Source organism: Kitasatospora albolonga (assembly GCF_039535905.1).
Lineage (GTDB): Bacteria > Actinomycetota > Actinomycetes > Streptomycetales > Streptomycetaceae > Kitasatospora > Kitasatospora albolonga.
Genome location: NZ_BAAAYB010000060.1, coordinates 1 through 44,937 on the forward strand (window position 1 = coordinate 1; position 44,937 = coordinate 44,937).

Below are 44,937 nucleotides of genomic sequence, written 5' to 3' on the forward strand. Positions count from 1 at the left end.
TGGGCCGCCGAGCCGGGGACGGCTGCTGCTCGCGGACGCCCCCGGGTTGGACTGCTGGGGCCTGCCGGAGGACGGCATGCTGGCGGCGGTGCCCCGGCTGGTCGCGGCCCAGGCCGCCCTCGCCGGCAAGGTCGACGATCTGCCGGACCGCACCCCGCGCGCCCTGGTGGCCGCCTTCGCCGCGCTACTGCCCCGGCTCACCGGCCTGACGCCCGAGGAGCGCGCCGCCGCCGAGCAGCTGCTGTCCGAACTCCCCTTCATTGTCGACGAGTTGTCCGCCTGCGGGCTGCCCGAGACGCTGGTGCACGGTGATTTCCACCCGGGCAACTGGCGGTTCGACGGAGAGCGCACCACCCTCATCGACTTCTCCGACAGCTACCTCGGCCACCCTGCCGTGGACGGGCTGCGCCCGCGCGACTTCCTCTCCGAGGAGCGCTGGAAGACCGTCCGCCGCCTCTGGACCGAGGCCTGGACCACCCACGCCCCGGGCTCCGACCCGGCCCGCGCCCTGGAGCTGGCCGAACCGTTGGTCCACCTCGGCTACGCCGTCCGCTACCAGGAGTTCCTGGACGGCATCGAGGCCACCGAGCGGGTCTACCACGCCGGCGACCCGGAGTCCGAGGTCCGCGCGGCGATCGCCCGCTGACTCAACTCCCCCGCACGGTACGGGCGTAGCGCAGCTCCAGGCCGTCCAGGAGGGCCTCCAGGCCGGTCTCGAAGGCGCCCTCGTCGATCCGGCGGCGGTGCTCGGCCAGCTTGTGCGCCTCGCCGAGGTGGGGGTACTCCTCGCCGTAGAGGGCGGCGTCCTCGGGGAAGCCGCCCGCGAAGGAGCCGAGCGCCGAGCCGGTGATGAAGTACCGCATCAGCGCGCCGATCCGGGTGGCCTGACCGCGCGGCCACCCGGCCTCGACCAGGCAGCCGAAGACGGCGTCGGCCAGCCGCAGCGCGTTCGGCCGCCGTCCGGGGCCCTGGGCCAGCACCGGCACCACGTTGGGGTGGGCGGCCAGTGCCGCCCGGTAGGAGCGGGCCCAGTCGCGCAGCGCCGTGCGCCAGTCGGCGGGGCCGCCGTCGCCGGACGGCCGGAACATCGACAGGTCGACTTCGCCCATCACGCCGTCCACCACCGCGTCCAGCAGTTCGTCCTTGGTGGCGAAGTGGTTGTAGAGCGACGGGCCGCTGACCGAGAGCTCGGTGGCCAGCCGCCGGGTGGAGAGCGCGGACAGCCCCTCGGCGTCGACCAGGGCGAGCGCGGCCGCGACGATCCGCTCGCGGCTGAGCAGGGGGGTGCGCGGGCGGGCCATGGCTGCTTCCTCCGGTCGGGTGGCGGTGGCTCCAGTCTTCCAGGCGGGGTCTTCCCACCCTTGCGGGGCCGGGCTACAGTCGATTAAAACTTGCACCGCTAGTTTTGACCACCGCCCCGACCTCCCGTAGCCGACCGACGCCGAGGACCGCCATGAACCTGGAGCTCTCCGAGGAGCAGGCCGCCGTCCGCGAGCTCGCCGCCGAGTTCACCGACCGCGAGATCGTCCCGCACGCCGCCGGCTGGGACCGCGCCGAGTCGGTCGACCGGGCGGTCATCGGCAAGCTGGGCAAGGTCGGATTCCTCGGCCTGACCATCCCCGAGGAGTACGGCGGCAGCGGCGGAGACCACCTGGCGTACTGCCTGGTGCTGGAGGAGCTCGGCCGGGGCGACTCCTCGGTGCGCGGGATCGTCTCGGTCTCGCTCGGCCTGGTCGCCAAGTCGGTCAGCGGCTTCGGCACCGAGGAGCAGAAGCGCCACTGGCTGCCCCGGCTCTGCTCCGGCGAGGCGCTGGCCTGCTTCGCCCTCACCGAGCCCGGCACCGGGTCCGACGCCGCCAACCTGAGCACCAAGGCGGTCCGGGACGGCGACCACTGGCTGATCAGCGGGGCCAAGACCTTCATCACCAACGGGACCTGGGCCGACGTCGCCCTGGTCTTCGCCCGCACCGGCGAGGCCGGCCACCGGGGCATCACCGCCTTCCTGGTGCCCACCGACACCCCGGGCTTCGAACGCCGGGAGATCCACGGCAAGTTGGGCCTGCGCGGCCAGGCCACCGCCGAGCTGACCTTCGACGCCGTCCGGGTGCCGGACTCGGCCCGGCTCGGCCCCGAGGGCAAGGGCTTCACCGTCGCGATGGCCGCCCTGGCCAAGGGGCCGGATGTCGGTGGCGGCCGGCTGCGTCGGATCGCCCGGGCCTGCATGGACGCCGCCGTCCGCTACGCCACCGAGCGCGAGCAGTTCGGAAAGCCCATCGCCTCCTACCAGTTGGTGCAGGAGATGCTGGCCGACATCTCGGTGGAACTGGAGGCGGCCCGGCTGCTCACCTGGCGGGTGGCCGACCTGATCGACCGGGGTCTGCCGTTCGCCACCGAGTCCTCCACCGCCAAGCTCTTCGCCAGTGAAGCCGCCGTCAAGGCCGCCAACAACGCCCTCCAGGTGTTCGGCGGCTACGGCTTCATCGACGAGTACCCGGTCGGCAAGTACCTGCGCGACGCCCGGGTGATGACCCTCTACGAGGGCACCAGCCAGATCCAGAAGTTGCTCATCGGGCGCGCCCTCACCGGGGTCAACGCCTTCTGAAATCCCCTGCCCCCCTGAGTAGTTGAGGAGCCCCACCGTGCGTCCCGTCTACTTCGCCGCCGCCCGCCGCACCCCGATCGGGCGGCTGCGCGGCGCGCTCTCCACCGTCCGGCCGGACGACCTCTCGGCCCTGGTGCTGCGCGGACTGCTCGACGAGGTACCGCAGTTGGACCCCGCCCGGATCGACGACGTCTACTGGGGCGCCGCCAACCAGGCCGGCGAGGACAACCGCAACAACGCCCGGATGGCCGTCCTGCTGGCCGGCCTGCCCGACACCGTCCCGGGCGCCACCGTCAACCGGCTCTGCGCCTCCGGCATGGAGGCCGTCACCTCCGCCGCCCGGGCCATCGGCTCCGGCGAGGCCGAGGTGGTGCTGGCCGGCGGCTGCGAGTCGATGAGCCGCGCCCCCTTCGTGCTGCCCCGCCCTGACGAGGCCCTCCCGCACAGGATGGAGACCTTCGACACCCGGCTCGGCTGGCGGCTCACCAACCCCCGGATGCGCGAGCTGCACGGCGTGCTGAGCATGGGCGAGACCGCCGAGGAGGTGGCGAGCCGGTTCGGCGTCACCCGCGAGGACCAGGACGCCTTCGCCCTGCGCAGCCACCAGCGGGCCGCCGCCGCCCGCAAGGACGGCCTCTTCGACGCCGAACTGCTGCCGGTGCTGCGCGCCGACGGCGTGACGGTCAGCCAGGACGAGTCGATCCGCGAGGACACCACCCTGGAGCGCCTCGCCGCCCTCAAGCCCGTCTTCCGGGCCGGCGGCACCGTCACCGCGGGCAACGCCTCGCCGATGAACGACGGCGCCTCCGGTCTGATCCTGGTCAGCGAGGAGGCCCTGAACGACCTCGGCCTGGAGCCGCTCGGCCGCTACGTGGCCGGCGCCTCCGCCGGGGTCCACCCCGACGTGATGGGCATCGGCCCCGTCCCCGCCACCCGCAAGGTGCTGGCCCGCACCGGCTGGCGGCTGGAGGACCTCCAGGAGGCCGAGTTCAACGAGGCGTTCGCCGCACAGGCGCTCGCCAGCGTCCGGGAGCTGGGCATCGACCCGGAGCTGGTCAACCCGACCGGCGGGGCCATCGCGCTCGGCCACCCGCTCGGCAGCTCGGGCGCGCGCATCCTCACCACGCTGCTGCACCGGATGCGGCGCACCGGCGGCCGGCGAGGGCTGGCCACCATGTGCGTCGGGGTCGGGCAGGGCAGTGCCGTTCTGGTCGAGAAGGTCTGAGGGAGAGTCAGGGATCATGAGTCGTTTCGCAGGGAAGATCGCCGTCGTCACCGGTGCGGCCCAGGGCATCGGCGCCGCCACCGCCCTCCGGCTGGCCGAGGAGGGCGCGACCGTCGCCGTCCTCGACCTCACCGCCGAGCGGGCCCAGGGCACCGTGGACGCCATCACCGCCAAGGGGGGCACCGCCCGCGCCTACGGCTGCGACGTGGCCGACTACGACGCGGTGGAGCGCGTCTTCGCCACCGTGGTCGAGGAGTTGGGGGCCCTCCACATCCTGGTCAACAACGCCGGGATCACCCGGGACAACCTCTTCTTCAAGATGCCGAAGAGCGACTGGGACGCCGTCCTCACCGTCAACCTGACCAGCGCCTACAACTGCAGCCACGTGGCGCAGGCCTACATGTGCAGGCAGAAGTACGGCAAGATCGTCTCGCTGAGCTCGCGCTCCGCCCTCGGCAACCGCGGCCAGGCCAACTACGCCGCCGCCAAGGCCGGCATCCAGGGCCTCACCGCCACCCTGGCCATCGAGCTCGGCCCCTTCAACGTCAACGTCAACGCCGTCGCCCCCGGCTACATCGCCACCTCCATGACCGCCGCCACCGCCGAACGCGTCGGCGCCACCGCCGAGGAGCACCAGGCCCTGGCCGCCGAGCGCACCCCCCTGCGGCGGGTCGGCCTCCCGGAGGAGGTCGCCTCGGTGGTCGCCTTCCTGGCCAGCGAGGACGCCGCGTACGTCAGCGGCCAGACCCTCTACGTCAACGGCGGCGCCCGGTAGTCGGCGCAGCGCCTCGGGGCCGGAGGCCCCAGGGGCGCGAGGAACTGCGCGCGGGGGAACGGCAGCACCGGCAACTGGCTGACGGCGGTTCAGTTGCAGGTGGGCCGCCTCCCGACCCGCGCAGTTCCTCGCGCCCCCGGGTTGACCACCTAAGTCCTCGCGCACCGGGTTGGCCACCGACATCCTGGCGCCCCGGAGTAGCCTCCCGGCCCCCGGCCGGCCGCAGGCCTATCGTGAGGCCATGGGCCTCATTGAGATCGAGATGTTCGCGACGCTCGACCTGGTCGGGCAGGCGCCCGGCGGGCCGGAGGAGGATCCGGTCGGGTTCCCGTTCGGCGGGTGGCAGGCGCCGCTGCTGGGACGAGGTGACCGGGGCTCAGATCATGGCCGCGTACCGGGACACCGACGCGCTGCTGCTCGGACGGCGGACGTACGACATCTTCGCCGCCTACTGGCCGCACCAGGAGAGCGGCGGCCAGGACGAAGCGATCGCCGCCCTCTTCAACCGCGTCCCGAAGTACGTCGCCTCCGCGGCACGCCGGACCTGCCCTGGGCCGGCTCCGTGCAGCTCGGCCCGGACCTGGCCGCCGCGATCCGCCAGGTCCGGGAACGGCACGAGCACATCAAGGTGGTCGGGAGCCTGGACCTCGTCCAGAGTCTGCTGCGGGAGAGGCTGTTCGACCGGCTCGACCTCTGGGTGCACCCGATCGTCCTCGGCGTCGGCAAGAAGGTCTTCGGCGACGGCACCGTCCCGAGCAACCTCACCCTCCTCGAACCCCCGGCCACCGGCCCGCAGGGCACGGTGCTGCTCCGTTACGGCCTGGCCGAGGGCGTCCCGCGGACCGGTGACATGAGCGCCCCGGACCGCGGGCTGTCCGACTGAGCCGGGGTCAGCCGCGGCCGCGAGCTGCTTCAGGTAGCGTTCGGCGGCTCGGAGCTTGCGGCCCTCCGGGCCCGGGAGGTGGGCGCGGAGCTCGATGATCTCGGGGGCCATCCGGATCGCCTCGGCGCGGTCGGTGACGGCACGCCAGCAGGCCTCGGCGTTGGTGGCGATCTGCTGGGTCTCGGGGTCCTCGGGGCCGCGCTCGCGCAGCAGGACCACGGCGACCTCGCGGTAGAGCTCGGCGGCCTCGGCGGGGCGGCCGGCCAGGCGGGCGATGTGGGCCCGGACCTGGCGGAGCTGGAGGCTCTCGGGGGCGTTCGGGCCGTGCAGGGCGAGGGTGGTGCGCTCCAGGTCGAGGGCCAGCTCGGCGGCGGTCTCGTGCTCGCCCGCCTCGGCGCTCCGGACGATCCGGCCGATCGCCTCCCGGTAGTCCGCGGTGGGGGCGGAGGCGGGAGCGGGGGTAGCGGGAGCGGCGGGGGCGGCCGGCTTGTGGAGGGAGACCACGGGGCGGTCGGCGGCCGGGGCGACCCCGCCCTGGGGGTCCGTCAGCGGGCCGCCCTTGCGCAGCGAGACCGGCGGTCCGACCCGGCGCGGGGTCGGCGGGACGCCCGGCTTGAGGAGGGAGACGCCCTCGCCAGTGAGTTCCTTGGCGAGCAGCACCCGCGGCGCGGCGGCCGGCCGGGCCTTCGGGCTGCGGGTGGGCGGCTTGGGGAGGACCGCCGCCGGGCGCGGCAGGTCCTGGAAGGTGGGGACGGCCTCGCCGATCTGGCGCGAGGTGTTGCGGAAGAAGGGCCGCTCGGTGGGGTGCGAGTGCAGGATGATCGAGTCGTGCCGGACCACCGAGTGGACCTGCTCGCGCAGGTGCTCGGGCGGCAGCAGGGCCGGGCCACCGGGGCGGCCGCGGTGCAGCACCTCGATCAGGGCCCGGGAGAAGGTGCCGATCTGCTCCGGGTCCGGGCTGACCACGGCCCACAGCGGGATGCCGTCGGCCAGCGGGGAGATGGCGCTCTGCACCAGCGGCCAGGCGGCCTGGTCGGCGCTGAGGTCGGCGATCACCAGGGTGGGCAGGTCGCCCCGGTGCTGGAGCTCGGCGGCCAGGGCCTGCCAGGGCAGGCCGTCCTGGCGGACGGTGGCGGGCTTGGAGTCACGGAGCGTCAGGTAGAGGTGCTCGCCCCGGCGGTCGGTGACCAGGTGGCCGCCGAGGTGGATGAGGAGCGGGCCGGGGTGCAGGGCGGCGGCGCGCAGGTGGGCCAGCACGCTCTGCGGGTCGGTGGCGCCGGGGAGGTGGATGGCGTCCACGGATTCGGCGGCGAGCAGGGTCTGCGGGGCGACGGCGGCCAGCATGGTGGAGAGCACCTGGGTCTGGGAGCCCGCGCCGCGGCCCCAGGAGCGACGGCCGGCGGTGCCGTAGCCGCCCTCGATCACCAGGATGCGGCCGCGGGCGCCGTCACCGACCGTCTGCACCACCGGCTTGGGGGCCGTCGCGACCGCGGGCCCACCGGGGCCGGAGTGCCCGGACGTACCGGCAGGGCCGGGCCCCGTGGCCTTCACGGCCGGCATGGTGCCGGTCCAGCCGGTCGAGAAGCCCTCGGCCTGCGCAGCCGCTCCGCCCGGCCAAAGCCCGCCCGCCGTCAGGTCCGCCACCGCAGGTCACCGCCCCCAACCGCCGCCCGCGCGCGACGCAACGCCGTGGTGCCCGCCACCACGTCCTCGCCACCTTACGGTGCCCGCGCCCGGCTCAGCCAGGAGGGACTCCCCGGCCGAACGGGCGCTCGACCGGCCCGGACGCGCCGAGCGCCCCTGACGGTGGGTCAGCGCTCCGTCAGGCTCGGTGGCCACCGGTCCAGCGGTGCTCGTCCAGGACGTACGGGTGGATCTCGAACCCGTCGGGGCTGTCCCGGAATCCGGGCAGCGGGCGGGCCCGCTCGATCCGCCGCTCGGCCGCCTCCCGGGTGCTGTAGAGGCCGAGGGTCTTGTGGTCCTCCTCGGAGTCGGACCAGAACAGCGGCTCGCCGTCCTCGAAGGGGTCGTGCTCCGGCGGGACGAAGTGGTGCCGGTGCACCAGCAGGTAGAGCGTGGGGGCGTCCGTCACGTGTCCTCCCCGGGGCGGTGGTGGTAGGTGAAGTACCCGTCGGTCCAGGTGTCGTGGTCGACGTCGGCGGGGATCACCTCGAAGCAGTCCGGCTCGTCCCGGAAGCCGGGCAGCAGCCTGGCCTGCGCGATCCGCGCCTCGGCGGCCGCCTCGGAGGAGTAGATGCCGAGCAGCCGCCACTCGTCCTCGTCCTGGTGGATCCATCCGTCCGGGTCGCGGTGGATCACCGTGCCGTCGGCCTCCACCGCGAGGTGGCGCAGGTGCCAGAGCTCGTACACCTCCCGGCTCATCGGACCCCGCTGAACGGGTCGGCGAAGTGGGCGGTGGCCAACAGGCCCTCGGCGGCGGCCAGTTCGGCCAGCAGGCGGGTACGGGTGGCGGTGGCGGCGGGCTGGTCCTCGTCGTAGAGGTAGCCGGCGGTGGGGTCGGCGAGCTGGACGGGGTGGAGCACCACATCGCCGGCGACCACCAGCTGCCGCTCCCCCACCGCGAGGCTCTGGTGGCCGGGGGTGTGCCCCGGGGTGGGCAGCACGGTCAGCTCGGGGGTCAGCCGCAGGCCGCCGTCGGCGGCGTCCAGGCAGCCGGCCGCGAGCAGCGGGTCGACCACGGCGGCCAGCATCGGGGAGCCGGTGGCGCGCAGCCAGTCCAACTCCCGCCGCTGGACCAGGTAGCGCGCGTTCGGGAAGGCCGGGGTGGCGCCGTCGGCGGCCAGGCTGCCGCTGGCGTGGTCGCTGTGCAGGTGGGTGAGGACCACCGTGTCCACCTCCTCGGGCCGGGTGCCGACGGCGGCGAGTTCGGCGGTCAGCCGCCCGGGGACGGGTGCCCAGCTCGCGGCCGGGGAGTCCTCGCCGCCCAGGCCGGTGTCGACCAGGACGGTGCGGCCGCCGGGGGTGCGCAGCAGGTAGCTGTGGAAGTGCAGGGTCCAGGGCTCGGCGCGGTCCGCCCGCCGCCAGACCGGGTGGTCGGGGCCGCCGAAGAGTTCGTCCAGCGGGCGGGCGATCTGATGGCCCATCGGGCCGACCGCGTCGCAGAGCGGGACGACCTCGACCCCGGCGCGGACCACCGCCGGGTGCGGCATCAGGGGCGCCACTCGTCGGCGAGCAGGCCGAGGACCAGCTCGTCGTGGAAGCCGCCGTCCACCCAGGCGTTGCGGCGCAGCAGGCCCTCGCGGACGAAGCCGTTGCGCTCGGCGGCGGCGATCATCCCGTGGTTGTCGGCCAGCGTCTCCACCTGGAGCCGCTGGAAGCCCCGGATCCGGAAGCCGTAGTGGCACATCACCCCGACCGCCTCGGCGCCGTAGCCCTTGCCCCGGTGGGCGGGCAGCACGGCGAGGCCGAGGTGGGCGAGCCGGTTGTGCGGGTCGATCCCCCAGACGATGGCCTCGCCGAGCACCTCACCGCTCGCCAGCTCGACCACGGTGAAGGGCGCGTGACCGTCCGAGGACTCCCCCACCGAGAACACCGAGTTGGCCACCGGAGTCGGCTGCCACGGCCGGGTGTCCGCCTTCGACCGGGTGATCACGTCGTTGTACAGCTCTTCGTGCAGCACCGGCACGTCGGACTCAATCCGGGCCCGCAGGCCGATCCGCTCTCCACGCAACATGCTCGGCGTTCTACCGCCCCGGCGGAGCCGGGGGCAAACGGATTAGCCCTCCCCGGCGAAACAGTAGCCATGGACATAGTAGCCATGTACGGTATCCGTCATGAGTTCAGCAGCGCACGAGAAGGCCACCGCCGGATTCCTGGTATGGCGCCTGTCGATGAAGTGGCGCACGGCCGTGGACCGGGCGGTCGCGCCGCTGGGGCTGACGCACGCCCAGTACTCGGTGATGGCCTCCCTGTACGGGATGGACCGGGAGGGCCGGCAGCCGAACCAGCGTCAACTCGCCGACCACACCGGGATGGAGGCGCTCTACGTCTCCAAGCTGGCCCGCGCCCTGGAGGGCGCCGGGCTGCTGGGCCGGACCAGGGATCCGGCCGACCCCCGGGCCTTCCGGCTGACCCTCACCGACCAGGGCCGGGAGGTGACCGGGCGGGCGATCACCGTGGTCCAGGAGCTGCTGGAGCAGCTGCTGGAGCCACTCGGGGGCCGGAGCGGCCCGCGCGCCCGGGAGTTCACCCGCGAGCTGGCCCTGCTGCTGGACGTCCCCCTCGAACCGCAGACCGAGCACGCCGAGAAGGAGCAGTCATGACCGAGACCCTCGCCCCCGCCGCCGACCCCCGCACGCTCGCCCTCGCGCACTACGCCGCCCGCGCCGTCCTGGAGGGCATGCTGGAACGGCACGGCACCACCTTCCAGCAGAACGTCACCCTACGGGTGGCCGTGGTGGCCGGCGGCAGCGTCACCCGGGAGCACCTCACCGCCGAGGTGACCGGCTCGCTGAAGGCCACCCCGTCCGAAGTCGCGTCCGTGATCGACGAGTTGGCCACCGCCGGACTGCTCGCGCCGGACCCGGCGGACGAGGACCTGCTCCACCTCACCCCCGCCGGGCGCACGCTCTACGACACCGCCGCCGCCGAGGGCGCCGCGTACTCCGCCCGGATCTGGGGCGACATCCCGGCCGAAGACCTCGCGGCGGCCGGCCGGGTGCTCACCCTGGTCGCCGCCCGGGCCAACGCCGAGCTGGCCCGGCAGGCGGACTGACGGAGCATCAGCGCCCCCAGGAATCCCAGGGGCCCCACCACTTGGGGGGTGGGGGGTCGGCGGCGGCGGAGGTGGGCTGGTCGGGGTGGAGGCCGAGGCGGCGCAGGGCGTCGGCGCGGATGGAGAACTGCGAGTGGCAGTACACCCGCCCTTCGGGGTCGCGGCACCGCATCAGGTCGATGCGGAAGTCCGCCTCGTCGAAGGGCATCCAGTCGATGCCGCGGTCACGCAGTCAATGCGTGATCCAGTGCCCCACCTTGGCGCCGGTGATCGGCGGTTCGACGGGCATGAGTACCCACTCGCTCGCATGCGTGTCCATGGCCCCATGATGCCGCGCCACGGCTGCCCGCAGGGAACGGTTTTCCGGAGCGCACCGGCCGGAACGGGCTCGGCACCGCCCCCGGGCGGGGGCGGTGCCGAGCGGACGGGGCGTCAGGCGGCGGAGAGCAGGTCGCGGAGCAGGGCCACGGTGTCGGGGTCGAGGTCGCGGCCGGTGCGGCGGCTGAGGGCGTCCAGGCGGTTGACCGCGCGGACCAGCTGGTCGCGGGCGCCGGCCGAGGCGTAGGCGTAGAAGAGGTCGCGGTGCAGGAGTTCGACCTCCGGGGCGACGGCCAGGCCGCGGAAGATGGCGGCCTCGGCGGTGCGGTGGTCGCCGTACTGGAGGCGGCGGGCGGCGAGTTCGTGGGCGGTGTCCACGATCGCGGCCAGCATGTCCTGCCGCTCGGGCTCGGCCCAGCCGTAGCTGTTGCCCGGGGCCTCCGCGAACGGGGCGCCCCGGACCAGGGCGAGGGCGTGGGCCAGGGCGGCGTCGGCGGTGGAGCTGGTGCTGCGCATGCCGCGCCGGTAGAGGCTGCGGAACTCGTCCCAGTCGCAGCTGACGGTCGGGGCGAGGGCGACACCGTCCCCGGTCTCCAGCGGCAGGAAGGCCCGGCCCTCCGCCGACTCGCCCAGCCAGGAGGCGAGTTCGGCCAGTCGGGCGGGGAGCGGGGTGGACTGCTCGGTGGTCGGGTGCGGGTCCAGGTGGGCCGCGCCCGGGTGCAGCGCGTGGTCCAGGGCGGAGAGGTCCGCGCCCGGGCGCAGCGCCAGCAGGGCGGCCAGCTCGGTCAGCCGGGGGCGGCCCTCGGGGTTCACCGGGCCGTTCGCGCCGAGCAGGTCCGGCGGACCGAGCAGGCGGATCCGGGGGGCGGTCCGGACGCTGTGCGCCTCGGGCGAGCGCAGGATGGCCAGCAGGTCGTCGCTGTCGCTGCGCGCTGACCCGGCCGGGGGCACGTAGGAGGCCGGGGGCGGAGTGGGCCGGGCCGGGGCGTGCTCGGCCACCGGCGGGGCGGCCTCATGGGTCGGCGGCGGCTCGTAGGCCGGCACCGGCGGGACGGTCGGCACCGGCGGGACGGGCGCGGCCAGGGGGTACTCGCCGGTGAGGGGCTGGTCGGTCACCCGGGGCAGCGGCTCGGTCTCGGCCCGCGCCTCGGCCTCGCCGAACGGCGCTGCGGAGGACGGGAGTTCGACGGCGGGAGGCGCGACGACCGCGAACGGGTCCGCAGCGGGCAGCGCGGCGGGGAGGGGGGCGGTGAGCGGGTCGACGGCGGCGGGCGGCTCGGGGGCCGCGTACCGGCCGGCGGCCGGGAGCTCGGGGGTGGGAGCGGCGGGCACCGGGGTGACCGGGGCCACCGGAAGGGCGGGGAGCGACGGGAGCGACGGGGGAACCGCCACCGGCGAGCCCGCCGCCGAGGTGCCGTTCTTGCGCAGCGTCAGGCCCGCCCCGTTGAGGGAGTGCCGCGGCGTGGCCGCCGGGCTGGTGCCCGCGAACGGGCTGCTGCCGGTGCCGATCAGACGGGCGATCAGGTCCGGGCCGGCGCCCTCCCCGGGTCCGCCCGGGGAGGGCGCGGAGGCCATGGCCGCGAAGGCGGGGCCGTCCAGCAGCGGGGAGGGCGGAGCCGGGGAGTCGAAGGGGTTGGAGCCGAGGAAGGTCTGCTCGGCGGCCAGCCCGCCCACGGCGGCCAGCACCGGCACCGGGAGTTCGGCCGGCTCCAGCTCCTCGCCGTCGAAGGTCCAGTCGGGGGCCGGGAGTTGGCTGGTGTCGGCGGCGCTGCGGAGCAGGTCGCCGACGTGGCCGTACTGCTCGGGGGCCAGCCGCTGGAGCTCCACGGTCAGGTGCAGGCCGGGGATGGTGGCCAGGCCGGTGCTGGGCAGGGTCCAGCGGGCGACCGGGCCGGTGCCGCGCTCGGGCGCGCGGGTGACGACGGCCAGGCAGGTGCGCGGGGTGCCGTCGAGCAGCCGGCCCAGCTCGGCGGGCAGGTTGCCGCTCGGCGGCTGGGCCGAGAGCACGATCTCGGGCACCCAGGACTCGTCCTCCTGGCCGCGGCTGCGGGCGTCGCGGGGGCTGCTCACCTCGGCGGCGACCAGGGTGGCGCGGGCCCGGGCGGTGCGCGGTCCGAGGGCGGCGAGCGCGGTCTCCAGGCTGTCGTGGCGGTGCACCCGCTCGGCGGCGGCGCCGGTCAGCGGGAGGTCCTCGGCCAGGCCGACCAGGTGGAGGTTGACCCGGTCGGCGAGCGGGCTGTGGGCCAGCTCGACGGCCAGGGTGCGCAGCACGTCGCGGGCGTCGTCCGGGTGGCCGGAGAGGTGCATCAGCCGGACGGTCTCGAGGTCGGCCAGTACCACCGCGCCGTCCGGCCCGGTGCCGAGGGTGACCAGGGCCGGGTACGGGGCGGCGTGCTTGCGGGCCTGGGAGACGGAGAGCAGTTCGTGGGAGTCCTCCGGGCACCACCAGACGTTCGGCGCATGCGCGGCCCGGAACGGGGCGATCGGCGCGGCCGGGGCGGCCAGGTGGAGCTCGACGGTGCGGCCGGAGGTGACCCGGGCCGCGACCAGCGCGGGCAGGCGCTTGCCGCCGCGCACGGTGTTGCGTCCCATGGTGCGCAGGGCACGGTCCAGCAGGGCCAGGCCCTCGTCGTCCTGACGGACCTTCAGCTCGGACTCGAAGGCGAGCGCGGCCGGGGCGGGCAGGGCGATCCGGTGCCGGGGGCGGCGGGTGCGCTGCTGGTCGCCGCGGCGGCGGGCCACCGTGCCGACCAGGACGGCGGCCAGCACCACGCCGACGGCGGAGGCGGCCAGCGCCACCGTGTAGTCGTCGCTGGGCGCGGTGGCCTCGGCGCCCGCCGGGTGCTGGGCGGCCGGGTGCTGGGCTGGCGCGGTCGGGCCCTGGACGGGCGCGCCCGGGGAGGCCGGGACCGTCGGGGCGGGCGTGGCCGGCGCCTGGGTGGCGGGGGCCTGCGGCGCGGGGGTCTGCGCGGCGGGCGGGGTCTCCGGTGCCGGGGCCGTCTCGGGGGCGGGGGCGGGCGCGGGGGCCGCCGGGGCGCCGGGGAGGGCGAGCACCATGCCCGGCACCACCACGTCCGGATCGGTCAGCCGGGTGCCGTCGGGGGCGGTGACGCCCTTGTTGGCCTCGAAGAGCCGGGGCCAGCCCTCGGCGTCGCCCAACTCCCGCTCGGCGATGGCCGAGAGGCTGTCCCCGGCCTTGACGGTGACCGTGGCGTGGCCGGTGGTCAGGGCCGCCGGGGTCTGCGCGGTCCGGTTCTGGGAAGCGGGATCCTGAGAAGCGGGGGCCTGGGCCGCCGGGGCCTGGGCCTGCGGCTTGGCGTCGGAGGGCAGCTTGAGCTTCCAGCCGGGGTGGATGGCCCGGTCGGCGTCGAAGCGCCGTCCGTCCTCGTCCATCACCTGACCGTCGTTCAGCTTGGCGATCTCGGTCCAGCGTTCGCCGGAGCCGAGCTGGCTCTCGGCGATCGACCAGAGGCTGTCCGCCGGGCTGGTGTCGCGCACCGTGTAGGTGGGGTGCTGGTCGGCGGCGGGGGTCAGCGCCGGGGCCGCCGGGGCGGCGGGCAGCGCGGCGTACTGGGCGGAGGCGGTGACCTGGGCGGGGGCCGCGGCGGGCCCGAGCTCCGGGACGGCCGCGAAGGCGGAGCCGGCCACCGGCAGCAGGGCGATCACCGAGCCGACCAGGCCGGCGGCCAGCCGCTGGCTCCAGCCGAAGGCGGGGAGACGGCGGGCCACCCGGCCGCGCAGTTGGGCCGGGATCTCCAGCAGCACCGAGAGCGCGAAGCAGAGCCAGCCGATCCAGCCGATCGCGACCAGGACCCAGAGGAAGATCCGGCCGTCGTCGGGGCTGGTCAGCAGGTCGGTCAGGCCGGAGGTGCTCTGACCGCCCATCGCGGCCACCGCGAGGGTGCCGTAGCCGAGCAGCATCGGCACCCCGGCCAGCAGCACGGCCAGCAGCACCAGGGCGCCGAGCGCGGTGAACACCGAGCCGACGGTCCTGCGCCGTCGCCGCGGCCGCAACGGCACCGGCCGCCGTGCGGCCGGCACGCCCGGGCCCGGCTCGACCCGCGAGCCCGTCCGGCCGCCGGTCCTGTCCCTTGGTCCCTCGCGCCGCCATCAGCCCGTCCCCGCTTCCCTCACACCCCGCGCCGCTGCGGCCCTGCCGCCGCGGCGCCCGCCTGACCGGGCGTCAGCCCGGACCGGAGCCCCGCCCCTCACGGGTTCTCCGCTTGCCTGACTCCGTGCACCAGCCCGGCCGAACCGACGCCGCGCACGTCCAACTCCTCCACCCGCATCGCGCCGAGCAGGGTGGTCCGGTACGTGGTCCGGATCTCCACCACCACGGTCCGGTCCCCCGGAAGGTGATGTCCGCGGGCTTCAGCCCGTACGGCTCCAGATAGGCGGTGGCCACGCTGCGGGCCTCGTCCAGGTCCTTCTTCAGCACGTAGCCGCGGCGCTCAACAGGGCGGCCTGGTCCAGCTGTTGGCCCACCGCCCGGGCGGCCTCCTGGGCGCGCGCGTCGGCGTTCTCGATCGCCCGCAGCCGGCCACCGCCCTCCAACACGATACCGACCATGATCACCAGGCCGGCCACGCAGATCGCCACGAAGAGGGCGATCGAGCCTTCGTCCGCCCGTCGACGGAACCGATTCGGACTCAAATCCCTCCCCTCTCAGCCGGTTGCCCGGTAGCGGTCCAGCACCGAGGTGAAGGTGCCGGTCATCTTCTTGGAGCCGGCGGGCAGCCCCGCCAGCAGGTCCGCCAGCCGGACCGTGCAGCTGACCTGCACCGTCACGGTGGTGAGCGGACCTCCGGCGTGGGCAGCGTGCCGTACGCGACCGCGGAGCGTTCCGCGCCCTCGCACAGCACCCCCTGCCCCGCCAGCGCCGCGGCCACCGCGTCGTGTGCGGCCTGCTCCGCCCCCTCCGGGCTGCGCGCCAGGGAGGCCGCGCGGGCGCCGGAACGGGCTGCTGCGTCCACTACCCCGCCGGTGGTCTGAATACGCCCGGCCGCGACGGCGATCAGCACGAAGAAGACCAACGCGGGGGCGAGGATCGCCAGTTCGATCGCGAAGCTGCCGCGGTCCGCGCCGGGGCGGCGCCGGCGGAGCACGAGCGGCCCGCGCAGGGCGGGCGGGCGCCTCACGGCCGCCCGCCCTGCGGGACGAACTTCTCCCGGGGAGCGCTGATCCGACGGGTGATCAGCAGCCGGGTCGAACCCCGGCACCACGGCCAGCGGCCGGACCGTGACGGAGATCCGGTAGGTGGTCGCGTCACTGGTGTCGGTCTTCACGTCGACCCGCTCGGCGAGATCACCGACCCGGGTCAGGAAGTCCCCGGCCCGCCGGGCGCCCGAATCGGAGGCGGCGCCCTGGGCCCGGCCGGCCTCGGCGCCCTCGCGGGCAGCCGTGAGCGCGGCCTGGCCCGCGTACCAGTAGAGGGCGGCCTGCACCACGAGGAAGACCAGGAACAGCGCGATCGGGAAGACCAGGGCGAGCTCGATGCTCAGCGCGCCCCGGTCGCCCCGACGGGCTCCGGTCCGGGCGGACGGCGAACGGCGGATCACGGAATGGGGGGGTCGGCGGCGGAGTGCCCCCGGTGTGCCATGTCGGACCCACCACGCGCGCTGGAGCGACCAGCAGCACGTGAGGCCTCGATGCTGATGTTCCTCGCCTCTCGGGCGCCGGCGTCGTCATCCGCGGGACGGGACAGAGGCTTGCTGGACTGACGATTCGTGAGGAAGAGCGCAGTAGGCCATGAGTCTAGGTGGGTGGCTGAGTGGTAAGTTGAATTTTACAGAGTATGTGTAACGCGATCGAACGTCAGAGCAGGGCAGCCGCTCTCCGGTACAGTCGTTCGTGTCGTTGTTGTTGGGCAGGCTACACAACAGGAAAGCATTGTACGTCGGGACGACGCATCGAAGGCCCACTAGTAGCAGTGCTCTCGCCGGGTACATGTCGGCCTTCTCGTGTGTCTGGAGATGCGGATCCCACGTGTAATAATCCGGGCGAAGATCCTTCGCGACTCCCGCTGGGCGTGACCCTGGGCCAACCGCGCGAGCGGAATGTGGCTCGGTAGCTTCGCTCACCTCGTCCTACCCTGAGCGGTATCTGTCCGCGCTTATGTCTACGAGCAAACAGAGAACGGGGCTAAGCGCAACCGAGACCTGGAGAGCAGATGGCTATGCGCTCGTCGGCAGGGAATACAGAACGGACGCGACCCCCGTTCATCCCACGCGCTTCTCAACTAATGTGTCGGCCAGGGCGATCTGTCACGGTCGATTGCGGCTCCCTCAGCACGAGGGCTGCTCGCCGGAGTCGGATGGCGCCGCGCCGTGCCATGGAAAACGATTAGTAAGGCTGCAGCACCGGAAGCGGCACATCAGCTGCCGCCTCGCACGACCCCATTCTGCCACACTTCTCCGTTTGCTCCGCCCTGACGGAGCCGCGGGGCGAACGGGGCAGACGAGGAGCGCGCCCCGGTCTTCCCGAGACTCGCAACCGGCGGCCGGGTGAAAGGCCAGGGCCGCACGGTACTGGAGCCGCGGCTCACCATCCACACGCGGCGCACGGCTTGCCCAGCTGTAGGGCGCCGGATTGCAGGACAATGACGCAAGTGGCTGGCAGTGCGCGCTAAACGACACGCCATGTCGGCCGCAGAACTCGGAGCGGCGGGAAACTTCCTGACCGGGTGTTGATCTCGCCGAGCGGGTCGACGTGAGACCGGACACCAGTGACGCGACCACCTACCGGATCTCCGTCACGGTCCGGCCGCTGGCCGTGGTGCTGCCGGGGTTGCACCGGCTGCTGATCACCCGTTCGGATCAGCGCTCCCCGGGGGAGAAGTTCGTTCCCGCAGGGCGGGCGGGCCGTGAGGCGCCCGCCCGCCTGCGCGGCCGCTCGTGCTCCGCCGGCGCCGCCCCGGCGCGGACCGCGGCAGCTTCGCGATCGAACTGGCGATCCTCGCCCCCGCTTGGTCTTCTTCGTGCTGATCGCCGTCGCGGCCGGGCGTATTCAGAACACCGGCGGGAGTGGACGCAGCAGCCCGTTCCGGCGCCCGCGCGGCCTCCCTTGGCGCGCAGCCCGGAGGGGGCGGAGCAGGCCGCACACGACGCGGTGGCGCGGCGCTGGCGGGGCAGGGGGGGTGCTGTGCGAGGGCGGGAACGCTCCGCGGTCGCGTACGGCACGCTGCCACGCCGGAGGGTCCGCTCACCACCGTGACGGTGCAGTCAGCTGCACGGTCCGGCTGGCGGACCTGCTGCGGGGCTGCCCGCGCTCCAAGAGATGACCGGCACCTTCACCTCGGTGCTGGACCGCTACCGGGCAACCGGCTGAGAGGGGAGGGGATTTGAGTCCGAATCGTCCGTCGACGGGCGGACGAAGGCTCGATCGCCCTCTCGTGCGATCTGCGTGCCGGCCTGGTGATCATGGTCGGTTATCGTGTTGGAGGGCGGTGGCGGCTGCGGGCGATCGAGAACGCCGACGCGCGCGCCCAGGAGGCCGCCCGGGCGTGGGCCAACAGCTGGGACCAGGCCGCCCTGTTGAGCGGCGCGGCTACGTGCTGAAGAAGGACCTGGACGAGCCCGGCAGCGGGCCACCGCCTATCTGGAGCCCGTACGGGCTGAAGCCCGCGGACATCACCTTCCGGGGACCGGACCGTGGTGGTGGAGATCCGGACCACGTACCGGACCGCCTGCTCGGCGCGATGCGGGTGGATGAGTTGGACGTGCCCCGGCGTCGGTTCGGCCGGGCTGTCGCGGAGTCAGCAACGGAGAACCCGTGAGGTGCGGGCTCCGTCGGGCTGACGCCGGTCAGTCGGGGCCGCGGCGGCAGGCCGCAGCGGCGCGGGTGTGTGAGTGGAAGCTGGGGATGGGCTGATGGCGTCCGCGGGGACCAAGGGCTAGACGGGGATGGACCGCGGGCCTGGACGGGCTCGCGGGCGAGCCGGGCCCGTGCGTGCCGGCCGCACGGCGGCCGGTGCCGTTGCGGCCGCGGCGACGGCGCTAGTACGTCGGCTCGGTGTTCATCACCGCTGCTCGGCGCCCTGCTGGTGCTGCTGGCCGTTGCTGCTGGCCGGGGTGCCGATGCTTGCTCGGCTACGGCACCCTCGCGGTGGCCGCGTATGGGCGGTACAGAGCACATTCCGGCCTGACCCGACCTGCTGACCAGCCCCGACGACGTCCGGGATCTTCTCTGGTCCCTGCCTGGTCGCGATCGGCTGGATCGGCTGGCCTCTTGCTTGCGCGCTCTCGGTGCTGCTGCGGAGATCCGGCCCCAAATGCGCGGGCGGGTGGCCCGCCGTCTCCCCGCTCGGCTGGAGCCAGAGGCTGACCGCCGGCCTGGTCGGCTCGTTATCGCCCTGGCGGTGGCGGCTCCGCCTGTCTCGGCCGTCCCGGAGCGGGCCCGCCGCGGGCCTCCCGCCCAGGTTCACCGCCCCGCCCAGTACGCCGCGCTGCCGCCGCCCACGGCGGCTCCGGCGCTGACCCCCGCCGCCGACCAGCACCCCACTAACACGGGTGCGCGACACCAGCCCGGCGGACAGCCTCTGGTCGATCGCCGAGAGCCAGCTCGGCTCCGGCGAACGCTGTGACCGAAATCGGCCAAGCTGAAGGACGGTCAGGTGATGGAACGAGGACGGACGGCCGCTCGACGCCCGACCGGCCATCCACCCTCGGCTGGAAGCTCAAGCTGCCGCTCGACGCAAAGCCGCAGGCCCAGCCCCGGCGGCCCAGGCCCCCCGCTTATCAGGATCCCGCTTTCCAGAACCGGACCGCGCACGACCCCGGCGGCCCTGACCACCGGCCACGCCACGGTCACCGTCAAGGCCGGGGGACAGCCTCTCGGCCATCGCGAGCGGGAGTTTGGCGAAGCCGAGGGGGGCCCCGGCTCTTCGATGCAACAAGGGCGGTCGCCGCCCCGACGGCGCACCGGCTGACCGATCCGGACGTGGTGGTGCCGGGCATTGGTGCTCGCCTCCCCGGCCCCGTCGGGCCCTGCCGCCCTCCCCCGGCCCCGAGACGGCCCCGGCACCGGAGACCCGCCGCCGCGCAGACCCCCGCGCCGGCAGGCTCCCCGCCACCCAGGCGCCGGGCACGCCCGCCCCGACGTACCTGCCTCTCCCTGGCTCTGCCGTCCAGGGCTGACCGCGCCACAGCCCAGCACCTCGGCCGCCCAGCACTCGCCGGTGGCCGGCGAGGCCACCGCGCCCAGCGACGACTACACGGTGGCGCGGCCCGCTCGCCGTCGGGCGTGTGCTGGCCGCCGTCCCTGGTCGGCTGGTGGCCCGCCGCCGCTGGCGACCAGCATCGCACCCGCTCGCCCCCGTCACCGGATCGCCCTGCCGCCCCGGCCGCGCCGCTGTTCGAGTCCGAGTGAAGTGTCGTCAGGACGACGAGTGCCTGGCCTGCTGGACGTGCCCTGCGCACCATTGGGAACGACCAACTACCGTGCTCGGCGGCAAGCGCCTGCCCGCGCTGGTCGCGGCCCGGTGTCACCTCGGCCGCACCGGTCGAGCTCCACCTGGCCGCCCCCGGCCGCGCCGATCGGGCCCCGTTCCGGGCCGCGCATGCGCGCGAACGTCTGGTTGTGCCCGGAGGACTCCCCACGAACTGCCTCTCCGTCTTCCCAGGCCCGCAAGCACGCCCGCCCCGTACCCGGCCCTGGGTCACCCTCGGCACCGGGCCGGACGGCGGGTGGTTATGGGCCGACCTCGAGACCGGTCGGCCTGATGCACCTCTCGGCCACCCGACGACGCCCGGCCGACGTGGTGCGCACCCTGGCCGGCGAGCTGGCCCACAGCCCGCTGCCGAGACCGGGTGTCAACCTCACCTGGTCGGCCTTGGCCGAGGACCTCCCGCTGACCGGCGCCGCCGCCGAGCGGGTGCACCGCCACGACAGCTGGAGACCGCGCTCGCCGCCCTCGGACCGCGCCACCGCCCGGGCCGCGCCACCTTGGTCGCCGTCGAGGTGAGCAGCCCCCGCGACGCCCGCAGCCGCGGCAGGAGGACGAGCCTCGGGTGCCCTGAATGTGCTCCGGCACCAGCCGCCGAGCGGCAACCTGCCCGCCGAGCTGGGCCGCTGCTTGCACGGCACCCCGCGCACCTGCCTGGCCGTCTTGTCACCCGCGCGCCCGAAGCGTGGCACCGGCCGGGCCCCTCGCCCGCTGGACCCTGCCCAGGACACCGGCTTGCCACCATCCTCGTCCTGTCACCTGACTCTGGAGCTCCAGCGGCTGGCCCCGAGGCAGTACGGCCACGTGTCGGGACCTGCTCGGCAGCGCCGCCGACACCAGCCAACTCCGGCCCCCGACTGGTACCTTCGACGGCGAGCGCTGGAGCCGCGGCGAACTCCCGGTGCGGTTGCTGGCCGCCGTGGGCGGGCTGCCGCCGAGCAGACTTCCTCGGCTCCAAACCCTTCGAATCCCGGCTCCGCCCTCCCCGCTGGGACGGCCCCGCCTCGCGCCCATGCTCCGCGCCCTCCCCGGGGCGGACCCGGGGAGTGCGGCGCCGGCCCGGACTGATCGCCCGTCTGATCGGCACCGGCAGCAGCCCGTCTCGGGCCACAGCCGGCGGCCACACGCCGCGGGCACTCCCTAACGGGGCTGGGCCTGACGCTGGCGCAAGAACGTAGCACCTCGGCGGCGGGCTCGCCGTGGCGGTTCCCCCGTCTGCTCCGTTGACTCCCGGCCTTTCGGTGGCCCCGTCACCCCCGGTGCCGCCGCTCCCACCCCGAGCTCCCGGCGCCGGCCGGTACGCGCCCCGAGCCGCCGCCGCCGTCGACCCGCTCACCGCCCCCTCCCCGCCGCGCTGCCCGCTGCGGAACCGTTCTCGGTTCGTCTCGCCTCGCGTCGAACTCCGTCCTCCGCAGCGCCGTTCGGCGAGGCCGAGGCGCGGGCCGGAGACCGAGCCGCTGCCCCGGGTGACCGGACCAGCCCTCACGGCGAGTACCCCCTTGGCCGCGCGCCGTTCCGCCGGGTGCCGGACGTCCCCCCGCGGTGCCTGCCTACGAGCCGCCGCCGACCAATGAGGCCGCCCCGCCGGTGGCCGAGCACCCCCGGCCCGGCCCCTCCGCCCCCGGCTCCTACGTGCCACCGGCGGGTCAGCGCGCAGCGGACAGCGCGGACCTTGCTGGCCATCCTGCGCTCGCCCCGAGGCGCACAGCGTCGGCGACCCCCACGGATCGGCCTGCCGGTCCCCGACCTGCTCGGCGCGAACGGCCCGGTGAACCCCGAGGGCCGCCCCCCGGCTGACCGAGCTGCGCCCTGCCTGGCGCTGCGCCCCGGGCGCGGACCTCTCCGACCTGGACCACGCGCTGCACCGGGCGCGGCCCACCCTGGACCCGCAACGACACCGAGCAGTCCACCCCGCTCCCCGCCCGACGGCGAACTCGCTCCTGGCTGGGCGAGTCGGCGAGGGCTGGGCCTTCCTGCCGCTGGAGACGGGGACGGTGTCGCCCCGCGCCCGACCGTCAGCTGCGACGGGACGAGTTCCGCAGCCTCTACCGGCGCGGCATGCGCCACGCACCAGCTCCACCGCCGACGCGCCCTGGCCCACGCCCCGTCCCTGGTCCGGGGCGCCCCGTCGCGGAGCCCGGGCAACAGCTACGGTTGGCCGAGCCCGAGCGGCAGGGACATGGTGGCCGGATCGTGGAAACGCCACGAACTCGCCGCCCGCCGCCTCCCAGTCGGCGACCACCGCACCGCCGAGGCCGCCATCTTCCGCGGCCTGGCCGTCGCCACGGAGGTCGAACTCCTGCACCGCGACCTCTTCTACGCCTACGCCTCGGCGGCGCCCGCGACCAGCTGGTCGCGCGGTCAACCGCCTGGACGCCTCAGCCGCCGCACCGGGCGCGACTCGACCCGACACGTGGCTGCTTCCGCGAACCTGCTCTCGCCGCCTGACGCCGTCCGCTCGGCACCGCCCCGCCCGGGGGCGGTGCCCGAGCGGTTCCGGCCGGTGCGCTCCGGAAAACCGTTCCTGCGGCAGCCGTGGCGCCGGCATCATGGGGCCATGGACCACGCATGCGAGCGAGTGGGTAACTCATCCCGTCGAACCGCCGATCACGGCGCCAAGGTGGGGCATGGATCACGCATTGACTGCGTGACGCGCGCATCGACTGGAGCCCTTCGACGAGGCGGATTCCGCATCGACCTGATGCGGTGCCGCGACCCGTAGGCGCGGGTTTACTGCCTACTCGCAGTCCTCCATCCGCGCCGACGCCCTGCGCCGCCTCGGCCCCACCCCGACCAGCCCACTCTCGCCGCCCGACCCCCACCCCCCAAGTGGTGGGGCCCTGGGATTCCTGGGGGCGGATGCTCGTCAGTCCGCCTGCCCGGGCCAGCTCGGCGTTGGCGGGCGGCGACCAGGGTGAGCACCGGCGGCCGCCGCGAGGTCTTCGTCGGGATGTGCCAGATCCGGGCGGAGTACGCGGCGCCCTCGGCGGCGGCGTGTCGTTAGAGCGTGCGCCCGGCGGGGGTGAGGTGGAGCAGGTTCTTCGTCCGCCGGGGTCCGGCGCGAGCAGTACGCCCGGCGCGGGGGGGGGCGGCGGGCGGGAGGGGGGGGGGAGAGCGGGGGGTATTTGGGCGGCGGGTCTTTCTGGGGCGGGGGCGGGCTGCCAACTCGTCGATCACGACGCGACTTCGGAGGGGTGGCTTTCAGCGAGCCGGTCACCTCGGCGGTGAGGTGCTCCCGGGTGAAGTGCCGCCGGCCACCACGGCCACCGTAGGTGAGTCTGCTCGGAAGGTGGTGCCGTGCCGTTCAGCATGCCCCCAGGACTGCCGCGGGCGGCGGTAGTGCGCGAGGCGAGGCGTGGTGCGGGTCGGCGGCGGGGGCGAGGTTCTCGGTCATGAATGCTCCTTTCGGGCGTGTCAGGTCTGCTTTCAGGGGGACGTCCTAGCAGCAGGGCCAGCGAAGGCGGACACCCGGCCGTGTCGCGGACTCCGGTGGCAACTCGTGTCTCGGTGGGGGAGTACGGACGGTCACGCGCCCTTCACGTGGTTCGAGCTGGCGAGCGGTGAGGTGCTCGGCGGAGCATCGTCCTGGGGGTCGACCCGCACAACCGGCTCGCCCACCTCGGCCTCGCCGTGCTGCCCGCCCACCGGGGCAAGGGCTACGGCGCCGAGGCGGTCGGGGTGATGTGCCACTACGGCTTCCGGATCCGGGGCTTCCAGCGGCTCCAGGTGGAGACGCTGGCCGACAACCACGGGATGATCGCCGCCGCCGAGCGCAACGGCTTCGTCCGCGAGGGCCTGCTGCGCCGCAACGCCTGGGTGGACGGCGGCTTCCACGACGAGCTGGTCCTCGGCCTGCTCGCCGACGAGTGGCGCCCCTGATGCCCGCACCCGGCGGTGGTCCGCGCCGGGGTCGAGGTCGTCCCGCTCTGCGACGCGGTCGGCCCGATGGGCCATCAGATCGCCCGCCCGCTGGACGAACTCTTCGGCGGCCCCGACCACCCGGTCTGGCGGCGGGCGGACCGCGCCGAGCCCTGGACCCTGCACTTCCACAGCTACCTGCTGCGCACCCCCGGCGGCCGCACCGTCCTGGTCGACACCGGCCTGGGCGGCGAGGACTCCCGGCCGCGAGCTGGGCACCCGTCCCCGGGCGGCTGACCGCCGAACTCGCCGCCGTCGGCACCCGGCCCGAGGAGGTGGACACGGTGGTCCTCACCCACCTGCACAGCGGACCACGCAGCGGCAGCCTGGCCGCCGACGGCGCCACCCCGGCCTTCCCGAACGCGCGCTACTGGTCCAGCGGCGGGAGTTGGACTGGCTGCGCGCCACCGGCTCCCGATGCTGGCCGCCGTGGTCGACCCGCTGCTCGCGGCCGGCTGCCTGGACGCCGCCGACGGCGGCCTGCGGCTGACCCCCGAGCTGACCGTGCTGCCCACCCGGGGCACACCCCCGGCCACCAGAGCCTCGCGGTGGGGGAGCGGCAGCTGGTGGTCGCCGGCGATGTGGTGCTCCACCCCGTCCAGCTCGCCGACCCCACCGCCGGCTACCTCTACGACGAGGACCAGCCCCGCCGCCACCGCCACCCGTACCCGCCTGCTGGCCGAACTGGCCGCCCGCCGAGGGCCTGTTGGCCACCGCCCACTTCCGCCGACCCGTTCAGCGGGGTCCGATGAGCCGGGAGGTGTACGAGCTCTGGCACCTGCGCCACCCTCGCGGTGGAGGCCGACGGCACGGTGATCCACCGCGACCCGGACGGATGGATCCACCAGGACGAGGACGAGTGGCGGCTGCTCGGCATCTACTCCTCCGAGCGGCCGCCGAGGCGCGGATCGCGCAGGCCAGGCTGCTGCCCGGCTTCCGGGACGAGCCGGACTGCTTCGAGGTGATCCCCGCCGACGTCGACCACGACACCTGGACCGACGGGTACTCACCTACCACCACCGCCCCGGGGAGGACACGTGACGGACGCCCCCACGCTCTACCTGCTGGTGCACCGGCACCACTTCGTCCGCCGGAGCACGACCCCTTCGAGGACGGCGAGCCGCTGTTCTGGTCCGACTCCGAGGAGGACCACAAGACCCTCGGCCTCTACAGCACCCGGAGGCGGCCGAGCGGCGGATCGAGCGGGCCCGCCCGCTGCCCGGATTCCGGACAGCCCCGACGGGTTCGAGATCCACCCGTACGTCCTGGACGAGCACCGCTGGACCCGGTGGCCACCGAGCCTGACGGAGCGCTGACCCACCGTCAGGGGCGCTCGGCGCGTCCGGGGCCGGTCGAGCGCCCGTTCGGCCGGGAGTCCCTCCTGGCTGAGCCGGGCGCGGGCACCGTAAGGTGGCGAGGACGTGGTGGCGGGCACCACGGCGTTGCGTCGCGCGCGGGCGGCGGTTGGGGCCGGTGACTGCGGTGGCGGACCTGACGGCGGGCGGGCTTTGGCCGGGCGAGCGGCTGCGCAGGCCGAGGGCTTCTCGACCGGCTGGACCGGCACCATGCCGGCCGTGAAGGCCACGGGGCCCGGCCCTGCCGGTACGTCCGGGCACTCCGGCCCCGGTGGGCCCGCGTCGCGACGGCCCCCAAGCCGGTGGTGCAGACGGTCGTGACGGCGCCCGCGGCCGCATCCTGGTGATCGAGGGCGGCTACGGCACCGCCGGCCGTCGCTCCTGGGGCCGCGGCGCGGGCTCCCAGACCCAGGTGCTCTCCCACCATGCTGGCCGCCGTCGCCCCGCAGACACCTGCTCGCCGCCGAATCCGTGGACGCCATCCACCTCCCCGGCGCCACCGACCCGCAGAGCGTGCTGGCCCACCTGCGCGCCGCCGCCCTGCACCCCGGCCGCTCCTCATCCACCTCGGCGGCCACCTGGTCACCGACCGCCCGGGGCGAGCACCTCTACCTGACGCTCCGTGACTCCAAGCCCGCCACCGTCCGCCAGGACGGCCTGCCCTGGCAGGCCCTGGCCGCCGAGCTCCAGCACCGGGCGACCTGCCCACCCTGGTGATCGCCGACCTCAGCGCCGACCAGGCCGCCTGGCCGCTGGTGCAGAGCGCCATCTCCCCGCTGGCCGACGGCATCCCGCTGTGGGCCGTGGTCAGCCCGGACCCGGAGCAGATCGGCACCTTCTCCCGGGCCCTGATCGAGGTGCTGCACCGCGGCCGCCCCGGTGGCCCGGCCCTGCTGCCGCCCGAGCACCTGCGCGAGCAGGTCCACTCGGTGGTCCGGCACGACTCGATCATCCTGCACTCGCACCCCACCGAGCGGCCCTTCTTCCGCAACACCTCGCGCCAGATCGGCGAGGCCGTCCCCACCTTCCAGGACCTGCCGCGCCCGGCGGCGGTCCTCCCCAAGCCGCCCACCCGCAGCCCGAAGGCCCGGCCGGCCGCCGCGCCGCGGGTGCTGCTCGCCAAGGAACTCACTGGCGAGGGCGTCTCCCTCCTCAAGCCGGGCGTCCCGCCGACCCCGCGCCGGGTCGGACCGCCGGTCTCGCTGCGCAAGGGCGGCCCGCTGACGGACCCCCAGGGCGGGGTCGCCCCGGCCGCCGACCGCCCCGTGGTCTCCCTCCACAAGCCGGCCGCCCCCGCCGCTCCCGCTACCCCCGCTCCCGCCTCCGCCCCCACCGCGGACTACCGGGAGGCGATCGGCCGGATCGTCCGGAGCGCCGAGGCGGGCGAGCACGAGACCGCCGCCGAGCTGGCCCTCGACCTGGAGCGCACCACCCTCGCCCTGCACGGCCCGAACGCCCCCGAGAGCCTCCAGCTCCGCCAGGTCCGGGCCCACATCGCCCGCCTGGCCGGCCGCCCCGCCGAGGCCGCCGAGCTCTACCGCGAGGTCGCCGTGGTCCTGCTGCGCGAGCGCGGCCCCGAGGACCCCGAGACCCAGCAGATCGCCACCAACGCCGAGGCCTGCTGGCGTGCCGTCACCGACCGCGCCGAGGCGATCCGGATGGCCCCCGAGATCATCGAGCTCCGCGCCCACCTCCCGGGCCCGGAGGGCCGCAAGCTCCGAGCCGCCGAACGCTACCTGAAGCAGCTCGCGGCCGCGGGCTGACCCCGGCTCAGTCGGACAGCCCGCGGTCCGGGGCGCTCATGTCACCGGTCCGCGGGACGCCCTCGGCCAGGCCGTAACGGAGCAGCACCGTGCCCTGCGGGCCGGTGGCCGGGGGTTCGAGGAGGGTGAGGTTGCTCGGGACGGTGCCGTCGCCGAAGACCTTCTTGCCGACGCCGAGGACGATCGGGTGCACCCAGAGGTCGAGCCGGTCGAACAGCCTCTCCCGCAGCAGACTCTGGACGAGGTCCAGGCTCCCGACCACCTTGATGTGCTCGTGCCGTTCCCGGACCTGGCGGATCGCGGCGGCCAGGTCCGGGCCGAGCTGCACGGAGCCGGCCCAGGGCAGGTCCGGCGTGCCGCGGGAGGCGACGTACTTCGGGACGCGGTTGAAGAGGGCGGCGATCGCTTCGTCCTGGCCGCCGCTCTCCTGGTGCGGCCAGTAGGCGGCGAAGATGTCGTACGTCCGCCGTCCGAGCAGCAGCGCGTCGGTGTCCCGGTACGCGGCCATGATCTGAGCCCCGGTCACCTCGTCCAGCAGCGGCGCCTGCCACCCGCCGAACGGGAACCCGACCGGATCCTCCTCCGGCCCGCCGGGCGCCTGCCCGACCAGGTCGAGCGTCGCGAACATCTCGATCTCAATGAGGCCCATGGCCTCACGATAGGCCTGCGGCCGGCCGGGGGCCGGGAGGCTACTCCGGGGCGCCAGGATGTCGGTGGCCAACCCGGTGCGCGAGGACTTAGGTGGTCAACCCGGGGGCGCGAGGAACTGCGCGGGTCGGGAGGCGGCCCACCTGCAACTGAACCGCCGTCAGCCAGTTGCCGGTGCTGCCGTTCCCCCGCGCGCAGTTCCTCGCGCCCCTGGGGCCTCCGGCCCCGAGGCGCTGCGCCGACTACCGGGCGCCGCCGTTGACGTAGAGGGTCTGGCCGCTGACGTACGCGGCGTCCTCGCTGGCCAGGAAGGCGACCACCGAGGCGACCTCCTCCGGGAGGCCGACCCGCCGCAGGGGGGTGCGCTCGGCGGCCAGGGCCTGGTGCTCCTCGGCGGTGGCGCCGACGCGTTCGGCGGTGGCGGCGGTCATGGAGGTGGCGATGTAGCCGGGGGCGACGGCGTTGACGTTGACGTTGAAGGGGCCGAGCTCGATGGCCAGGGTGGCGGTGAGGCCCTGGATGCCGGCCTTGGCGGCGGCGTAGTTGGCCTGGCCGCGGTTGCCGAGGGCGGAGCGCGAGCTCAGCGAGACGATCTTGCCGTACTTCTGCCTGCACATGTAGGCCTGCGCCACGTGGCTGCAGTTGTAGGCGCTGGTCAGGTTGACGGTGAGGACGGCGTCCCAGTCGCTCTTCGGCATCTTGAAGAAGAGGTTGTCCCGGGTGATCCCGGCGTTGTTGACCAGGATGTGGAGGGCCCCCAACTCCTCGACCACGGTGGCGAAGACGCGCTCCACCGCGTCGTAGTCGGCCACGTCGCAGCCGTAGGCGCGGGCGGTGCCCCCCTTGGCGGTGATGGCGTCCACGGTGCCCTGGGCCCGCTCGGCGGTGAGGTCGAGGACGGCGACGGTCGCGCCCTCCTCGGCCAGCCGGAGGGCGGTGGCGGCGCCGATGCCCTGGGCCGCACCGGTGACGACGGCGATCTTCCCTGCGAAACGACTCATGATCCCTGACTCTCCCTCAGACCTTCTCGACCAGAACGGCACTGCCCTGCCCGACCCCGACGCACATGGTGGCCAGCCCTCGCCGGCCGCCGGTGCGCCGCATCCGGTGCAGCAGCGTGGTGAGGATGCGCGCGCCCGAGCTGCCGAGCGGGTGGCCGAGCGCGATGGCCCCGCCGGTCGGGTTGACCAGCTCCGGGTCGATGCCCAGCTCCCGGACGCTGGCGAGCGCCTGTGCGGCGAACGCCTCGTTGAACTCGGCCTCCTGGAGGTCCTCCAGCCGCCAGCCGGTGCGGGCCAGCACCTTGCGGGTGGCGGGGACGGGGCCGATGCCCATCACGTCGGGGTGGACCCCGGCGGAGGCGCCGGCCACGTAGCGGCCGAGCGGCTCCAGGCCGAGGTCGTTCAGGGCCTCCTCGCTGACCAGGATCAGACCGGAGGCGCCGTCGTTCATCGGCGAGGCGTTGCCCGCGGTGACGGTGCCGCCGGCCCGGAAGACGGGCTTGAGGGCGGCGAGGCGCTCCAGGGTGGTGTCCTCGCGGATCGACTCGTCCTGGCTGACCGTCACGCCGTCGGCGCGCAGCACCGGCAGCAGTTCGGCGTCGAAGAGGCCGTCCTTGCGGGCGGCGGCGGCCCGCTGGTGGCTGCGCAGGGCGAAGGCGTCCTGGTCCTCGCGGGTGACGCCGAACCGGCTCGCCACCTCCTCGGCGGTCTCGCCCATGCTCAGCACGCCGTGCAGCTCGCGCATCCGGGGGTTGGTGAGCCGCCAGCCGAGCCGGGTGTCGAAGGTCTCCATCCTGTGCGGGAGGGCCTCGTCAGGGCGGGGCAGCACGAAGGGGGCGCGGCTCATCGACTCGCAGCCGCCGGCCAGCACCACCTCGGCCTCGCCGGAGCCGATGGCCCGGGCGGCGGAGGTGACGGCCTCCATGCCGGAGGCGCAGAGCCGGTTGACGGTGGCGCCCGGGACGGTGTCGGGCAGGCCGGCCAGCAGGACGGCCATCCGGGCGTTGTTGCGGTTGTCCTCGCCGGCCTGGTTGGCGGCGCCCCAGTAGACGTCGTCGATCCGGGCGGGGTCCAACTGCGGTACCTCGTCGAGCAGTCCGCGCAGCACCAGGGCCGAGAGGTCGTCCGGCCGGACGGTGGAGAGCGCGCCGCGCAGCCGCCCGATCGGGGTGCGGCGGGCGGCGGCGAAGTAGACGGGACGCACGGTGGGGCTCCTCAACTACTCAGGGGGGCAGGGGATTTCAGAAGGCGTTGACCCCGGTGAGGGCGCGCCCGATGAGCAACTTCTGGATCTGGCTGGTGCCCTCGTAGAGGGTCATCACCCGGGCGTCGCGCAGGTACTTGCCGACCGGGTACTCGTCGATGAAGCCGTAGCCGCCGAACACCTGGAGGGCGTTGTTGGCGGCCTTGACGGCGGCTTCACTGGCGAAGAGCTTGGCGGTGGAGGACTCGGTGGCGAACGGCAGACCCCGGTCGATCAGGTCGGCCACCCGCCAGGTGAGCAGCCGGGCCGCCTCCAGTTCCACCGAGATGTCGGCCAGCATCTCCTGCACCAACTGGTAGGAGGCGATGGGCTTTCCGAACTGCTCGCGCTCGGTGGCGTAGCGGACGGCGGCGTCCAGGCAGGCCCGGGCGATCCCGACGCAGCCGGCCGCCACCGACATCCGGCCCTTGGCCAGGGCGGCCATCGCGACGGTGAAGCCCTTGCCCTCGGGGCCGAGCCGGGCCGAGTCCGGCACCCGGACGGCGTCGAAGGTCAGCTCGGCGGTGGCCTGGCCGCGCAGGCCCAACTTGCCGTGGATCTCCCGGCGTTCGAAGCCCGGGGTGTCGGTGGGCACCAGGAAGGCGGTGATGCCCCGGTGGCCGGCCTCGCCGGTGCGGGCGAAGACCAGGGCGACGTCGGCCCAGGTCCCGTTGGTGATGAAGGTCTTGGCCCCGCTGATCAGCCAGTGGTCGCCGTCCCGGACCGCCTTGGTGCTCAGGTTGGCGGCGTCGGACCCGGTGCCGGGCTCGGTGAGGGCGAAGCAGGCCAGCGCCTCGCCGGAGCAGAGCCGGGGCAGCCAGTGGCGCTTCTGCTCCTCGGTGCCGAAGCCGCTGACCGACTTGGCGACCAGGCCGAGCGAGACCGAGACGATCCCGCGCACCGAGGAGTCGCCCCGGCCGAGCTCCTCCAGCACCAGGCAGTACGCCAGGTGGTCTCCGCCGCTGCCGCCGTACTCCTCGGGGATGGTCAGGCCGAGGAATCCGACCTTGCCCAGCTTGCCGATGACCGCCCGGTCGACCGACTCGGCGCGGTCCCAGCCGGCGGCGTGCGGGACGATCTCGCGGTCGGTGAACTCGGCGGCGAGCTCGCGGACGGCGGCCTGCTCCTCGGAGAGCTCCAGGTTCATGGCGGTCCTCGGCGTCGGTCGGCTACGGGAGGTCGGGGCGGTGGTCAAAACTAGCGGTGCAAGTTTTAATCGACTGTAGCCCGGCCCCGCAAGGGTGGGAAGACCCCGCCTGGAAGACTGGAGCCACCGCCACCCGACCGGAGGAAGCAGCCATGGCCCGCCCGCGCACCCCCCTGCTCAGCCGCGAGCGGATCGTCGCGGCCGCGCTCGCCCTGGTCGACGCCGAGGGGCTGTCCGCGCTCTCCACCCGGCGGCTGGCCACCGAGCTCTCGGTCAGCGGCCCGTCGCTCTACAACCACTTCGCCACCAAGGACGAACTGCTGGACGCGGTGGTGGACGGCGTGATGGGCGAAGTCGACCTGTCGATGTTCCGGCCGTCCGGCGACGGCGGCCCCGCCGACTGGCGCACGGCGCTGCGCGACTGGGCCCGCTCCTACCGGGCGGCACTGGCCGCCCACCCCAACGTGGTGCCGGTGCTGGCCCAGGGCCCCGGACGGCGGCCGAACGCGCTGCGGCTGGCCGACGCCGTCTTCGGCTGCCTGGTCGAGGCCGGGTGGCCGCGCGGTCAGGCCACCCGGATCGGCGCGCTGATGCGGTACTTCATCACCGGCTCGGCGCTCGGCTCCTTCGCGGGCGGCTTCCCCGAGGACGCCGCCCTCTACGGCGAGGAGTACCCCCACCTCGGCGAGGCGCACAAGCTGGCCGAGCACCGCCGCCGGATCGACGAGGGCGCCTTCGAGACCGGCCTGGAGGCCCTCCTGGACGGCCTGGAGCTGCGCTACGCCCGTACCGTGCGGGGGAGTTGAGTCAGCGGGCGATCGCCGCGCGGACCTCGGACTCCGGGTCGCCGGCGTGGTAGACCCGCTCGGTGGCCTCGATGCCGTCCAGGAACTCCTGGTAGCGGACGGCGTAGCCGAGGTGGACCAACGGTTCGGCCAGCTCCAGGGCGCGGGCCGGGTCGGAGCCCGGGGCGTGGGTGGTCCAGGCCTCGGTCCAGAGGCGGCGGACGGTCTTCCAGCGCTCCTCGGAGAGGAAGTCGCGCGGGCGCAGCCCGTCCACGGCAGGGTGGCCGAGGTAGCTGTCGGAGAAGTCGATGAGGGTGGTGCGCTCTCCGTCGAACCGCCAGTTGCCCGGGTGGAAATCACCGTGCACCAGCGTCTCGGGCAGCCCGCAGGCGGACAACTCGTCGACAATGAAGGGGAGTTCGGACAGCAGCTGCTCGGCGGCGGCGCGCTCCTCGGGCGTCAGGCCGGTGAGCCGGGGCAGTAGCGCGGCGAAGGCGGCCACCAGGGCGCGCGGGGTGCGGTCCGGCAGATCGTCGACCTTGCCGGCGAGGGCGGCCTGGGCCGCGACCAGCCGGGGCACCGCCGCCAGCATGCCGTCCTCCGGCAGGCCCCAGCAGTCCACCCCGGGGGCGTCCGCGAGCAGCAGCCGTCCCGGCTCGGCGGCCAGCACCACGGGCACCGACTCCGGTGTCACCGAGGCGAGGTGACGGATCACCAGGGCCTCGTCCACCGCGAACGGGGGAGTGGTCTTCAGCCAGGCCGAGCCCTCGCCGACCGGCAGCCGGTACAGCCCGGAGAGGTTCCAGCTCTTCACCTGGAGGGCCGGCCCGCTCGCCCCGGCCCGCTCGGCCGCCCAGGCCAGCGCGGCCCGCAGCCCGTCCGGGGTGGCCCAGAGGGCGCGCAGGGGGTCCTCGCCGACCTCCAGTACGGTCGGCTCCAGCCCGGCCGTCGGCCGCGCCAGCGCCTCGACGTGGTAGGCGACGTCACCCCCGACCCCGCCGGTGCCGCCGTGCGCGAGCAGGCGCAGCACCAGCACCGGCACGCCGAGCAGCCGCTCGGCGGCCTCGGCCACCTGGCCGGTCTGCTGCCAGCGGGGGTGGGTCACCGGGAACGGCCCCGCCTGCCCGAGGGTCTCGCCCTGGTACGTCACCAACACCGTCACGCTGCGCTCTGTCACGCGCGGCAGTCTGACGAGTAATGATCATCGGAGCAAGTGCTTTTCGGGCGGGCGGGGCCGTTCGCGGACGCGGCGCCGGTCACTCGTACTCGGTGCCGCCCTTGCGGGTCAGGTAGGCGCCGCTGACCACCTTGGCGATGGCCCGCCCGCCGGTCACCGGGCTGTAGCGCTCGACCACCGGCCGGATCACCACGCCCTCGCGGATGTGCAGCGCACGGCCGGAGACGGTCTCCCGGCCCTCCGCCAGCTCCAGCACCGTCCCGGTGTCGAACGGGCCGCGCCACAGCTCGGGCACCAACGGCAGCTCCTTCTCCAGGAGTTCGGCCGGGTCCAGCCAGCGCAGCTGACCGTCGATCACCGCGGAGACGGCGAAGACCGCGTACCCGGGCAGCTCGGTGCGGCCGGACTCGCCGTACCCGAGGTCCTGCACGCCGGTGCCGAACACCTCGCCGAAGACGCCGACCCGGGAGGCCCCGAGCCGCTCGGCCAGCCGGGCGGCCACCTCCGGCACGCCGTGCGCCCTGACGGTGCGCCAGTAGAGGTTGGCCCCGTCCTCCTTGAGGGCCAGCCCCTGGGCGCCGATGCCCTTGGAGGAGACCTGGACGGCGCCGGAGTCGGCGTGCAGGGTGAGCAGGCAGCAGGTGCCGTGCAGCTTCTCGGTGACCACCACCGGCTCACCCGGCTCGAAGAGGTCGGGGAAGCGCTTGAGGTTCTCGATGTCCACCCAGGGCAGCAGCTCCGGCGCGGACTCCACCTCGCCGCTCATGCCGACCGGGATCGGCGGCACCCACTTGGTGATGCCCAGGAGCTCGGACAGGTCCGCCCCCTCCGCCTCGGCCCGCACCAGCTCGTCCTCGGAGACCGCCGCCGGGCGGCAGACGATGCCCTGGGAGAGCTCGCCGCGCAGCCGTACCGCCTTGACCCGGTCGTGGTTGCCCCCGGCCAGGCGCCCGGTCAGGCCGAGCTCCTCGATCAGGGCGGCGGGGAGCACGGCCTGCTCGGGGATGTAGACGGCCAGGTCGCCGGTCCGGTACGCGCCCTTGGCGACGACGGCGCGGTAGAGGCCGACCTGGGCCAGCTCCAGCGCGTCGGCGTTCGGATGGGTCAGGACGGTCAGCCGCTCGACCGTCACGCGCAATGTCGACATGTCGGTACCTCCCCCGTTGATGTGGACTGCGCCCACTCTGACCCGGGCCGGACGCCGAGCGCGACGGGTTTTATGACGGGGCGTCGGGAACGCGGGGCAGGAAGGCCGGCCGCAGGTCCGGGTCCACCGGGTCGTAGTACCGGTGGTACACCGGGGTCAGCCCGCCGGAGACCGGGGGGACGATCCAGCTCCAGTCCGCCGGGGTCGGACGGCCCAGCCGCTCCTCCTGGGCGATGTGCCGGAGGAAGCGCTCCGACTCGGTGTGGTGGTCGGCGATGGTGACGCCCGCCTCCTGGAAGGAGTGCAGCACCGCGACGTTCAGCTCGACCAGCGCGCGGTCCCGCCAGAGCGTCCGCTCGGAGGAGGTGTCCAGGCCCAGACGCCGTGCCACCTCGGGGAGTTGGTGGTAGCGGTCGGCGTCGGCCAGGTTGCGGGCGCCGATCTCGGTGCCCATGTACCAGCCGTTGAACGGGGCCGCCGGGTAGCGGATGCCGCCGATCTCCAGCGTCATGTCGCTGATCGCGGGGACGGCGTACCAGCGCAGGCCCAGCTCGGCGAACCAGGCGTGCTCGGGGTGGCTGAGCTCCACCTCCAGCACCGCGTCCTCGGGCACCTCGAACCAGTGCGGCTCCTCCTCCGGGCGCCGGCGGACCATCAGCGGCAGCACCTCGAACCGCTCCTCGCCGCCCTTCCAGCCCGACTCCCGGGCCAGCGCGGTCAGTCCGGCCCCGGCCGGGTCGCCGACCAGGGCGCCCTCCGGGGTGGTGTGGCCGGCGTAGCGGACCAGCTGCTGGTTGACGATCCGCGGCCCGGGGCGGCCCGGCCGGTCCGGGGCGAAGACGGTGATCACCGGACGGATCCGCCCGCCGTTGGTGGCCGCCCGCAGGTGGTCGAAGCACTCGGCGGCCAGCTCGTCGGGGGAGTCGACCCCCCGCCGGTCGCGGACCACCAGGCTGCGCCAGTAGAGCCGCCCGATGCAGCGGGCCGCGTTGCGCCAGGCCAGCCGGGCCCCGAAGGCCAGCTCCTCGGCCGTGTGCTCGTAGGTGCCGGTCCGCTCGATCTCGGCGAGCACCTGACGGACCCTCGGCGCCGGGTCGCCGCCGCCGGGCCGCTCCCGGTGGAACTGCCGGACGAAGTCCACCGCCTGCCCGGCGAGCGGATCCGTCGCCGGGGCCTCGGCGGCCGGTGGCGGCGGAGCGGACCCCACCGCCACCGCACCGGAGTACGGACAGCCCGGAGCCGTCGCGACGACGGCGGACCTGCGGGTACGAAGCCGACTGAAGATCAAGGACACCTACCTCCCACGGCCATGGAAGCCCAGGTGCCGGACCGGCCGGACGGAGTGCGGCAATCCCGCCCGGCCGGTGTGATGACCCGCTAAAGTGCGCGCGCGGAGCCGGTCGTGACCGCTCAGTCCCGCGGGAAGGAGAGCGAGAGCCCGAACCGGCCGGCCTCGTCGGTCCACCACTGCGAGAGCTCCAGGCCGGCCGCCGCCAGCTCGGCCTCGATGCCCTCGCGGCGGAACTTCGCCGACACCTCGGTACGCAGCTCCTCGCCGCGCTCGAACCGCACCGCCAGCCCGAGCCCGCCGATCGTCACGGTCTGCGCGATCCGCGAGCGCAGCCGCATCTCGATCCACTCCTCGCGCTCGTCCCAGAGCGCCACGTGCTCGAACAGGGTCGGGTCGAAGTCGGCGTCCAGCTCCCGGTTGACCACCTGCAGCACGTTCTTGTTGAAGGCCGCCGTCACCCCGGCCGCGTCGTCGTAGGCGCGGACCAGCACCTCGCGGTCCTTCACCAGGTCGGTGCCGAGCAGCAGCGCGTCGCCCGGCGCCATCGCCTCCCGGAGCCGCTTCAGGAAGACCGCCCGCTCGGCCGGCAGGAAGTTGCCCAGCGTGCCACCGAGGAAGACCACCAGCCGGGGGCCGCCGCCGGGCGGCAGGCCGAGCTGCTCGGTGAAGTCGGAGACCACCGCGTGGGTGGTGAGCTCGGGGTAGTCCACGGTCAGCGACTCGGCCGCCGCGGTGAGCGCGCTCTCGCTGACGTCCACCGGCACGTAGGTGCGCAGGGTGCCGAGCTCGCGCAGCGCGTCCAGCAGCAGGCGGGTCTTCTCCGAGGCGCCCGAGCCGAGTTCGACGAGGGTGCGGGCGCCCGTGGCGAGCGCGATCTCGGCGGAGCGGTCGGTCAGGATCTCCCGCTCGGCCCGGGTCGGGTAGTACTCGGGCAGCCGGGTGATGTCCTCGAACAGCTCGCTGCCGCGCGCGTCGTAGAACCACTTCGGCGGCAGCGTCTTCGGACTGGCCGTCAGACCGTGGCGCACGTCGTGGCGTAGCGCGTGGCTGAAGTGGTCGGCGGCGAGCAGGCGGGTCAGCTGGTGGGTCCTCACGGCTGTACTCCTTCGTGCAGCGGGTCGTACATCAGGCAAGTCGGTTCGCGGGTGCATCAGTTGGTGCGGTCGAGGGGGAGGACGGTGACGCCCTCGGAGGTGGCCAGCAGCAGGGAGCGGTCCGGCACCCGCCGCCACCCCGGAGCGTCGTCGCCGGGCTCGGAGGCGACCAGCACCGAACCGGGCCCCGAGCGGTGGTGCAGGTCGTCGCCCCAGGCGGTGGCGGCGAGCGAACTGCCGTCGGTGAGCAGCAGGTTGAGCCGGGCGTCGGTGTGCTTGGCCACCTCGCGGACGGTGTCCGCGAGCGCCTCGCCCAGCTCGGCGCCGGCCCGTAGCCGGTTCAGCGCCAGGGCCCAGACCAGGGCCGAGTCGGTGCGCGCGGTGAGCGAGAGCAGCTCGGCCGGGGGCAGCTGCGCGGCCAGCCCGCCGAGCCGCTCCGGCCAGCCGGGCAGCACCCCGTTGTGGGCGAACAGCCAGGGCCCGGCGGCGAACGGCGCCGCCGCCTGCTCCCCGGCCGCACAGCCGTGGGTGGCCGAGCGGACGGCGGCGAGCACCGCTCCGGACCGGACCACCCGGGCCAGGTCGGCGAAGCCCTCGTCGGCCCAGACCGGCCCGGCCCGCCGGTAGCGGGCCGGCACCGGGTCGCCCTCGGCGTACCAGCCGATGCCGAAGCCGTCCACGTTCATCGTCCCGTGCTGCTGCAGCCGGGGCGCCCAGGACTGGCGGTAGAGCCCGGACGGCGGGTCCACCACCAGCTCCCGCAGCGCCATTGGCGGCCCCAGGTAGGCCAGTTGGCGGCACATCAGCCCTGCTCCGCGTCCCGGGCGGTGCGGAAGCCGGAGAAGATCTGCCGCCGGATCGGGTAGTCCCAGTTCCGGAAGGTGCCCCGGCTGGCCACCGGCGCGGCCGCGAAGCAGCCGCCGCGCAGCACCTTGTGCTCCGAGCCGAAGAAGACCTCCGAGTACTCCTCGTACGGCCAGGCCCGGAAGCCCGGGTACGGCCGGAAGTCGCTGGCGGTCCACTCCCACACGTCGCCCATCAACTGCCGGACCCCGTAAGGGGACTGGCCGGCCGGGTAGCTGCCGGCCGGGGCGGGCCGCAGGTGGCGCTGGCCCAGGTTGGCCAGCTCGGCGGTCGGCTCCTGGTCGCCCCAGGGGTAGCGGCGGGAGCGCCCGGTGACCGGGTCGAAACGGGCCGCCTTCTCCCACTCGGCCTCGGTCGGCAGCCGCCGTCCGGCCCAGCGCGCGTAGGCGTCCGCCTCGTACCAACTGACGTGCAGGACCGGCTCGTCGGCCGGCACCGGCTCGGTGGCGCCGAAGCGGCGGCGCAGCCACTCGCCACCCTCGCGGCGCCAGAACAGCGGGGCGGTCAGCCCGGCCTGCTGCCGGTGCGCCCAGCCCGCCTCGGTCCACCAGCGCGGGTCGTCGTAGCCGCCGTCGGCGATGAAGCGCTGGTAGGCGCCGTTGGTCACCGGGGTGGTGTCCAGCCGGTACGCGGCCAACTCGACCCGGTGGGCCGGGCGTTCGTTGTCCAGCGCCCAGGGCTCGGTGTCGGTGCCCATGGTGAACGGACCGGCCGGGATCAGGACCTCGGCCGGCAGCGGGCCGGTCCGGGTGTCCGGCGGCTCGGGGGCGGTGAGCGCGACCGGGCCCCGGCGGAGCTGATGGGTGATCAGCATGGTCTCGTCGTGCTGCTGCTCGTGCTGGACGATCATGCCGAAGGCGAAGCCGTCCCGCAGCAGCGGCGAGGGCCCGTCCAGCGGGGTGGCGGCCAGCAGGTCGAGCGCCCGGCCACGGACTTCGTGGGCGTAGGCGCGGGCCTCGGCGGGCGGCAGCAGCGGCAGCTTGGGGCGCTCGGCGCGCGGGTGCTCGAAGGCGTCGTAGAGCGGGTCGATCTCGGGGTGCATCGGGTCCCGGCCGCCGACGTTGCGCAGCAGCCAGAGCTCCTCCTGGTTGCCGATGTGCGCCAGGTCCCAGACCAGCGGCGACATCAGCGGGGAGTGCTGGGCCGTCAGGTCGTGGTCCTCCAGCGCGGTCAGCCCGGCGGTGCGCTCGCGGGCGGCGAGCAGCTCGGTGGCGATCCGCTCCCGCAGCGCCTCGGCGCCGGTCTCGCGGGTCTGCTCCAAGGACTGGTCCAGGGCTTCGTTCAGCATGCTGCTGCCTCCAGGGCGAGCGGGAGCGCGCCGGAGCGCACGGCGTCGAGTTGGTCGTCGGCGGGGCACCGGCCGCGGGCGGCGCGCCGGCCCCGGTTAGGGTTTTAGGTGTGGGGCGTGGTAGGCGTCGAGGCCGGAGGACCGGAAACCCAGACCTCGAACTTACGAGACGCGAAAACGAAGGGGCGGAAAGTCGAATACGAACGAACGAAACAGACTTGAACCCGAACGCGGAACAGACGACACCGATACCTCGCGCAAGAGGATCGAAAGATTGGAGCGGAAACCACCCGCGACGATTTGCACGCTACGATAAGAAGGCGAACCCGCGATCAAACCCGAAGCCCGCGTATAGACACGACAGGCGTCGATCGACCCAGTCTCCGAAACACGAAGGAGTCACGGAGGCGAGCGATACCGCGCGACGAGACGATTAGTATCACCACCAGTCGGGAGGAAACGGCGAAACGGTCGGACTAGAACGAACACCACCCGCGGGGTTCTGATAGAGGCGGCCGTGCGATCGAACCTGGAAATGACACAACCGTTCAAGGCGCGACGTAGGACTACACTCGGGCCGATACAAGGCGGCCCTCCCACAGCGAAGAGAACGAGCCGCGCGAACGAACCGACGAAGCACAGTCGAAAAGGCGAGCGAGAACACGAGAAGGACGAACACGAATCGCCGGGCGAGCGAATAAACGAATGCAGCGCCGCGCGAAATAGTGAATAAGGCGGGCGAATCCGCGCGAATAACGAAGGGAAGAACGGCGCGACGACAACGAACGAAGACGGGGAAAGGATACGGAGGCGCGCGGGAAAAACCTGCGTTGGCGTGACGAAAAGCGAGCTGCGCGACTCGAGTCGCGGAACGAACGAATCCCGCGAACGGATTCGAACGGCCGAAGGAGGCGGCAAAGCGCGACCGAGAACGGCGAACCGACGAGGAATGTATGGCGAAAAAAAGCCGCAGAAGCGAGCGTACCCCGAGACACGAAAGACCGAAGCGGACGGCGGAAACGAGGAGACCGGCCGTGGAAGAGGTCGAAGTTTCGGCACCGGGGCCCCGGACCGGCTACGGGGGCGTGCGCATGGCCGGCGCGAATCCGAACTCGCCGACGAGACGAACCCGCCGGCGCCGCGGGCCGCCGGACGGCGACGCCCGCCCTGAGCCTCGGCGAACCGACAATCCGGCGTGGTCGGGGGGGCCCGCGAACGCGAAACGGAGGCGGGCGCCCGCGCAAGGCGCGCGAATGGACGACGTCGAGCGAAATTCGAACGCGAAGCGACGCGACGAAGCCGAAACTCGCAGACCCGAAGCGGCGACGCCGGCGACCTGACGAACGGCTGCGAGCGGCCGCGCCTGAGCCGACCGCGAAGCAGGCCGCCTCGCCCGCGAATCGAAAGTGTCGGGGCCATCGAGCGAACGACGAACGCGAACCCGCCCGAACGCGCGAAGAACGCGAAGCCCGCCGACCCGATAAGACGCGCGGCGAACGCGACGAAGGTCCACGAAGTCGACGAGCGGAATCGTCGCGGCGCGGCCGGGAGGCGCGACAGAGAATGAAGGAGAAGAGCGAAATCGGGCTGGAACGAAAACCAGAGGAAAGGGAAAGTCGACGAACAGAACGGGCAAAGACGAATCCGCGGGATAAAGTACGGAGGCGAAGCGGATACACGGGTGGTGAAATGTGGGAGACGGGGGGGGGACGAGCGCCCGAAGGGACGAACGACGCGCCGACGGAGCGTCGAACGGCGCGCCAACGAGCGGGCGCGGCGCCGAAGCGCCCGACGCCGACGCGAACGCGCGGGTGAGCGCCCGCCGCGCCCCCGAAGCGCGACGCCGAAACGCGCCGGCCGCCGCGCGACGACGGCGCGCGACGCGCCGGACCGACGCCGCGCGGAACCGCCGCGGCGACGAGCGGACGTCGAACGCGTCGCCGGGACCCCGCGCGCGCAGCGCGAAACCGGAACTCGCGGGAACGCGGGACGGGACGCGACCTCGCGCCGGTCGCGCCGAACGCGCGACGCGGTGGTCCGGCAGCGACCGCGCGGACCGCCCGGCCCGAGAGCCGCTACCAGAACCCGGACGCGGCGAACCGGAACCCGCGCCGAAGACGGCCGCCCCGAGACGCGCGCGCCCGCGACGCCCCCCCGAGCGCGGCTGCGCGAAGCGCGGGACGTGATTTGTTTTTGCTCCCGACGGCGCGGGGCGAACGCGACCGCGCCGCCCGCCGAACTCGACGCGAATAAGGGGGGGGGCGCGAACACCGACCGGTGGGCGCGCCTGGAGCGCCCCCCCGCGCCGCGAACCGCCGCCGGCCGAGCGCGACGGCTGCCGCCGGCCGTCGACGACGGCCGAGCTGAGAATGTAGTCGGCGGCGCCCGCGCGATGCCTGGGCGGGGGGGTGGGGATGCGCGGGCGCGAAGCCGAACGCCGGCGAAGACGAAGCGCCCGCGACCGAACGCCCCCGACGCCCCGCGCGCGGCGCGAACGCCGCCGCAAACCCCCCGCTGCCGCACGGCCGCGCGACGACGCCGCGACGCCGCGGGGCGCCGAACGCGGAACCGCCGAAACGAAGGGCGAACGCCGCGACACGCCCGCGCGAGCGGCCCCGTTCCGCGCCGATGCCGGCGCGCGAACGATCGGCGCCGACCCGACGCCGACCGGAAGCGCGCGCGCGATCCGAGGCGCCGCGCGCCGGCGCCCCGACCACCGCGTGCGACGATGGTCCGAGGGGGACGGAAAGGCCCCCCGCGGCCGGCGCGCGGCGCCCGCCGCGAACCGACCGCCGGGGGGGGCCGGAAGTCGAACCCGCCGACGAAGCGCCGTAACCCGCCGACGAATCGGCGCCGGCGCCCGGGAAGTCCGCTCTGGGCGGCCGAGCGCGGCGACGGCGCGCCACGCGATTGGGAGCAGGTAGCACGGGCCGAGCGCGCGCGAAGACGACCGAACGCGAACGCGGAAACGCCGAAGGGGCGCCGAACCGAACGCGCGCCCGCGCCCGCGATACGACGGGTCGAACCGGTCGGAGCCCGACTTCCCTTGAAGCGCAGCGTGGAAGGGTGTAAAGGTGGCGTGTGAAGAGTGCCGGGGAGAAAACTGGGCGAGAGCCGACTCGGCGGAGGACGAACGGAAACGAAAACCGCGCGCACGGTACGGACAAGGGGAACGGTAGAAGACTGCCGTCGCCCACCATCGGGAAGCAAGCATTAGGCGGCGACATTTACTGCGCGGCGAATGCCGCGCGACGGCGACCGCCCCGCCGGCCGCGGGACGCCTGCGAACCGCCCCCGGCGTACCGATTCCCGCGAGCCGGACACGTACTGCGTATATCCGTCCTCGCTCGACGGACCTGCCCGCGGCGCGCGCGAACCAACCGAAGCGGCTGCCGAGCTCCGTCGCTGGCCCCGACGCGACGCGAACCCGCTGAACGGAACGCGAACGCCCGCGCGCGCCCGCGCGCCGCGACGCGGGAACGACGCGCCGACGCGCCCGCGACGAACGAGCCGACCGAGCGGCCGCGACGACGCGCGGCGACGCCGACCCCACCGTCCGAACCCGCGACCGCGACTGAACCGCGACGCGGCGCGTCCGCCCACGAACCGCGCGACGAACCGCGAAGTCCACGGCGCGCCCGCCCCGATCGCCGACCGACGATTAGCGCAGCCGCGAACCGGAAAGACGCGCGGCGCGCTGCGGCCGGAACCGAAGGTAGACTCGACCGCTCCTGCCCCCCCCCGCTGCGGACAGCCGAACGCGGGCGACCGAACCCGAAGCGCGCCGGAACCGAAACACGACCCCCGAACCCGCGCCGACGCCCGCCGCCGAACGCCACGCCGCGGGACGAACGATCGATACGACCCCGCGCTGACCGGCCCGATGCCGAATCGGACCCCCGGCCCGCGACGCCCCGCGCGCGAACGACGGAACCGCGAACAGACCGCCGCCGCCCCGCGACGCGAACGAACCCGTCCGCGGGGCCGACCCGAACGAACCGCTCCGAATTCACGCGCAGGGGTTTTTACCGCGTCGGGGAAGGGGAAAAGCGGACATGGACTGAAGAACTAGTAAATCGACGCGCGAGCAAAACCCGACCCCGAAACCCGAACCCGAAGACGAATACGAAAAGTTCGCCGAAACTGAAGCGACCGAACGGTGATCCTGGCGAGCCGGTGCGAAAACGAAGAATCGCCCAAACGAACGAAACCACGAGCCCGAACGGGATCGGAGCGAAGACGAACCCGCGAGCGGGCCGACAAGAAGACGAAAAAGGTCCCCCGCGCGAACCCGCCCCCGACAACGAAACGGACGACGCAAGCCCACAGGGACGAACCCAGACACCGAAGAGAAGACTGGGAGCGAAACCGGCAATAAGTGCGGAAGTCCGCTAACGAAGACCCGAATAAGCAAGTCATGGAAGAGTGCCGCGCGACCGAGGGTGATCCGCGAACCGAAGTCACCGAACCCGAAGCGAACGAACGGGGAAACGAAATTCGCGACGAAGGCGAACCGAACTCCCGCGCTTGATGGTGTCGGAATCGGGGAATAAATGGTGGGAAAGAGGGGCTTCCCGGAACGCGACCGAAACGACGAAAAAGCCGAAGCCCGACAACGAACCCGGAACGAAACCGACTCGCGAACGAAACCGTAAAGCCGAACAGCCGACCCACGGAATAACTAGCGAATGGTTCCGATTCTGAACCGGCGATGAGACTGGCGAAAACCGAACGCGAAATCGAGACCGAGGCCGAAACAGCGCGTCGCACCGGCGAAAGTTTCAACCGAACCGATAACGCGAAGTCGAACCCTCGAACCCCGAAGTCGGGAAACGAAAGTATCGCGGAACGACGCGAGGCCGAAACGATAATCCGAAAGACGGGCGCGAAAACGAGACGAACACCCCGACGGGAGTAGTTCGGACCTGCATTAGGATCGAAGACGAACGAAGAAAGAAGTCAGTGCGTACAGAGAGTCCCGGGGGCCCGATCATCACAACAAGTAAACGAACGACCTCGATCTCCGGGGCCCCTGTGAGGCGCACGGGGCGGCGCCCGAATCGGAAGAAATGTGGCGGCGTGCGGCCCGACTCGAAAAATGAATGGCGGACAGCGCGGTGCGCAGCCGGGCCGCCGGGGCGCCGCGCCGGGCCAGTGCCTGGTCGGCCAGCGCGAAGCAGGCCAGTGCGGCCCGGCGCAGCTGCGGATCGGCCACCGCCAACGTGGCCGCGCGGTGCCAGAGTTCGGTGCGCGGGGGGTGCCGGTCGCGGTAGGACGGAGTGGCCAGCGGCTCCAGCGCGTCGAGGCAGGCGTCGGAGGCGGCCGGGTCGTCCAGCAGGGCGGAGACCAGGGCGAGCGGTGCCTGCCAGCCCTCGCCGGGCTGGGCGTCGATCATCCGCAGCTCCAGGTGGCCGCGCGGGCGGACCGGCGGGAAGAGCGTGGTGCGGTGGTACTCCAAGTCGGCCAGGGTGGGCGGGCGTTCGCCCTCGCCGCGGAGCCAGCCGCGGAAGGTGAGGCCGGGCGGGGCGGTCCACGGCAGGCCGTCCGGGCGGCGCACGCAGAGCACCTCGGCGTCCAGCACGTACTCGGCCCAGATCTCGCGCGGGTCGCCGTCCAGGGCGGGGGCCAGGGTGCGGGTCGGGTCCATCCGGGACCAGACCAGCTGACGGGTCGACCGGTGGCCGGTCGGGCGGCCGTCCAGCAGCGGGGAGTTGGCGAAGGCGGCGACCAGGACGGGGCCCAGCAGGTGGAGCAGCCGCCAGCGGCTGCCGTGGGAGAGGGGTCCGTCCTCGGTGCCGGCGTCCACGCAGACCTGGGCGGAGGCGGTACCGGTCATCATCACCCGGCCCCAGGGGTTGGTCCGCTCGAAGTGGCACTCCATGGCCAGGTAGCGGGGGTGGTCCAGCCCCATCCGGCGCTCGCGCTCCAGCGGATCGGTGCCGCTGCCGGTCAGCCGCAGTCCGTGGGCGGCGAGGGTGGTGCGGAGGGCGGCCTGGTCGGGCCCTGAAGCAGTTTCGAATGATGGCGGCGGTCCGCCTCGGCGCCCGAAGCAAGAGCAAAAGCAGACCAAGGACCTGCGGGGACAAGTTGTTGGTACATCAACCCCCACGTGGTAAGGAGGGGGGCGGCGGGCGGGCTGAGCCGCGGGAGCATGGCGGAAGCCGGACCTGCGGCGCGCCGGCGCTCACGGCCCGGTGAGGGAACGCTGTGCCGCAAGGAGGGGAGAGTCTGCGGAC

Annotated in this window: 36 protein-coding genes and 1 pseudogene; 15 read left to right on the top strand and 22 right to left on the bottom strand. The window is 74.0% G+C overall.

The window, feature by feature from the left end; genetic code table 11:
* On the top strand, positions 1 to 646 hold a 646-nt coding region (locus tag ABD946_RS14145; RefSeq protein ID WP_345283456.1), incomplete at its 5' end, for a phosphotransferase.
* Between the two features lies 1 nt (position 647).
* Here ABD946_RS14145 and ABD946_RS14150 read toward each other — a convergent pair.
* Entirely contained in the window at positions 648 to 1,301 is a 654-nt protein-coding gene (locus ABD946_RS14150; RefSeq protein WP_345283457.1) for a TetR/AcrR family transcriptional regulator, read from the bottom strand.
* A gap of 152 nt (positions 1,302 to 1,453) precedes the next feature.
* Here ABD946_RS14150 and ABD946_RS14155 point away from each other — a divergent pair, with 152 nt between their 5' ends.
* The 4 genes and pseudogenes from ABD946_RS14155 (at position 1,454) to ABD946_RS14170 (ending at position 5,485) form a co-directional block, all read left to right on the top strand.
* Entirely contained in the window at positions 1,454 to 2,602 is a 1,149-nt protein-coding gene (locus ABD946_RS14155) for an acyl-CoA dehydrogenase family protein (RefSeq protein WP_345283458.1), read from the top strand.
* Between the two features lie 37 nt (positions 2,603 to 2,639).
* Positions 2,640 to 3,827 carry an acetyl-CoA C-acyltransferase gene (locus ABD946_RS14160; protein ID WP_345283460.1) on the top strand — a complete coding sequence of 396 codons (1,188 nt, stop codon included), beginning with the start codon at positions 2,640 to 2,642 and terminating at the stop codon, positions 3,825 to 3,827.
* Positions 3,828 to 3,843: 16 nt separating this feature from the next.
* Positions 3,844 to 4,602, top strand: a complete 759-nt coding sequence (gene fabG, locus ABD946_RS14165; RefSeq protein ID WP_345283461.1) for a 3-oxoacyl-ACP reductase FabG — start codon at positions 3,844 to 3,846, stop codon at positions 4,600 to 4,602.
* A gap of 241 nt (positions 4,603 to 4,843) precedes the next feature.
* A pseudogene (locus ABD946_RS14170) lies at positions 4,844 to 5,485 on the top strand (dihydrofolate reductase family protein).
* Positions 5,486 to 7,307: 1,822 nt separating this feature from the next.
* Here ABD946_RS14170 and ABD946_RS14175 read toward each other — a convergent pair.
* The 4 genes from ABD946_RS14175 to ABD946_RS14190 are packed head-to-tail and all read right to left on the bottom strand — an operon-like array spanning position 7,308 to position 9,179.
* The gene (locus tag ABD946_RS14175; RefSeq protein ID WP_345283462.1) at positions 7,308 to 7,577 is read right to left on the bottom strand and encodes a hypothetical protein; all 270 of its coding nucleotides are present in this window, start codon (positions 7,575 to 7,577) and stop codon (positions 7,308 to 7,310) included.
* Positions 7,574 to 7,867 (bottom strand): DUF7336 domain-containing protein, encoded by a 294-nt coding sequence (locus ABD946_RS14180; RefSeq protein WP_345283464.1) that lies wholly within the window; start codon positions 7,865 to 7,867, stop codon positions 7,574 to 7,576. Before ABD946_RS14180 ends, ABD946_RS14175 begins: the two co-directional genes overlap by 4 nt.
* Complete coding sequence (locus ABD946_RS14185) at positions 7,864 to 8,655, bottom strand: MBL fold metallo-hydrolase (protein WP_345283465.1); 792 nt, start codon at positions 8,653 to 8,655, stop codon at positions 7,864 to 7,866. Before ABD946_RS14185 ends, ABD946_RS14180 begins: the two co-directional genes overlap by 4 nt.
* A complete protein-coding gene (locus ABD946_RS14190) occupies positions 8,655 to 9,179 on the bottom strand; it encodes a GNAT family N-acetyltransferase (protein ID WP_345283466.1) in 525 nt (174 codons plus the stop codon). The genes ABD946_RS14185 and ABD946_RS14190 overlap by 1 nt, the downstream gene beginning before the upstream one ends.
* A gap of 100 nt (positions 9,180 to 9,279) precedes the next feature.
* Between ABD946_RS14190 and ABD946_RS14195 the strand changes: the two genes are divergently transcribed.
* Together ABD946_RS14195 and ABD946_RS14200 are read left to right on the top strand one after the other, a co-directional pair.
* Positions 9,280 to 9,768 carry a MarR family winged helix-turn-helix transcriptional regulator gene (locus ABD946_RS14195; RefSeq protein WP_345283468.1) on the top strand — a complete coding sequence of 163 codons (489 nt, stop codon included), beginning with the start codon at positions 9,280 to 9,282 and terminating at the stop codon, positions 9,766 to 9,768.
* Positions 9,765 to 10,220 carry a MarR family winged helix-turn-helix transcriptional regulator gene (locus ABD946_RS14200; protein ID WP_345283469.1) on the top strand — a complete coding sequence of 152 codons (456 nt, stop codon included), beginning with the start codon at positions 9,765 to 9,767 and terminating at the stop codon, positions 10,218 to 10,220. Before ABD946_RS14195 ends, ABD946_RS14200 begins: the two co-directional genes overlap by 4 nt.
* Before the next feature lie 7 nt (positions 10,221 to 10,227).
* Here the strand turns inward: ABD946_RS14200 and ABD946_RS14205 are convergent, their stop codons facing one another.
* The 6 genes from ABD946_RS14205 to ABD946_RS14230 all read right to left on the bottom strand — a co-directional run bounded on the left by ABD946_RS14205 (position 10,228) and on the right by ABD946_RS14230 (position 16,096).
* Positions 10,228 to 10,428 (bottom strand): hypothetical protein, encoded by a 201-nt coding sequence (locus ABD946_RS14205; RefSeq protein WP_345283471.1) that lies wholly within the window; start codon positions 10,426 to 10,428, stop codon positions 10,228 to 10,230.
* A 224-nt stretch (positions 10,429 to 10,652) separates the two neighbouring features.
* Positions 10,653 to 14,516, bottom strand: a complete 3,864-nt coding sequence (locus tag ABD946_RS14210; RefSeq protein ID WP_345283473.1) for a LysM peptidoglycan-binding domain-containing protein — start codon at positions 14,514 to 14,516, stop codon at positions 10,653 to 10,655.
* A gap of 230 nt (positions 14,517 to 14,746) precedes the next feature.
* The gene (locus tag ABD946_RS14215; RefSeq protein WP_345283474.1) at positions 14,747 to 14,875 is read right to left on the bottom strand and encodes a hypothetical protein; all 129 of its coding nucleotides are present in this window, start codon (positions 14,873 to 14,875) and stop codon (positions 14,747 to 14,749) included.
* A 94-nt stretch (positions 14,876 to 14,969) separates the two neighbouring features.
* Positions 14,970 to 15,191: a hypothetical protein gene (locus ABD946_RS14220; protein ID WP_345283476.1), complete on the bottom strand. Its 222-nt coding sequence runs from the start codon at positions 15,189 to 15,191 to the stop codon at positions 14,970 to 14,972.
* A 12-nt stretch (positions 15,192 to 15,203) separates the two neighbouring features.
* Positions 15,204 to 15,326, bottom strand: a complete 123-nt coding sequence (locus ABD946_RS14225; RefSeq protein ID WP_345283478.1) for a hypothetical protein — start codon at positions 15,324 to 15,326, stop codon at positions 15,204 to 15,206.
* Positions 15,323 to 16,096: a TadE family protein gene (locus ABD946_RS14230; RefSeq protein WP_345283479.1), complete on the bottom strand. Its 774-nt coding sequence runs from the start codon at positions 16,094 to 16,096 to the stop codon at positions 15,323 to 15,325. Before ABD946_RS14230 ends, ABD946_RS14225 begins: the two co-directional genes overlap by 4 nt.
* A gap of 1,860 nt (positions 16,097 to 17,956) precedes the next feature.
* Here ABD946_RS14230 and ABD946_RS14235 point away from each other — a divergent pair.
* The 7 genes from ABD946_RS14235 (at position 17,957) to ABD946_RS14265 (ending at position 27,016) form a co-directional block, all read left to right on the top strand.
* The gene (locus tag ABD946_RS14235; RefSeq protein WP_345283481.1) at positions 17,957 to 18,094 is read left to right on the top strand and encodes a hypothetical protein; all 138 of its coding nucleotides are present in this window, start codon (positions 17,957 to 17,959) and stop codon (positions 18,092 to 18,094) included.
* Between the two features lie 2,162 nt (positions 18,095 to 20,256).
* On the top strand, positions 20,257 to 20,499 hold the full coding sequence (locus ABD946_RS14240; RefSeq protein WP_345283482.1) for a hypothetical protein: 243 nt from the start codon (positions 20,257 to 20,259) through the stop codon (positions 20,497 to 20,499).
* Between the two features lie 3,111 nt (positions 20,500 to 23,610).
* Positions 23,611 to 23,859 (top strand): GNAT family N-acetyltransferase, encoded by a 249-nt coding sequence (locus tag ABD946_RS14245; RefSeq protein WP_345283484.1) that lies wholly within the window; start codon positions 23,611 to 23,613, stop codon positions 23,857 to 23,859.
* Between the two features lie 15 nt (positions 23,860 to 23,874).
* Positions 23,875 to 24,135, top strand: a complete 261-nt coding sequence (locus tag ABD946_RS14250; RefSeq protein WP_345283485.1) for an MBL fold metallo-hydrolase — start codon at positions 23,875 to 23,877, stop codon at positions 24,133 to 24,135.
* Positions 24,136 to 24,173: 38 nt separating this feature from the next.
* Positions 24,174 to 24,650, top strand: coding sequence for an MBL fold metallo-hydrolase (locus ABD946_RS14255; protein ID WP_345283487.1), 477 nt, complete (start codon positions 24,174 to 24,176; stop codon positions 24,648 to 24,650).
* A 1,074-nt stretch (positions 24,651 to 25,724) separates the two neighbouring features.
* Entirely contained in the window at positions 25,725 to 25,970 is a 246-nt protein-coding gene (locus ABD946_RS14260) for a hypothetical protein (protein WP_345283489.1), read from the top strand.
* Complete coding sequence (locus ABD946_RS14265; protein WP_345283491.1) at positions 25,967 to 27,016, top strand: hypothetical protein; 1,050 nt, start codon at positions 25,967 to 25,969, stop codon at positions 27,014 to 27,016. The genes ABD946_RS14260 and ABD946_RS14265 overlap by 4 nt, the downstream gene beginning before the upstream one ends.
* Before the next feature lie 7 nt (positions 27,017 to 27,023).
* Here ABD946_RS14265 and ABD946_RS14270 read toward each other — a convergent pair whose 3' ends face one another.
* The 4 genes from ABD946_RS14270 to ABD946_RS14285 form a co-directional block, all read right to left on the bottom strand.
* Positions 27,024 to 27,665 carry a dihydrofolate reductase family protein gene (locus ABD946_RS14270; protein WP_345283493.1) on the bottom strand — a complete coding sequence of 214 codons (642 nt, stop codon included), beginning with the start codon at positions 27,663 to 27,665 and terminating at the stop codon, positions 27,024 to 27,026.
* 241 nt (positions 27,666 to 27,906) lie between these two features.
* Positions 27,907 to 28,665, bottom strand: a complete 759-nt coding sequence (gene fabG, locus ABD946_RS14275) for a 3-oxoacyl-ACP reductase FabG (protein ID WP_345283461.1) — start codon at positions 28,663 to 28,665, stop codon at positions 27,907 to 27,909.
* A 16-nt stretch (positions 28,666 to 28,681) separates the two neighbouring features.
* The gene (locus ABD946_RS14280; protein WP_345283460.1) at positions 28,682 to 29,869 is read right to left on the bottom strand and encodes an acetyl-CoA C-acyltransferase; all 1,188 of its coding nucleotides are present in this window, start codon (positions 29,867 to 29,869) and stop codon (positions 28,682 to 28,684) included.
* 37 nt (positions 29,870 to 29,906) lie between these two features.
* A complete protein-coding gene (locus ABD946_RS14285) occupies positions 29,907 to 31,055 on the bottom strand; it encodes an acyl-CoA dehydrogenase family protein (protein ID WP_345283495.1) in 1,149 nt (382 codons plus the stop codon).
* Positions 31,056 to 31,207: 152 nt separating this feature from the next.
* Here ABD946_RS14285 and ABD946_RS14290 point away from each other — a divergent pair, with 152 nt between their 5' ends.
* Positions 31,208 to 31,861, top strand: coding sequence for a TetR/AcrR family transcriptional regulator (locus tag ABD946_RS14290; RefSeq protein ID WP_345283457.1), 654 nt, complete (start codon positions 31,208 to 31,210; stop codon positions 31,859 to 31,861).
* A gap of 1 nt (position 31,862) precedes the next feature.
* On the opposite strand, the gene ABD946_RS14295 is transcribed toward ABD946_RS14290, so the two are convergent.
* The 7 genes from ABD946_RS14295 to ABD946_RS14325 form a co-directional block, all read right to left on the bottom strand.
* Positions 31,863 to 33,017, bottom strand: coding sequence for an aminoglycoside phosphotransferase family protein (locus ABD946_RS14295; RefSeq protein WP_345283497.1), 1,155 nt, complete (start codon positions 33,015 to 33,017; stop codon positions 31,863 to 31,865).
* A 79-nt stretch (positions 33,018 to 33,096) separates the two neighbouring features.
* Positions 33,097 to 34,164 (bottom strand): RNA ligase (ATP), encoded by a 1,068-nt coding sequence (locus tag ABD946_RS14300; RefSeq protein WP_345283499.1) that lies wholly within the window; start codon positions 34,162 to 34,164, stop codon positions 33,097 to 33,099.
* A 70-nt stretch (positions 34,165 to 34,234) separates the two neighbouring features.
* The gene (locus ABD946_RS14305; protein WP_345283509.1) at positions 34,235 to 35,371 is read right to left on the bottom strand and encodes a nitric oxide synthase oxygenase; all 1,137 of its coding nucleotides are present in this window, start codon (positions 35,369 to 35,371) and stop codon (positions 34,235 to 34,237) included.
* A 203-nt stretch (positions 35,372 to 35,574) separates the two neighbouring features.
* Entirely contained in the window at positions 35,575 to 36,549 is a 975-nt protein-coding gene (egtD, locus tag ABD946_RS14310) for an L-histidine N(alpha)-methyltransferase (RefSeq protein ID WP_345283501.1), read from the bottom strand.
* Between the two features lie 56 nt (positions 36,550 to 36,605).
* Positions 36,606 to 37,352 (bottom strand): ergothioneine biosynthesis protein EgtC, encoded by a 747-nt coding sequence (egtC, locus tag ABD946_RS14315; RefSeq protein ID WP_345283503.1) that lies wholly within the window; start codon positions 37,350 to 37,352, stop codon positions 36,606 to 36,608.
* Entirely contained in the window at positions 37,352 to 38,701 is a 1,350-nt protein-coding gene (gene egtB, locus ABD946_RS14320; RefSeq protein ID WP_345283505.1) for an ergothioneine biosynthesis protein EgtB, read from the bottom strand. The genes egtC and egtB overlap by 1 nt, the downstream gene beginning before the upstream one ends.
* 4,993 nt (positions 38,702 to 43,694) lie before the next feature.
* Positions 43,695 to 44,810 carry a glutamate-cysteine ligase family protein gene (locus tag ABD946_RS14325; protein WP_345283507.1) on the bottom strand — a complete coding sequence of 372 codons (1,116 nt, stop codon included), beginning with the start codon at positions 44,808 to 44,810 and terminating at the stop codon, positions 43,695 to 43,697.
* Between the last annotated feature and the right edge of the window lie 127 nt (positions 44,811 to 44,937).

What these genes read in the sequence shown, in the direction of transcription:
- ABD946_RS14150 (WP_345283457.1), bottom strand. Translation starts at nt 1,301, where the DNA reads ATGGCCCGCCCGCGCACCCCCCTGCTCAGCCGCGAGCGGATCGTCGCG.
- ABD946_RS14155 (WP_345283458.1), top strand. Translation starts at nt 1,454, where the DNA reads ATGAACCTGGAGCTCTCCGAGGAGCAGGCCGCCGTCCGCGAGCTCGCC.
- fabG (WP_345283461.1), top strand. Translation starts at nt 3,844, where the DNA reads ATGAGTCGTTTCGCAGGGAAGATCGCCGTCGTCACCGGTGCGGCCCAG.
- ABD946_RS14180 (WP_345283464.1), bottom strand. Translation starts at nt 7,867, where the DNA reads ATGAGCCGGGAGGTGTACGAGCTCTGGCACCTGCGCCACCTCGCGGTG.
- ABD946_RS14185 (WP_345283465.1), bottom strand. Translation starts at nt 8,655, where the DNA reads ATGCCGCACCCGGCGGTGGTCCGCGCCGGGGTCGAGGTCGTCCCGCTC.
- ABD946_RS14190 (WP_345283466.1), bottom strand. Translation starts at nt 9,179, where the DNA reads ATGTTGCGTGGAGAGCGGATCGGCCTGCGGGCCCGGATTGAGTCCGAC.
- ABD946_RS14195 (WP_345283468.1), top strand. Translation starts at nt 9,280, where the DNA reads ATGAGTTCAGCAGCGCACGAGAAGGCCACCGCCGGATTCCTGGTATGG.
- ABD946_RS14200 (WP_345283469.1), top strand. Translation starts at nt 9,765, where the DNA reads ATGACCGAGACCCTCGCCCCCGCCGCCGACCCCCGCACGCTCGCCCTC.
- ABD946_RS14205 (WP_345283471.1), bottom strand. Translation starts at nt 10,428, where the DNA reads ATGCCCTTCGACGAGGCGGACTTCCGCATCGACCTGATGCGGTGCCGC.
- ABD946_RS14235 (WP_345283481.1), top strand. Translation starts at nt 17,957, where the DNA reads ATGGTCGGTTATCGTGTTGGAGGGCGGTGGCGGCTGCGGGCGATCGAG.
- ABD946_RS14240 (WP_345283482.1), top strand. Translation starts at nt 20,257, where the DNA reads ATGCACCTCTCGGCCACCCGACGACGCCCGGCCGACGTGGTGCGCACC.
- ABD946_RS14270 (WP_345283493.1), bottom strand. Translation starts at nt 27,665, where the DNA reads ATGGGCCTCATTGAGATCGAGATGTTCGCGACGCTCGACCTGGTCGGG.
- fabG (WP_345283461.1), bottom strand. Translation starts at nt 28,665, where the DNA reads ATGAGTCGTTTCGCAGGGAAGATCGCCGTCGTCACCGGTGCGGCCCAG.
- ABD946_RS14285 (WP_345283495.1), bottom strand. Translation starts at nt 31,055, where the DNA reads ATGAACCTGGAGCTCTCCGAGGAGCAGGCCGCCGTCCGCGAGCTCGCC.
- ABD946_RS14290 (WP_345283457.1), top strand. Translation starts at nt 31,208, where the DNA reads ATGGCCCGCCCGCGCACCCCCCTGCTCAGCCGCGAGCGGATCGTCGCG.
- ABD946_RS14300 (WP_345283499.1), bottom strand. Translation starts at nt 34,164, where the DNA reads ATGTCGACATTGCGCGTGACGGTCGAGCGGCTGACCGTCCTGACCCAT.
- egtC (WP_345283503.1), bottom strand. Translation starts at nt 37,352, where the DNA reads ATGTGCCGCCAACTGGCCTACCTGGGGCCGCCAATGGCGCTGCGGGAG.
- egtB (WP_345283505.1), bottom strand. Translation starts at nt 38,701, where the DNA reads ATGCTGAACGAAGCCCTGGACCAGTCCTTGGAGCAGACCCGCGAGACC.